The sequence below is a fragment of the Xanthomonas arboricola genome (assembly GCF_003353015.1).
GTDB classification, from domain to species: domain Bacteria; phylum Pseudomonadota; class Gammaproteobacteria; order Xanthomonadales; family Xanthomonadaceae; genus Xanthomonas; species Xanthomonas arboricola_E.
Genome location: NZ_QREM01000008.1, coordinates 300,712 through 358,128, shown reverse-complemented (window position 1 = coordinate 358,128; position 57,417 = coordinate 300,712). Strand labels below are relative to the sequence as shown.

Sequence of the window (57,417 nt, the reverse complement as noted above, 5' to 3'; positions counted from 1 at the left end):
TCATGAAACGGCCGAAGCGGTGATCGGACTGGGTGTGTTCGTGCAGCGCCTGGCCGATACCCCAGACCACGCCGCCGACGATCTGGCTGCGCGCGGTGATCGGGTTGAGGATGCGCCCGGCCGCAACGGCGCTGACCACGCGGGTGACCCGCACCGTGCCGAGCTCCTCGTCCACCCGCGCTTCCACGAACACCGCACCGTGGGTGGCGCGGGTGTAGTTGCGCTGCTTGAGCACATTGGGCAGCAGCAGGAACTTGTCTTCGATCTGTTCCAGCTGGGAAGCACGCAACAGCTCGGTCAGGGCCATGGTGGTGCCGGCATCGGCGCGCAAGGCCAGCGTGCCATCGGCAAACACCACCTCGTCCAGCCTGGCCTTGGTGAAGCGCGAATTCGGCAACGCCTGCGCCAGGCGCAGCAGCCGCGCGCGCAGTTTCCTGCAGGCACCATCCACCGCCGAGCCCACCGTGGTCACATGCGAGGAGCCGCCTTCGATCGGTGCCACCGGCAGCGTCGAATCGCCCAGCTGGAAGGTGACCTGTTCCAGCGGCAGGCCCAGCGCTTCGGCCGCGATCATCGCCATCACCGTATAAGTGCCGGTGCCGATATCGCTGGCCGCGCTGCTGACCACCAGCCGGCCATCGGCGTGCAGCACCGCATGCGCGCGCGCAAACATCTGCATCGCATCCCATTGCCCGGTGGCCATGCCCCAGCCGACCCACTCGTTGCCTTCCTTGCGTGCGCGCGGCTGCAACGGGCGCTGCGCCCAGCCGAAACGCTCGGCGCCTTGCTGGTAGCACGCGCGCAGTGCCTTGGTGGAGTAGGGCTTGTCGTCGGCGGGGTTGACCTCGGCGTAGTTCTTCAGGCGCAGCGCCAGCGGATCCATGCCCAGCGCATAGGACAGCTCGTCCATCGCCACTTCCAGCGCATGCACGCCGTGTGCGGCGCCGGGGGCACGCATGTCCATCGGGCTGAACTGGTCCAGGCTCACCAGGTTGTAGCCCAGGTGCACGTTGTCGCAGGCGTACAACTGCCCGCTCCAGTTGACCACCACCTCGACGTAGTCCTCGATGCGGGAGGTCTCGGCGATGGCCTCGTGCCAGATCGCGCGCAGGCGGCCGTCGCGATCGGCGCCGAGCTTGAGCCGCTGCAGCGTCTCCGGGCGATGGCCGAAGGTGAACATCTGTTGCCGCGTCAGCACCACGCGCACCGAGCGGTCCAGCAGGATCGAGGCCATCACCGCCAATGGCAACTGATACTGCGGGCGCAGCCCGGAGCCGAAGGCACCGCCCACGTAGGGATTACGCACGGTGACCTTGCGCTTGCTCAGGCCGAACACGTGCGAGACGTACCAGCGGCTGTTCTGCGAGCCCTGGGTCTTGTCGTAGATGGTGAAGTGGCCATCGGCGTCGCGGATCACCGTGGAGGCGAACAGCTCCATCGGATTGTGGTGCTCCACGCCGCTGTAGTAGTCGGCCTGTACCTGGACAGCGGCATTGGCAAAGGCGGTGTCCGGCTCGCCCTTGTCCTTGGGCGGCGGCGAGAAACCGGCCTTCATGGCCTTGGGCTTGTGCGCACGGTCCAGGTTGGTCATCAGGTTGGTGTCGTGCGGGTCCTGCAGCAGTTCCACCTCCACCAGGTGGGCGGCGTGGCGCGCCGCCTCGAAGGTGTCGGCCACCACCAGGGCGATCGGCTGGCCGCTGTACAGGATCTTGTTGTCGTACAACGGCCGGAACGGCGAACCGGCCGGTGCGGTCATGTCCTTGTAGAACAGGTCCATGCCACGCATATGCGGGCGGTTTTCGTGGGTGACGATCTCCAGCACGCCGGGTACCGCGCGCGCGGCGTCGAGATGGAAGGCGACGATCTCGCCCTTGGCGATGCTGCTGCTGACCACCACGCCATGGGCCAGGTCGGGCACCGGCCATTCGGCGGCATAGCGTGCCTGGCCGGTGACCTTGGCGCGCCCGTCGATGCGGGTGACGCCGGTGCCGGTGGGGCGATAGCCGGTGCCGCTGTCGGCAACCGGCGGGTTCAGGTCGTTGTCGGTGAGATCGGTGCTGCGTGCGTTCATGGCGCTTCCTCCAGCGCGCTGGTTCGCCCGCGGTTGTCGATGGTGCCCTCGCGGGCGACGTCCAGGGCACGCACGATCGCGCGGCGTGCCAGCGGCAGCTTGAAGGCGTTGTTGCCCTGCGGTTGCGCACCCTCCAGCAAGGCATCGGCCAGGCTGGCGAAGCTCTCGGCCGTGGCCGGCTTGCCCACCAGCTGCGCCTCGGCGTCGGGATTGCGCCAGGGCTTGTGCGCCACGCCGCCCAGGGCCACGCGCACCTCGCGGATGCTGCCGTCCTCGGCCAGGTCCAGCGCGGCGGCCACCGACACCAGCGCGAATGCGTACGACAGCCGCTCGCGGATCTTCAGGTAGGCGCTGTGCGCGACGAAGCGCTGCGCATCGGGCAGGTCGATATGCACGATCAACTCGTCCGCGGCCAGCGTGCTGTCCCGTTCCGGGTGCTCGCCGGGCAGGCGGTGGAACTGCGCGAACGGGATGTCGCGCTCGCCATCGGGACCTTGCACGTGCACCACCGCGTCCAGCGCAGCCAGCGCGACGCACATGTCCGACGGATGCGTGGCAATGCACTGCGCGCTGGCGCCGAGGATGGCGTTGTAGGTGGTGAGCCCGCCGATGGCCGAGCAGCCGGTACCGGGCTCGCGCTTGTTGCACGGGGTGGCGTGGTCGTAGAAATACAGGCAGCGCGTGCGCTGCAGCAGGTTGCCGCCATTGCTGGCCATGTTGCGGATCTGCGGCGAGGCGCCGGCCAGGATCGCCGCACTCAACAGGGGGTAACGCGTTTCCACGTCCGGGTGATACGCGGTGTCGGCATTGCGCGCGAGCGCGCCCAGGCGCAGGCCGCCATCGGCTTGGCTGGTGATGCTGGCCAGCGGCAGACGATTGATGTCGACCAGGCTGCCCGGCCGCATCAGCTGCAGCTTCATCAGGTCGGTGAGATTGGTGCCGCCGGCGATCAGGCGCACCGGGGCTTCGGCGGGCACCGGGTGCGGGTCGCTGCCACGCACCGACAACGCAGTGAGGGCCGCATCGACGGAGTCTGCGCGCGTGTAGGTGAGCGGAATCATGCCGGCACCGTCCCTGGCGTCCACGGCGTGGCGGCGCTGTCGCTGCTGTCGCCGGGCTTGCCCATGACCTGCATCACCGCATCGGTGATCTGCGGGTAGGCACCGCAGCGGCACAGGTTGCCGCTCATCAGTTCGCGCACCTGGTCGCGGTCGTGCGCCTTGCCTTCCTTGATCAGGCCCACCGCCGAGCACAGCTGCCCGGGCGTGCAATAGCCGCACTGGAAGGCATCGTTGTCGATGAAGGCGCGCTGCAGCGGATGCAACTGGTCACCGTCGGCCAGGCCTTCGACGGTGGTGATCTCGGCGCCGTCCTGCATGACCGCAAGCGTCAGGCAGCTGTTGATGCGGCGCCCATCGACCAGCACCGTGCAGGCACCGCACTGGCCGTGGTCGCAGCCTTTCTTGGTGCCGGTGAGGTCGAGCCGGTCGCGCAACAGGTCGAGCAGGCTGACCCAGGCTTCGAGCTGCAATTGGTAAGGCTGACCATTGATGCGCAGGTTGACCGGGTAGGTCGGCGCAGCAGTGGTCGCGGTGGCCGGCGCCGTGTCACGGGCTGCGGCGGGAGTGGCATTCATGCGAGCCCCGTGGCGATGGCTGAGAGGGCCTTCACCTTGACCACGCCACGGTCAACGCAGGGTGTAGGCAATGCGGTGATGGTGTTCACACCGGTACGTGGATGACGCCCGGACATGCGCGGCACTGCGCGATGGCAATGGGCCGCGTTCGCCGCGCCGGCGCCAGCGGCCTGCTGGAACTGAACTCGTCAGTTGCGCGTTATGGCGGTCCACGCCAGTCGCACGGCGTGCGACGGCGGTCTCGGTATCCTGTGCAGATGACGACGAGGTTGCAATGAGCCGGCGCGGCGGCAGTGCCGATCTTCCGCTGCATGGCGGGCGCGTGCCGCGCTGGTTGGGTGAGCGGATGACGCGCCTGGGCACGGTGATGTGCGAGGCGATCGTGCACACCTATGGGCGCGATGAGTTGTTGCGGCGGCTTGCGCATCCGTTCTGGTTCCAGTCCTTTGGCGCGGTGATGGGGATGGACTGGCATTCCTCCGGCATCACCACCAGCGTGATGGGCGCACTCAAGCGCGGGCTCACGCCGTTGTCCGGCGAACTCGGCATCCATGTCTGCGGTGGGCGCGGGCGGCAGTCGCGCGCAACGCCGGCCGAATTGCTTGCGGTGGGCGATGGGGTCGGGCTGGATGGCGCTGCGCTGGCGCAGGCCAGTCGCCTGGTGGCCAAGGTGGACAGCGTCGCGGTGCAGGATGGCTTCGACCTGTATCTGCACAGTTTCATCGTCAGCGACGACGGGCGCTGGGTGGTGGTGCAGCAGGGCATGAACGGGCAACGCAAGCAGGCGCGCCGCTATCACTGGTTGTCGGAAGGGCTGGGCAGTTTTGTGGATGCGCCGCATGCGGCCATCGACGGACCACAGCAGGGCAATATCGTCAACCTGGCCGACCAGCGCGCCGCTGCCGCGCGTGCGGCGCAGGTGGCGTTGTTGCAGACGCTGCCGCCGGATCGGCTTGCCCGTGAGTGGCAACGCATCGACGCCGCGCAGTCACCGGTTGCGCCTGCTGTGGCGCAGGCGCCGGTCACCGGTGACCTGTTTGCAGGCCAGGGCTGGGACCCCGCGCAGCAACCGCATCTGAGCATGCCCGACCATCACGACGTGCGCAGCGAAAACGTGATCACCCGCCGGCTGCACGCCAGCCTGGCGGCTGCGGCCGAGTGCGGCCCCGCCGATTTCACCGCGCTGTTGCAGGTGCCGGGCGTGGGCGCGCGCACCGTGCGTGCGCTGGCGATGGTGGCCGAGGTGTTGCATGGTACCCCGTGTCGTTTCAGCGACCCGGCGCGCTTTTCGCTTGCCCACGGCGGCAAGGACCGGCATCCGTTCCCGGTGCCCACGCGCGTGTTGGATCACACCATCGGCGTGCTCAAGCAGGCGATGCAGCAGGCCCGGCTCGGCAACGAGGAGCGGCTGCAGGCCATCGCGCGGCTGGATGCGCAGGCACGTCGGCTGGAGGCCGGCGCACGCGGTCCGTCGGTGGAGGCGTATATCGCGCAGGAACGCGTGGATGCGCACCGCCATGGCGGGCGCAGCGTGTTCGGTTGGGAGCCGCCGGTCGAGGCTCATCAACCGCGTGAGTCGCAGGCGCAGCGCAAGGCAGGCCAATGAGCGCGCAACTGCGCCGTGGCAAGGTGGCCATCGACGGCCGCTGCTTCACCTATGTGTTCCCGTGCCAGTGGGAAGACCATTGCAAGATCGGCTTTTCGCGCGACCCGCTGGGTCGCATCGGCAGCCTGCATCCGCGCTGGTTTGCGTTCTTCGACCTGGAGCGCGGCGTGCTGGTGGAAGCCGAGCGCGAACGCGATGCGCGGGATCTGGAACTGCAACTGCGCCGGCCCCTGGGTGAGCACAACGCACCGGCCCCATTGGCGATTCGCAGTGCGGCGGGCGGGCACACCGAATGGTTTCGTGGTGTGGGGCAGGCGCTCGAGGTGGCAGTGGCGCAGCTGGAGCAGCAGGGGTATCGCGTGTTCGCACTCCAGGCCTGGCTGCAGGCGGCAATGGCCCAGCGGATCGATCGCCTGTACGACTGGTCGCTGCTGCAGTTGAGCCAGGATGAACTCGACGGCGTCACCGGGCCCACCGCAGCGCAACAGATGCTGCGCGATGTGCTGGATGGCTACCGCGCACTGGAGCTGCCACTGCAGGCGCATCTGCCCGATGTGACCTGGGACTGGTATTGCAGCAGCCAACAGCCAAGTGCATTGCCACCGCCTTGACGTGTGCGGCGACAGCATCGGCGCAACCGATGAGGAGACACGCGCATGCAGTACGCAACGCTGGAATTGAGCACCCCCTTCAAGGTGCTGTTTTCGCTGCGCCAGGTACAGGCGGCGGAAATGGTGATGGCACCGGGCGATCGCGAGGGTGGCCCGGACAATCGCCATCGCGGCGCCGACCAATGGCTGTTCGTGGTGGACGGCGCGGGCGAGGCCATCGTGGATGGCTACACGCAGGCATTGCAGGCCGGCAGCCTGATCGCGATCGAGCGTGGCCAGGCGCACGAGATTCGCAATACCGGTGACACGCCGCTGAAGACGGTCAACTTCTATCACCCGCCGGCCTACGATGCGCAGGGCGAGCCATTGCCGGCAGGCGAAGGCTGATACGCAACGCGATGATGCAGGCTGGCAGCATGCTGTTCACCGGCATGCTGTTCACCGGCGTGCTGTTCAACCGCAAGTGCGTTGTCGGCCATCAAGAAGACCACCAAGAAGACGACGAAACAGGCGGCCAAGAACGCCACCAGGAAGACCTCGCCCACGCGGTCGGCAGGCGCCAAGAAGGCCTTGAAGACGGCCGGCAAGAAGACCACCGCCAAGCAGGTTGCCGGCACCCAGGCGCTGTCGCGGCAGGCCAGGAGTGCAGCGGCCAAACGCAGTTCCAGCAGCCGCCCGGTAGCGGCCAAGAAAGCTGCCAAGACCAGGGGTCCTGGCGTGCGCAAGGCTGCCGCCAGGAAGCGGCGGCGACGCGGAAGCGGCCGGCGAGCACGCGCGAGAGCTGATCGATGCTGCTGCCGTCTTGTGCGCCCGACGAGAAGGCAGGGCGCCTGGCCCCGCGCGATGTCCCGGCGCTCCGAGATCCTTCAGAGCAAGGTTCTTGCGAGTGAGCCTGCGCGGCGACCTCGGCGGTAGTGCGCCGCAGGTGGGTGGATCCGCTCCTGCTGCCGGGGTTGCAGGGGCGGCCGCAAGCAATCGGCAAAGGCGAGGGCTTCAATCATGCCGGCGGCCAGCCCGATGTAGCTGCGTAGAGCTCCGGATCGTCGGCTGGCAGCGCAGTGCCATCGAGCACGATGACGGTTTCGCCGGCGACCGCCACCGTGCGCTTGTTGCCATCCACAAACGGACGAGTGCGCGGTAAGCCGGTCGCAAGCGCAGCGGCCCGCGCGGCCGGGTCCGGCGGTGGGTCATATCCGGCCGGTCGCAGGCCGGTCCTGGCTGAAGCCGCTCAGCAACCTGCACGGGCCAATCTCGCCTGCTGCGACCGACAGGTGTACAAATGTACACCTTGCCCCGTTCGGCCGCTGCACTCCCATGGAACCTCTCTCTTCCAAACGTCTGGCCGTGCTGGCTTTCCTGCAGGAGCAGGCCCGCGCCGGGGTCTCGCCCAGCCTGGCCGAGATTGCGCAGGCGTTCGGATTCGCCTCGCGCAATGCCGCGCAAAAGCACGTGCAGGCGCTGGCCGAGGCCGGCTTGATCGAGCTGCGGCCCAACCAGAAGCGGGGCATCCGCATGCCGGGCGGCGCCGCGCGCGATGCATTGCTGGCCTTGCCGGTGCTGGGGCGGGTGGCGGCCGGCGTGCCGATCGGGGCGGATATCGGCCTGGACCGGCAGCTGTGGCTGGACCGTGCGCTGTTTTCGTTGCGCCCGGACTATCTGCTGCAGGTGCAGGGCGATTCGATGATCGACGACGGCATCCTGGACGGTGATCTGGTCGGCGTGCATCGCAGCAGCGAGGCGCGCGATGGGCAGATCGTGGTGGCGCGGGTGGATGGCGAAATCACCATCAAGCGGCTGGAGCGCGGTGCCGAACGCATCCGCCTGTTGCCGCGCAACCGCGCGCATGCGCCGATCGTGGTGGCCGCCGATGCCGACTTCGCGATCGAAGGGCTGTACTGCGGCCTGATCCGGCAGGGTTGAGATGAGCCAGGAGTCCGCGCGCATCAGGCAGGACGGCAACGCGGCAGTCGCCCTGCCGCTGGACGCCTTGCTGGCCGCACGCACGGTGTGGCGCGCCGGCCATGGCACCGCCATCGCCCATGGCGGCGAATCCACCGGGCATGCGGCACTGGATGCGCTGCTGCCCGATGGCGGCTGGCCGCGGCGGGCACTGACCGAGCTGCTGCTGCCCGCCCACGGGGTGGGCGAGATCGCCTTGCTGCTGCCCACGCTGGCGCGCATGACCGGCGCCAGCAGCCGGGTGGTGCTGGTGGCGCCACCGTTCATTCCCTATGCGCCGGCCTGGCAGGCGGGCGGGGTGGTGCTGGACCATCTGGAAGTGGTACAGGCCGAGCCGCGCGATGCCTTGTGGGCGTTCGAACAATGCCTGCGCAGCGGCGCCTGCGCGGCGGTACTGGGCTGGCCGCAGACCGGCGATGCACGCGCATTGCGGCGGCTGCAAGTCGCCGCCGACAGCGGCAACTGCTGCGCGTTTGCGCTGCGCGATCGCAAGCATGCGGTCAATGCATCGCCGGCCGCGTTGCGGCTGGAATTTCTGCCCGAGCGCGATGCCTGGCAGGTGCGCAAGTGCCGCGGCGGGCAGGTCCCGTCGCAGCCGTTGCGGCTGGCGCATTGAGGCGCGCGCATGTTGTGGGCCTGCATCTTGCTGCCGCAGCTGGCGCTGGACGCCGTCCTTCGGCGCCTGGAAGAGCCTGACGCACCGCTGGTGCTGGTGGAAGGACCGGCGCAGTTGCGCAGCCTGCATTCGGTCAATCCAGCGGCGTCCGCCGCCGGCCTGAAAGCCGGCATGCGGCTGTCGGCGGCCCATGCGCTGATGGCCACTGTGCGCACCATCGACTACGAGGCGCAGGCCGAGGCGCGCACCCAGCGATTTCTTGCGGCCTGGGCGTACCGGCACAGTTCGCTGGTAAGCCAGCAATGGTCGCGCGCCATCGTGCTGGAGGCCGGCGCCAGTTTTCAATTGTTCGGGCCGTGGCCGCGTTTCGAGCGTCGGCTGCGCGACGAACTGCAGGCCTTGGGCTTCCAGCACCGGCTTGCCCTGGCACCGACACCGCGCGCCGCGCGCGTGCTGGCCGGTTTGCGCGATGGCATGGCGGTGACGCAGTTGCCGGCCTTGCACGCCACGCTGGACCAGGTGCCGGTACGCCGCGCCGCGTTGCCGGGCGATGCCGGCGAGCGCCTGCAGCACATGGGCGTGCGCACGCTGGCGGCGGTGCGCGCGTTGCCGCGCGATGGGCTGCGCCGGCGGTTCGGTGCGGGCCTGCTCGAGCATCTGGACCGGCTCTACGGCCAGGTCGACGACCCCCTGGAGTGTTACGCGCCACCGGATCACTTCGACCAGCGGGTGGAACTCGGCTACGAGGTGGAAATGCATCCGGCGCTGGTGTTCCCGCTGCGGCGCCTGATCGGCGACCTGTGCACCTACCTGTCCATCCGCGATGGCGGCGTGCAACGGTTCCTGCTGCGGCTGGAACACGAAGAAGGCGCCACCGATGTCGAGATCGGCCTGCTCACCCCGGAGCGTGCGCCGACGCTGTTGTTCGAGCTTGCACGCAACCGGCTGGAGCGGGTGGAGATTCCGCGGCCGGTGGTGGCGATGCGCCTGCTGGCGCGGCAGCTGCCGCCGTTCGTGCCGGCCATGCGCGATCTGTTCGATCAGCGTGCGCAGCAATCGGTGGAGTGGCCGCAGCTGCGCGAGCGCCTGCGCGCGCGGCTGGGCGACGAGGCGGTGTATCGCGTGCTGCCGGCCGACGACCCGCGGCCGGAACGTGCCTGGCGGCGCGCCATTGGCGATGCGGTGCGCGAAACCGGTGCGCCGCCACGTCCGCCACGCCCGACCTGGCTGCTGCCGCAACCGGTGCCCCTGCATGAGACCCAGCTGCGCATCGTCTCCGGCCCGGAGCGGCTGGAAAGCGGCTGGTGGGACGATGACGAGGCGCGTCGCGATTACTACGTGGTGGAAACCGCACGCGGGCGACAGGCCTGGGTGTTTGCCGCACCAGGCCGTGTCGATGGCTGGATGCTGCACGGGTGGTTTGCATGATCTGCCGCATGCCCTTGCAGCATCGGCGCACTGCCTGCCGGGCCGGTCGCCGCAGCGGTGGCGCAGACGCCCGATGCCGCGCAGCGAAGCGGCCGCGGCAACGCATCGACCTGCAGGGCACTGGAAAATCCATGCGCTGGCAGCGCGAAGTTGACGGTGTGCGCGCATGAGCTGGGATGATGCCGTCGATGGCGTGGACCGCGATACGCCCGGTGGGCGCATGCCGCGCGGCTGGACGGTCGCCGCGCGCTTGCGCGCGGCAAACGACGACATCGCCCATGCCATGGTTGCCGATGGGCTGCCCGCCTATGCCGAGCTGCACTGCCTGTCGGACTTCTCGTTCCTGCGGGGCGCCTCCAGCGCCGAGCAGTTGTTCGCACGTGCGCAACACTGCGGCTACAGCGCCCTGGCGATCACCGACGAGTGCTCGCTGGCCGGCATCGTGCGCGGTCTGGAAGCCTCGCGCGCCACCGGCGTGCGCCTGATCGTCGGCAGCGAGTTCACCCTGGTCGATGGCACCCGCTTCGTCCTGCTGGTGGAAAACGCGCACGGCTATCCGCAGCTGTGCGCGCTGATCACCACCGCGCGGCGTGCGGCAGGCAAGGGCGCCTATCGATTGGGGCGTGCCGAGGTGGAGGCGCAGTTTCGCGGCGTGGAGCCCGGCGTGTTCGCAGTGTGGTTGCCTGGTGCGCAGCCGCAGGCCGGGCAGGGCGCCTGGCTGCAGCAGGTGTTCGGCGCGCGTGCATTCCTGGCGGTGGAGCTGCATCGCGAACAGGACGATGCGGCGCGCTTGCTTGCCCTGCAGGTGCTGGCGCAGCAACTGGGCATGACCGCACTGGCCAGCGGCGATGTGCACATGGCGCAGCGGCGCGAGCGCATCGTGCAGGACACCTTGACCGCCATCCGCCACGGCGTGCCGTTGGCCGAGTGCGGCGCGCACCTGTTCCGCAACGGCGAGCGCCATCTGCGCACGCGGCGGGCCTTGGGCAACATCTACCCGGATGCGCTGCTGCAGGCCGCCGTGGACCTGGCGCAGCGTTGCAGCTTCGATATTTCCAGGCTCGAATACACCTATCCGCGCGAGCTGGTGCCGCAAGGGCATACGCCGGCGAGTTATCTGCGGCAGCTCACCGAGCAGGGGATGCGGGAGCGGTGGCCGGATGGAACGCCGGCAAAGGTACGCGCCGTCATCGAGAAGGAACTGGCGCTGATCGCGCACAAGAAGTACGAGGCGTTCTTTCTCACCGTGCACGACGTGGTGCAATTTGCACGGTCGAAGAAGATTCTCTGCCAGGGCCGTGGCTCATCGGCCAATTCGGCGGTGTGCTATGCGTTGGGCATCACCGCGGTCAACCCGGATGAAACACGTCTGTTGATGGCGCGCTTCCTGTCCGAACAACGCAACGAACCACCGGACATCGACGTCGATTTCGAGCACGAACGCCGCGAGGAGGTACTGCAGTACGTCTACAGCAAGTACGGCCGCGAACGTGCGGCGTTGGCGGCGACGGTGATCTGCTATCGCGGCAAGAGCGCCGTGCGCGACGTGGCCAAGGCCTTCGGCCTGCCACCGGACCAGATCGCGCTGCTGGCCAATTGCTACGGCTGGGGCAATGGCGAAACGCCCATGGAACAGCGCATCGAAGAGGCTGGGTTCGATCTGGCCAACCCGCTGATCAACAAGATTCTTGCGGTGACCGAGCACCTGCGCGATCACCCGCGCCATCTGTCCCAGCATGTGGGCGGCTTCGTCATCTCCGATGAACCCCTGTCGCTGCTGGTGCCGGTGGAAAACGCGGCCATGGCCGACCGCACCATCATCCAGTGGGACAAGGACGATCTGGAAACGATGAAGCTGCTCAAGGTCGATTGCCTGGCGCTGGGCATGCTGACCTGCATCCGCAAGACGCTGGAGCTGGTGCGCGGGCATCGCGGGCGCAATTACAGCATCGCCACGCTGCCTGGCGATGACGCGCCGACCTACAGGATGATCCAGCGCGCCGATACCGTGGGCGTGTTCCAGATCGAATCGCGCGCGCAGATGGCGATGCTGCCGCGGCTCAAGCCTGCGGTGTTCTACGACCTGGTGATCGAAGTGGCGATCGTGCGTCCCGGCCCGATCCAGGGCGATATGGTGCATCCGTATCTGCGCAGGCGGCAGGGCCGCGAGGAGGTGAACTATCCCTCGCCGGAGGTGGAGGACATCCTCAAACCGACGCTCGGTGTGCCGCTGTTCCAGGAACAGGTGATGGAACTGCTGATGCACGCTGCCGATTACACCGAGAGCGAAGCGGACAATCTGCGCCGCTCGATGGCGGCCTGGCGGCGCGGCGGCGACATGGAACAGCACCGCGCGCGGGTGCGTGAGCGCATGCAGGGCAAAGGCTACGCCTCCACCTTCATCGACCAGATCTTCGAGCAGATCAAGGGCTTCGGTTCCTACGGCTTCCCGCAAAGCCATGCCGCCTCGTTCGCCAAGCTTGTCTACGCCAGCTGCTGGCTCAAGCGCCACGAGCCGGCGGCCTTCGCCTGCGGGCTGCTCAATGCGCAGCCGATGGGGTTCTACTCGGCCAGCCAGATCGTGCAGGACGCACGCCACGGCAGTCCCGAGCGCGCGCGCGTGGAAGTATTGCCGGTGGATGTGCTGCACAGCGAGTGGGACAACACGCTGGTCGGTGGCCGGCCCTGGCGCAGCGACGAGGACCCTGGCGAACAACCGGCGATCCGGCTGGGCATGCGCCAGGTCGCCGGGTTATCCGAAGTGGTGGCAAGCCGCATTGTCGCCGCACGCGCGCAGCGGGCCTTCACCGATATCGGCGATCTGTGCCTGCGCGCCGCACTCGACGAAAAGGCGCGCCTGGCCTTGGCCGAAGCGGGCGCCTTGCAGGCCATGGTGGGCAACCGCAACGCCGCGCGCTGGGCGATGGCCGGCGTGGAAGCGCGCCGGCCGCTGCTGCCGGGCAGCCCGCAGGAACGCGAGGTGGCGTTTGAAGCACCGCGCGCAGGCGAGGAAATCCTGGCCGACTATCGCGCGGTCGGCCTGAGCCTGCGCCAGCATCCGATGGCGCTGCTGCGCCCGCAGATGCGGCAGCGGCGCATCCTCGGCCTGCGCGACCTGCAGGGCCGCCGCCACGGCAGCGGCGTGCATGTCGCCGGCCTGGTCACCCAGCGCCAGCGCCCGGCCACGGCCAAGGGCACCATCTTCGTCACCCTGGAAGACGAACACGGCATGATCAACGTCATCGTCTGGTCGCACCTGGCGCTGCGCCGCCGCCGCGCACTGCTGGAATCGCGCCTGCTGGCCGTGCGTGGCCGCTGGGAACGCGTGGACGGCGTGGAGCACCTGATCGCCGGCGACCTGCACGACCTCAGCGACCTGCTCGGCGAGATGCAGCTGCCCTCGCGCGATTTTCATTGAGCCAGTGCTGTGCGCGTGGCTGCGGTGGCACGCCGACCCGCATGTCCACGCCACGTACTGACGTGGGCCTTTCTGCTGACGCTCTGGCCCGCTGCCGATGAGGCCACGCGCACCAATGTCGATGCCTGTGTGGCTGCAATCGTGTTGCCGCGTCTCGCGCATCGCGATCGAACCCGGTGCAGGAGCTTCGGCATGCCACTTGATACAGACCAACGCAAAAGCCCGGGTCAATAGCCGCCGTGACGGGTCATCGTCATCCAACCGGTCTGTGCTACACCATGCAGGCCGGCGCGATTGGGCTGGCTTACCTTCATCCACGAGGCGATCATGAAGTTGGAGGCGTTGTTCGACCAGTTGCCCACCGTGCCCACCGTGCCCACCGTGCCCGAGGCGGCCGCAGGACCTGATTGCCCGGTTCGACGCATGCACATGGCAGCACCAGGCCGGCGGCTTTGGACGCGTTGCGTGGTCCATGGATGGATACAGTGGACCTGGATGCCTTGTTTGCCGCGCTGCCGGACGTGATCGAGGCCGACCGCGCGTTCGCCGAGTTGTTGTACTGATATCGATCAACAAGGGCTGTGAGGATGTGCCGCCGGGTCATTCCAGACGTCGCGGTTCGAACGCACAGTCTTTCGTACTCTGTGTACAGTAGTAGAACGCATCCTGCGTTGGTGCTGGCGTTTTTTGATCGAGCTGCCAGCGCGAGGGGCGTTTGGGGACGACGATCAGGTTGCGCTGCTGATTTGGTGTGCTTCGGTCGAAGTAAGCCAAATCCACTTGCTTGTGGTTACGCAACTCATAGGTGCAATTGACCAGCGCACCCTCCGATTCTGATTCTGTTTTGGATTTGCCCGGTTGCTTGCCGTAGAACAATACCGAGGACAGCTTGATCGGTACACCCTGATCGGGCTGCTTCGTGCTGACCCAATCGCCTCTTCCATAAGCAACGCTTCCAGCAGGAAACTCGACATCGGCGACCGCTCGGTAGTGGGCTGCGTCGTAGTGGACCGCGGCAGGTTCCGGGCATTTTTCGCTTTGCGGAGAATGGTCTTGGCCGAACGCAGTGGATGGCTGCAGCGACAGCATCAGCATGCCGGAGAAAAGAACGGTGCCTAGCGAATGTTTCATGATGGAAGCCCTGCGGTAGGAGGTACGTGTCAGGAACGGGGGGGAGTCGCGATGCTCGTCGCGTCGTGCCGAAGCAACCGGGCCGGAGAATGCTGCTGCCATGGAAGCCAGGTGTTGGCGCGATCGTAATGATCGCTGCGACATGACGCTCTTTAAAGGCGAACCGATATCGACGCAGGCGTATCCATGCCGTAGTAAGCGCGCTGTGCAGGTCGTTCTCAGCGTGAGCCGGTGCTGCCAGCAGCAAGCCCGTGCACTCCACCGCCAAAGCACGCACACTGTCACGCCGCGGCGCAACTGGACGGAACCCCGCCCAGGCGCTAGCGTGGTGCGGATTTTTTGCCCACAGGGGAACTGCCCATGAGCCATGACGCGCAACCGCGCCAGCTCACCTTCCGTGCCGTCGTGCTGGCCATCGTGCTGGCGGTGGTGCTTTCGGCCGCCAACGCCTATCTGGGCCTGTTTGCCGGCCTGACCATCGCCACCGCCATTCCGGCCGCGGTCGTCTCGATGGGCGTGCTGCGCCTGCTCGGCGGCGGCACCATTCTGGAAAACAACATCGTCCAGACCGGGGCGTCGGCCGGTTCGTCGATCGCGGCCGGGGTGATCTTCACCATTCCCGCGCTGGTGATCATGGGCTATTGGCCGGACTTCAAGTACTGGTGGGTGCTCGGCATCGCCGGCATGGGCGGCTTGCTCGGGGTGCTGTTCTCGGTGCCGCTGCGGCGCTCGATGATCGTCGAAGACCCGCTGCCGTTCCCCGAAGGCAAGGCCGCGGCCGAGGTGCTCAAGGCCGGCGAGAATCCCGGCCCGGGCCTGAAAATCCTGGCCATGTCCGGCGCCATCGGTGCGCTGGTCAAGCTGGGTGCGGCCAGCGGCCTGCGGGTGATCCCGGACACCTGGGCGCAGGCCACCTACCTGGGCAGCAGCCGCCTGGTCGGCTATCTGGGTACCAACCTGTCGCCGGCGCTGCTGGGCGTGGGCTACATCGTCGGGCTGAATGTCGGCATCGTGGTGCTGTCCGGGTCGATCCTGTCCTGGCATATCGCCATTCCGCTGTACCAGCAGTTCTTCATGGGCAGCGACCCGGCATTGGCGCAGAGCCTGGTCGGCGCGCCGGCGGCCGATACGGCATTCGGCATCTGGGGCGCCAAGATCCGTTACCTCGGTGTCGGCGCGATGCTGATCGGCGGCGTGTGGACGCTGTTCTCGCTGCGTAAATCGCTGTTGTCCGGGGTCAAGAGCGGCTTCGCCGCCGCGCGCAAGAGCGGTGGCGGTGTGGTGGCCGAGACCGAACGCGACCTGCCGATGAAGTGGATGCTGGTGGCGCTGGTGCTGTGCACCCTGCCGCTGCTGGGCCTGTACCAGGCAATCGTGCAGCAGTGGCACGTGTCGATCCCGATGACCATCATCATGATCGTGGCCGGCTTCCTGTTCGTGTCGGTGTCCGGCTACCTGGCCGGCCTGATCGGTTCGTCCAACAACCCGGTCTCGGGCATCACCATCTCCACCATCCTGTTCGCCTCGGCAGTGCTGGTGCTGCTGCTGGGCAAGGATGGCCTGGTGCCGGTCGGCATCGGCGCCGCACCGCTGGGCGCGGTGGCGGCGATCATGATCGGCGCGGTGGTGTGCTGCGCGGCAGCGGTGGGCGGCGACAACCTGCAGGATCTCAAGGCCGGTTATCTGGTCGGCGCCACGCCGTGGAAGCAGCAACTGATGCTGGGCATCGGCGCGTTTTCCTGCGCGCTGATCATGGCGCCGGTACTGAACCTGCTCGCGCAGGCCTACGGCATCGGCCCGGCCACCCCGCAGCATCCAAACTCGCTCGCTGCGCCGCAGGCCACGCTGATGGCCTCGGTCGCCAAGGGCCTGTTCGGTGGGCAGCTACCGTGGTCGATGATCGCGATTGGTGCCGGCGTGGGCGCGGCGATCATCGCGCTGGACGAGTGGCTGAAGAAGACCGGCAAGCGCTTCCGCGTGCCGGTGCTGGCGGCGGCGATCGGCATCTATCTGCCGTTGGAGCTGATGGTGCCGATCTTCATCGGCGGCCTGATCGCGCATCTGGTGGAGCGCTTCCACAGGATCCGCACCGACGACGAGGAAGGCCGCGACCGCGTGCACCGCCCGGGCGTGCTGTTCGCCGCCGGCCTGATCACCGGCGAGGCGTTGATGGGAATCGCCATCGCGGTGCCGATCGTGCTGTCCAGCCGTGCCGATGTGCTGGCGTTGCCGGCCAGCCTGCAGCTCAACCAATGGTTCGGCCTGGCGATCCTCGCCCTGGTCGGCTGGCTGCTGTACCGCGTCGGCAAGCGCGGCGAACAGGCCGCCTGAGGATGCTGTATCGAAGCGGCATGCGCCTGCATGCCGCAACCCGACGGACACGCATCGCGGGATGCGTGTCCGTTTTTCGTTGGGGTGTTGCAACCGGATTGCCGCGGCGTCGGGTGCAATGCAAGCCGTGCGGTTCGAGCGCGGTCCCGATGTAGAACGCTGGGAATGCAGCGGCATTGCCGCATGGCACAGCTGGGCGCTGCACAGACGGGTACATCGAATCGGCGATGCCACGCCGTGGCGGCACGTCCCATCGGCCTGTCATCGCAAGATCGTGCGTTGCCAGCGTGAGCGGACCTGCCCTGTCGATGCAGGGCAATGCCATCGGCGCGCCCGGCTGATCGACAGATCGGCTGGCACGAGCGCAGCTGCAATCCGGCGACGCATCACGCGCCTGCTGCTCAGGACGCACCCGCAATGCAGGGTATCGCGTCTGCACATGGCAGCGCCTTTGCGCCGGCTTTACGTCCTGCGCAGTCTTCGTGCATAGCGACTTTATGCCGCTGCTCCGTATCGTGAGGCCTCCCGCACCGACGGTGCACTACGGCCAGCACATGCCTCGATCGATCCCGACGACGCGCCACGTCGCACGCTCCCGCACTGCGTGACCCGCGCACGATGGGCGCAGAAGGGTGACTCCTATCACGTTGTGCGACATCCGCCTGCGGTTGAGGTCGCTTTTGTCATCGTCGGCGTCTTCGGGCCCGCCGACGCCTATAAGATCGATTGGCAACACGCCGCCCGTCAGGTGGCCTCGCAGTCGTTCTACATCCACGTGCATTCCCCCTCGCCAACGCTGACCGCTCACCCGATCTGTCCAGCGTCCTGCCATGGAAACCACTGCAATGCCGACCGCCATCTCCCCCCGTTTCCCACGCACCCCACGCCCCCCCCTGTTGCGCCTCGCCCTGGCCGGCGTGCTGTGCAGCCTCGCGCTGCAGGCACAGGCACAAGAGGCCACCGAAGCGGCGCTGTGTACCGATCGCCCGACCAAGGCCAATTCCACCTGTACCGTGCCGACCGGCGCCTGGCAGCTGGAAACCGACATCGGCAGCTACACCCGCGACAGCCAGCCCGCCACCCGCACCGAGACCTCCTATTTCACCAACCCCACGCTCAAGTACGGCGTCAGCGACCGCATCGACCTGCAGCTCAACTGGGCACCGCAGCTGCAGGTCAAGACCACCGACCGCGCCACCGGTGCGCGCAGCAGCCTGAGCGGCGGCGGCGACATCTTCCTGCGCATGAAGGCGCGTTTCTACGAGAGCGATACCGCCAGCGTGGCATTGCTGCCGTTCGTCAAGGCGCCGACCGCGCACACCGGCCTGGGCAACGACGAGTGGGAAGGCGGCGTCGCCTTGCCGATCAATTTCGCGCTGCCCGACAGCTTCTCGCTGACCTTCGGGCCGGAGGTGGATTGGTTGGCCGACAGCGATGGCAGCGGCAAGCATGTCGCCATCGTCAACGCGATCAACCTGGCGCATCCGTTGACCTCAAAGTTGTCGATGGCGGTGGAGGTGTGGTCCTCGATCAACCGCGATCCCGCGCAGACCATCGAGCAGTACTCGGCCGACGTCGCCGCTGCGTATCTGCTCAATCCGCTGTTGCAGCTGGACGTGGGCGCCAACTTCGGCCTCAACCACCGCACCCCGGACGCGCAGGTGTATGTGGGGATGTCGCACCGCTTCTGAGGCGCTGAAAAGGTGTGGGCGCTGCCACGGATCTGCGTGGCAGCGCTGCAGTGGGACCTGATGGTTGGGTGTCGGCCGGCCGGCACCCCGCCAGCCCGCCCGCTGCACGTGCAGTGCGCGCGAGATGCCTGCCTGCGTGCGTCCGCGGCGCAGTCGCAGCACGCGCTGTGGCAGATGGCACGCCGCTGCCGCAGCGGTGCTTCGCGGCAGGACAGCGCAGGCTGCGTGCGCGATGGAGTTTCCCGGCTGCCCGGCAACGGCACGCGGCCACAAGGGCAGACCCGACCGCAAGCCTTTGCGCGTGCGCCGCAGCAACGCCTACCATCGACGTTTTGCCGTTGCGGGAACTCTCGATGAAGCTGCGTCACGCCGTATTGCCCCTGTGTTTGCTGGCTACCTTGCCAAGTCTTGCCGCCGCGCGCGGATTCGATGTGCGCGACATGGTCGCGCTGGACCGGGTGTCCTCGCCCACGCTCAGCCCCGACGGCAGCGTGCTGGTGTTCGCCAAGCGGCAGGCCAGGAGCAGCAACGGCAAGCCGGCCACCGGCCTGTGGACACGCAACCTGCGTACCCGCGATGCAGCGCCGCCCAGGCGGCTCACGCCCGACGGCTGGAACGTCAATAGCCCGGCGCTGTCGCCGGACGGCAAGACGGTGTACTTCCTCAGCAGTAAATCCGGCACGCAGCAGTTGTACGCACAGCCGCTGGCTGGCGGCACGCCGCAGCAAGTGACCGCGTTCGCAGTGGATGTGGACAGCTACAAGCTCTCGCCCGATGGCAAGCGCATCGCCTTCAGTGCCGGCGTGTTCCAGGACTGCGGCTCGGACCTGGAGTGCACCAAGAAAAAGCTCGCCAGCGTAAAGAATGCCAAGGCCAGCGGCGTGGTGTATGACCAGCTGTTCGTGCGCCATTGGGACACCTGGAACGATGGCCGTCGCAATACGCTGTTCGTCTCCGAGCTGCCCGCAACCGGCGCCAAACCGGTGGTTGGCGCCTCGGCGATCAGCGCCACGTTGGCCGGCGATGCGCCGTCCAAGCCGTTCGGCGGCAATGACGACTACACCTGGTCGCCCGATGGCAGCAGCGTGGTCGCCAGCGTGCGCATCCCGCAGCCGCATGGTCCGGAGGCCGGCAAGAATGCCAAGGCCGCCGCCAAGCCCACCGGCAACGACGAGCCGTGGCAGACCAACTTCGACCTGTACCGCCTGGATGCGGCCGGCAAGGCGGCGCCGGTCAACCTGACCGCCGCCAACCCGGCCTGGGATGCCGGCCCGGTGTTCAGTGCCGACGGCAAGACGCTGTACTACCGCGCGATGAAGCGACCGGGTTTCGAGGCCGACCGTTTCGGCCTGATGGCGATGGACGTGGCCAGCGGCAAGAGCCGCGAGATCGCCCCCAAGTGGGACCGCTCGGCCGGCGAGATCGTGTTGAGCGCCGATGGCGCCAGCCTCTACACCAGCGCCGACGACCTCGGCGAGCATCCGTTGTTCAGGATCGACATCGCCAGCGGCCAGGCGACCAAGCTGGTGGGCGAGGGCAGCGTGCATGCGCCAACCCTGGCCGGCACCACGCTGGCGTTCACCCGCAACTCGCTCAAGAGCGGCGACCAGGTGTTTGTCAGCGACCTGCAGGGCCAGGGCCTGCGTGCGATCACCCAGAGCGCCGCCGAGCTGCTGCCGGACGTGCAGTTCGGCGACTACGAGCAGTTCCAGTTCAAGGGCTGGAACAACGACACCGTGCACGGCTACGTGGTCAAGCCGTACAACTACCAGGAAGGCAAGACCTACCCGGTGGCGTTCCTGATCCACGGCGGGCCGCAGGGCAGCTTCGGCAACGGCTGGAGCAACCGCTGGAATCCGCAGACCTATGCCGGGCAGGGCTACGCGGTGGTGATGATCGACTTCCACGGCTCCACCGGCTACGGCCAGGAATTTACCGACGCAATCAGCCAGCATTGGGGCGACCGCCCGCTGGAAGACCTGCAGAAGGGCTGGACCGCCGCGCAGAAGCAGTACGGCTTCCTCAATGGCGACAAGGCCTGCGCGCTGGGCGCCAGCTACGGCGGCTACATGGTCTATTGGATGGCCGGCAACTGGAACCAGCCATGGAAGTGCCTGGTCGACCACGACGGCGTGTTCGACAACCGCACCATGGGCTATGCCACCGAGGAACTATGGTTCAGCGAATGGGAAAACGGCGGCACCCCGTGGCAGAACCCGGCCGGCTACGAGAAGTTCAACCCGGTGCTGCACGTGGACAAGTGGAAGGTGCCGATGCTGGTCATCCATGGCCAGCAGGATTTCCGCATCCCGGTCGAGCAGGGCCTGGCCGCGTTCACCGCGCTGCAGCGCAAGGGCATCGACTCCAAGTTCCTGTACTTCCCGGACGAGAACCACTGGGTGCTCAAGCCGGACAACAGCGTGCTGTGGCACGACACCGTCAACGGCTGGCTGAAGCAGCATATCGGCCAGTGAGGGTGCGATCGGCACGCCGCCCGCGCGGCGTGCCGATGGTCACAGGGAGCGGCGACGAGGCCGGCGAGCCGCCGGCTGGATGAGTGCGCTTGTGAGCGAGCGGGGTGGCCCGCACCATCGCACCTGGCTGAATGGCGAGCTGCGGCGGCAGTGCCGCAGTGCACACGCGCCATGTCAAAATAGCGAATCTTTAACTTCCTCAGTTCCCTGCCAGGATCGCCAGGACGGTTCGCATGCGTACCTTGTTCCGCTTCTCATTGTGGGTGTTCGCCCTCGTCTGTAGTCCTGCCCTGCAGGCCGCATCGCGGCCCCCGGCCGCGGCCGCGCCTGCGCGCGCGCCGGTGTCTGCGACTGCCGCGGTCAGCACCGATGCGGTGGCCAGCGATCCGGCCGTGCCGCTGCCGGCCACGCTGACGTCGGGCATGGGCTACCGCGCGTTCGCGCAGGCGGTGATGGAGCAGGGCTGGCAGCTGGTGGATCCGCTCGCCGCCGACAGTTGCATGGCCGCCGGCGATTGCGCCATCGAATTCATCGCGCCTGGCGGCAGTGCGCGCCTGCAGGTGCAGGTCGGCTCGCAGTCCGGTGCGGCGGTGGTCAGTGGCTGGCGCGCGCAGCAGGTGCCGTTGGATCGCATCGGCAATCCCACGGCTGCGGCGGTGGACAGCAAGACCGCGCCGGCCGCGGCCAACGTGGCCGACAACCCGCGCTGAGCGCGGGCGCCGGCGTCTGATGCGCGCGGCGTATCATGGCGTGGCATGCGCTGCGGCCTGCATCGGCGGCAGGTGTCATCGCCAGCTGCGTCTTCCCTGATCCCGAGTCCAGTCCTGCATGACGTCCTGCATGAAGAGCATCGATCCTGCCGATCTGGAAGCGTTGTTCGATGCCGTGCCGGACGTGCTGTTCTTCGTCAAGGATCGCGAGGGCCGCTATACCCACGTCAACCAGACCATGCTGCGGCGGTTGGGGCTGAAGTCGCGCAAGGACCTGATCGGCAAGCGCGTTGCCGAGGTCTATCCCAGCGGTCTGGGCACCAACTACGCCAACCAGGACGAGCAGGTGCTGGCCGGCGAAGTGATCGACAACCTGCTGGAACTGCATCTGTTCGCCAATCGCGAACCGGGCTGGTGCCTGACCTGCAAACGTCCGCTGCTGGTCGACGGCAAGGTGCAGGGCATCATCGGCATCTCGCGTGATCTGGGACCGCAGGACGGGCACGAATCGCAGTACGAAAAACTGCGGCTCGCGCTGGCGTACCTCAACGCCAACTACGCGCAGAACGTGCGCATGCAGGCACTGGTGGAGATCACCGGGTTTTCGATGTCCAAGCTGCAGCGCTCGTTCCGCAAGGTGTTCCAGCTCACCCCGCAACAGGTGCTGGCCAAGCTGCGTTTGCAGATGGCGATGCACCTGCTGCACGGAAACAAGAGCCTGACCGAAATCGGGCATGCCTGCGGCTTCAGCGATCAAAGCGCCTTTGCGCGGCAATTCAAGCTGGCGGTGGGCATGACGCCACGCGAGTACCGCGCGTTGGCGAACGCTGCGCAGTTTCCTTCCGAGCCGTCCTAGTGCATCCGACAAGACGACTGCTCAGCAGCTGAGTTGGTCGAGCACGCGGTCCTCTTACTGCTTGCCGAGCACTGCGTGAATCCAGCGAGATTCCGGGTTGCAGTCTCGTTTGGTAGATGCAGTCAAAAGCCTGGTTCGTCGAGTGTGCGGCGCCCTCACCGTTTGCGGGACACGCCGTGAATCCGTCCGTGGAGGCTCGGTGGCGGCCTCCATGCCGCCACACGGTCCCGCAAGCGGCGAGGGCACCGCACCAAAAAAAGTTGGTCGGCTGTTTTCCTGAAAGCTTGTTGCTCAGCCTGGGCGGAAGAGAAGTTGGTAAGTCACGTGCTGAAAGCCTGTCGGCTACTCCACTTGTAACGGAGAGGCGGTAAGAGCTGGTCGGATCCAGAGCGATCCGCCCAGTGCACCTCATGCTCTTGCTTGCAACCATGCACACCGACTAACTCGACTGGTCCTTGCCCGCCCACCGTCGCGGGACCTTACGCGGCATGGATGCCGCGTAAGAGCCTCCATGGACGGATTCACGGCGTGTCCCGCGANCGGGACCTTACGCGGCATGGATGCCGCGTAAGAGCCTCCATGGACGGATTCACGGCGTGTCCCGCGATGGTGGGCGGGCAAGGGCCCCTTCAGCCAAACCGCAGCCCGCGGCTCTACTGCCGACCTGGCCGCGCGCGCCGACACCCCAAAGACACGACCGCGTAACGACGTAAAGGCAGCCGGGATTCCAAATCGCAGCGTCGTTTACCAGACGCGGCCAAAAGACTGGTTGAAGGCTGGCCGTTGCAGAGGGTGCGCTGATCTTTCGTTGAGGATGAATTGCTGCCCGCATAAACGCCTTGGGCGCGAACGACGTAGAAGTCGTTCGCGCCCAAGCCTGTGCAGCCTATGCGGATGTGGTTACGCCAGCATGCGCACCTTCGGTTCGCGTGCCCACTGGCGGGTCTTGGCGGCAGTGATGAAGGCCTTGGTCTCTGCTGCCGCGATCACGCCGGCGTCCTTGCCGACATTGCCGGCCTTCAACAGCAGCTGCGCGCCATCGTCGAAGGCGATCGCCTTCAGATGGGCCCAGGCATTGCTGACGAAATCCAGCGCTGCCGATTCGCGTGTCAGCGCCTTGGCTGCTTCCGACGACAGCAGCACCGCCACCGCATCGAACATCACCGACGGCGTGCCGGCCAGCTGACCGTCGGCGGCCAGTTGCTTGCCGTCGCTGAGCTTGGCGCCGCCCAGTTTCGGCGCGACGATCTTGACCGTGGCACCGGCAGCTTCGGCAGCCTTGCGCACGGCCTTGATCGTCGCCGCGTCGGAGCCATCGTGAATCAGGATGCCCACGGTGCGGCCCTGCAAGGTGTCCTTCATCTTGCCGATCAACTGCAAGGCGGGCGACAGCGGCATGTCGGTCGGTGCGACCGCCGCCGGCGGTGCCGGCGGCAACGCGGTCATGCCCATGCCATCGGCAACACGCTGCGCCAACGTCGGGTCGATGTGACGCAGGTGACCGACGATGGCTTCGCGTACGTGCGGGGTTTCCACCTTGGACAGCTCGAATACCAGCGCCGATGCCATGTGCGCCTGTTCCGGTGCGGTCTGGCTGCGGAAGAACATGCGCGCCTGGCTGTAATGGTCGGCAAAGCTTTCTGCGCGCACGCGGCCCTTGGCGCCGTCTTCGGCCGGGGTTGCGTGGCTGGGGAATCCACGCAGCGCCTCACGCGGCGCATCGGCCTGCAGCGAGCTGGGCTCGTAGGCGACACGGCCCTTGGGCACGCCCATCTGCATGTGCCCATCGCGCTGGTTGTTGGCGAACGGGCACTTGGGCGCGTTGACCGGGATCTGGTGGAAGTTCGGGCCGCCCAGACGGCTCAGCTGCGTATCCAGATAGGAGAACAGGCGGCCCTGCAGCAGCGGATCGTTGCTGAAGTCGATGCCGGGCACGATGTTGGCCGGGCAGTACGCCACCTGTTCGGTTTCCGCAAAGAAGTTGTCCGGCCAGCGGTCCAGCACCATGCGGCCGACGATCTGCAGCGGCACCAGTTCCTCCGGAATGACCTTGGTCGAATCCAGGTGATCGAACGGGAAGGCCTCGGCCTGCGCCTCGGTGAACAGCTGCACGCCCAGCTCCCACTCGGGGAAATCGCCGTTCTGGATCGCCTCGAACAGATCGCGACGATGGAAGTCCTGGTCGGCGCCGGCGATCTTCACTGCCTCGTCCCAGATCGTGGACTGCAGGCCAAGCTTGGGACGCCAATGAAACTTGACGAAGGTGCTGTCGCCGTTTTCATTGAGGAAGCGGAAGCTGTGGATGCCGAAGCCTTCGATCATGCGCAGCGAACGCGGGATGGTGCGGTCGCTCATCGCCCACATGATCATGTGCATCGATTCCGGGCTCAGCGAAATGAAATCCCAGAAGGTGTCGTGCGCGCTGGCGGCCTGCGGAAAGCCGCGGTCAGGTTCCATCTTCACTGCATGGATCAGGTCGGGGAACTTCATCGAATCCTGGATGAAGAACACCGGGATGTTGTTGCCCACCAGATCCCAGTTGCCTTCCTTGGTGTAGAACTTCACCGCGAACCCGCGCACATCGCGCGGCGTGTCCACCGAGCCGGCGCCGCCTGCAACTGTGGAGAAGCGCGTGAACAACGGAGTCTTTTCGCCGACCTCGGTGAAGATCTTGGCGGTGGTGTACTGACTCAGCGATTTGGTCAGTTCGAAGTAGCCGTGCGCGGCGCTGCCGCGTGCATGCACGATGCGCTCGGGGATGCGCTCGTGATCGAAGTGGGTGATCTTCTCGCGCAGGATGAAGTCTTCCAGCAACGTCGGCCCGCGCGGCGTGGCGCGCAGCGAGTTCTGGTTGTCGCCAACCGGAATGCCCTGGTTGGTGGTCAGCTGCGGATGCGTGCCGCCGGCTTTCTGGTGCAATTCGTCGCCCGTGCCGCGCACTGTCTGCGGCGTTGCGCCGGCAGCTGCGGAGGAAGGAAGTTGCGCGGTTTTACTGGGGGACTTGGGCATGGGATTCCACTCTGGCGGGCTTGAATTGCGGGCTGATCCGCTCAGCGTGGGAGTGGTGCTGTTAAGTGCACGTGTCTGCGTGCGAACGAATACTCACATGCGACCGAAAGCTTGCGTTGGATCGCAGCGGCACACTGCGCAGGTCACGCAATGCATCAACGGATGATCTGCACCTGCCTGCAGCGAGCGCGACCGTTGCAACGGCGTGTCGGGACCTGCCTGCAGCGAACGCAACCGCTGCAGGCGGACTACAGCAGATCCAGCGGTTGTTTGCGTGTGGGCGGCGGGAATGCACGGTCCAGTTCGGCAAGATCCTGCGCATCCAGGTGCAGCGTGCACGCCGCGGCATTCGCGCGCACATGCGCAGGCGTGCCCGATTCGGGGATGGCAATGACCTGCCCGCTGCGGATCGCCCACGCCAGCGCCACGGCGGTTGCAGCCACGCCACGTCGCTCGCCGATCGCGTGCAGCACCGGATGATCCAGCAGTGCGCGGCTGCCCAGTGGCGAGTACGCCATCACCGTCACCTCGTGCTGTGCACACCACGGCAGCAGATCGAACTCGATACCGCGGCTGCCGGCGTGATACAGCACCTGATTGACCAGGCAGTGTTGCCCGCCATCGATGCACCACAGATCCTGCAGATCATCGACATCGAAGTTCGATACGCCCCAGTCGCGGATCTTGCCGGCATCGCGCAAGGCCTCGAAGGCATCAACCACGTCGCGCAGATCGCTGCCGCCGCGCCAGTGCAGCAGGTACAGGTCCAGCGTACGCACGCCCAGCCGCTGCAGGCTCGCCTCGCAGGCACGCGCGATACCGCGCGCGCTGGCATTGCTCGGCAGGACCTTGGACACCAGATAAGGACGCTGCGCGCCATCCATGGCCTGGCCGATCAGTTGCTCCGACCGGCCATTGCCATACATCTCGGCGGTGTCGATCAGGCGCATGCCCAAGTGCTGGCCGGTCTGCAGCGCATCGATCTCCTGCTGCGGCGCGTGGCGGCCCTGGCCCAGGTTCCATGAGCCAAGCCCGAGTGCCGGCACGCTGCGCCCGTTGCGCAGGCGTACCGTAGGGCAGGGGGATGAGGTGGGGACGGACATGGGCAACTCCTGGTTGATGCGATCAAGGCGAGGATGACTCAGCCGGCGTTGCCGCTGCGTGCGCCAGGGATGCCTGTGCATCCCAGAATCCGCAGCGATGGCGTTGCACGAAGTCGGGCGTTGCGCCGATCCTGCCGGGCGACAGCGCCAACGGGGTGTTGCCATCGAAGCGTGGCCAACGCGGACGCCCAGCTCCATTTGGATCGCCGGTGCGCGCGAACGCGCCCCAGTAGTCCTGCAGCGTATCGGCCAAGGCCTGTTGCGCCGGAGTGAACGCCGGCTCGCCACTGAGCACCCACGGCCGCTGGAACAGGTACACCAGCTCGGACGCGTGATACGCGCCCAATGGATGCGAGAACGGCAGGCGCCACAGGCCGTACGGCGCCTGCGGGTCGTCGAATTCGTACGCATACACCGGCGTGCGGGTGCGCAAGGCCTGGCCCAGTCGACGCGTCGGGCAGGCGAATCCGCCATCGGTGACGATGTCGGCGAATGCGTCCCAGCGCGATTGCGCGGCGACGTCGGCGTAGTGCGCCATGATCGCTGTCGGGTCGGCATGCATGCGCTGCAGGCGTGCCTCATAGCCGCTGCGCAGGTTGAGCTTGCCGACATAGGACAACAGCTGCGCAAATAGCCGCCCCTCGTTGCGGTTGGTGCCGATCAGCACTGGCACCTGCACCCGGTGCAGGTTGGAGATCGCCTCGGCGGGCGGCAACGGCAAGACGTCACCGCCAGACATCGGCGCCCAGGCATCGCTGCCGGTCAGGCCGCGTCGCTGCGATTTTGCATCGGCCACGGTATCGGCAGGCAATGCGCGCAGGCACGCGCCCACATCGCTTGCATGCGCGCAGCCAAGCGTCTGTGCCATGCGTGCACCGCCGCGCTCGGCCTCGGCGCGCGGCACGCTGGAATCGCTGGCCAGGCAGCTGCCGCTCTGCAGGATCGCGCGTTGGAACAGGCCAGCCGCGCCCGGCGAGGCGAGCTGATAGCAGATGCTCCAGGCACCGGCCGATTCGCCGAACACGGTGACGTTGTGCGCATCGCCACCGAAGGCGGCGATATTGCGCTGCACCCAGCGCAACGCGGCCTGTTGGTCGAGCAATGCATAGGCCCCTTCGCCTTCGCCACGCAGCGCCGGATGGGCGAAGAAACCGAACACGCCCAGCCGGTAATTGGGCGCCACCACGATGACGTCCTGCCGCGCCGCCAAGGCACTCAGGTCGTAGTCGACATTGCTGCCCAGCTCCAGCGCGCCACCGTAGATCCACACCATCACCGCGCGCGGTTGCGCCGGCGCCGGGCCGGGCGGCGCATAGATGTTGAGGGTGAGGCAATCCTCCGATATCTGCTTCTGGCCGAAGCGATAGCGCGGCAGGCAGGCCGGCCCGGCCTGCGTGGCATCGCGCACGCCCTTCCAGGCCGGCGCAGCTTGTGGCGCGCGGAAGCGCAGCGCCCCTACCGGCGGCGCGGCGAACGGCACGCCCAGGAATACCCGCCCCTGCGCGCCGGCGACACCGCGGACTGCACCGGCATCGGTCTGCACCACCTCGGCCTGCGCATCGGCCGCGTGCACCAGCGCCGGCACCTCGCCAGGACGGCGTGGCGCGCACGCGCTCAACGCAAGGCCTGCAAGCAGCAGGCAGGCCAGGTGGCGTCTCAATGAACCTCTGTCACGCTTGATCACTGTCGGTTGTGTCCTATCCCGGACGCACATCATCGCCAGTGCACGTGTAGGGAAGGAAAACGCGCGGGCCACCCGACCCAGAGCGGCTGGCAAACGCTTTCGAACGCCGTGGAGGGTGAGCGGCCAAGGGCCCTGCAGCCAGGCACGGATCATGCGCTCTGCCGCTGACGCCCCTACGCGGTTCACTCATCTCGCGCGGTGACCCGGGTAGTGGGTGTGAGCGTCGTTTCGGTGTTCCCAACCCGAGCTGTGGTCGAGTGCGGCGTGGGCGCTTGCCACCAACGCGGGATGCATCCAGAACACTGCACTGCACTGCACTGCACTGCACTGCAGCCGCTGCCGCTGCCGCTGCCGCTGCCGCTGCCGCTGCCGCAAGAAACGAAAAACCCAGCCCGGGATTAACCGGGCTGGGTTTGAATGCCACACGTCAGTGCGACAGGGCAGCGCTTACGCCTCCACGTCGTCCTTGTAGGCATCCACCGGGATGCAGGCGCACATCACGTTCTTGTCGCCGTAGACGTTGTCCACGCGTGCGACCGGCGGCCAGTACTTCTGCTGCTTGAGGCTGGGCAGCGGGAAGGCGGCCAGTTCGCGCGGGTAGGCGTGGGTCCATTCGCTGGCCGACACCTGGGTGGCGGTGTGCGGGGCGTGCTTGAGCGGGTTGTCGTCGCGGTCCAGGCGGCCGTCTTCGATGGCGCGGATCTCCTCGCGGATCTGGATCATCGCGTCGATGAAGCGGTCCAGCTCATGCTGCGATTCGCTTTCGGTCGGTTCCACCATCAAGGTGCCGGCGACCGGGAAGCTCAAGGTCGGCGCATGGAAGCCGAAGTCGATCAGGCGCTTGGCGATGTCCTCGGCGCCGATGCCGCTGGTCTTTTCCAGCGGGCGGATGTCCAGGATGCACTCGTGCGCCACCAGGCCGTTGCGGCCGGTGTACAGCGTCTTGTAGTGCGGCGCCAGGCGCTTGGCGATGTAGTTGGCGTTGAGCAGGGCCACCTGGGTCGCCTTGCGCAGGCCGGCGCTGCCCATCATGGTCACGTACATCCAGCTGATCGGCAGGATCGAGGCCGAGCCATAGCTGGCCGCGCTGACCATGCCGACGTCGCCTTCGCCGCCCAGCGTGCGCGGTAAAAACGGCGCCAGGTGCGACTTCACCGCGCACGGGCCCACGCCCGGGCCACCGCCGCCATGCGGAATGCAGAAGGTCTTGTGCAGGTTCAGATGCGACACGTCCGAGCCCCACTTGCCGGGCTTGGCCACGCCGACCAGGGCATTCATGTTGGCGCCGTCGGTATAGACCTGGCCGCCATGCGCATGCACGGCTTCGCAGATCGCCACCACGTCCTCTTCGAACACGCCGTGCGTGGACGGGTAGGTGATCATCAACGCGGCCAGACGCTCTGAGTACTTCTCTGCCTTGGCGCGGATGTCGTCCACGTCCACGTTGCCGTTGGCATCGCACTTGGTCACGACCACGGTCATGCCGCACATCTGCGCCGAGGCCGGGTTGGTGCCGTGCGCGGATTCGGGAATCAGGCAGATGTCGCGATGGGCCTCGCCGCGCGAGCGGTGATAGGCGCGGATCGCCAGCAGGCCGGCGTACTCGCCCTGCGCGCCGGAGTTGGGCTGCAGGCTCACCGCGTCGTAGCCGGTGCATTCGACCAGCATCGCTTCCAGCTCGTCGATCAGCTGCGCGTAACCGGCCGACTGCTCGGCCGGCGCCAGCGGATGGATCGCGCCGAACTCGGGCCAGGTCACCGGGATCATCTCGGCGGTGGCGTTGAGCTTCATCGTGCAGCTGCCCAGCGGGATCATGGTGCGATCCATCGCCAGGTCCTTGTCGGCTAGCGAGCGCATGTAGCGCAGCAGTTCGTGCTCGCTGTGATGGGTGTTGAACACCGGGTGGGTCAGGAACGCGCTGCTGCGCAGCAGGCCCTGCGGCAGCGCGTCGGCGGTGGCGGCATCGAGGGCGTCCACATCCGCCTGCGCGCCGAACAACGCGGCCAGCGCGACCACGTCGGCGCGCGTGCTGGTTTCATCCAGGCTGATGCCGACCGCTTCGCTGTCGATCGCGCGCAGGTTGATGCCGGCCGCACGCGCCTTGGCGTGGATGGCGTCGGCATCGATCGCCTTGACGTGCAGGGTGTCGAAGAAACGCTCGCCCACCGTGACGCCGGCACCGCGCAGGGCGGCGGCCAGGATCGCGGCCAGGCGATGGGTGCGGCGTGCGATGCGGGTCAGGCCCTCGGGGCCGTGGTAGACCGCGTACATCGAGGCCATCACCGCCAGCAGCACCTGCGCGGTGCAGATGTTGGAGGTGGCCTTCTCGCGGCGGATATGTTGTTCGCGCGTCTGCAAGGTGAGGCGATAGGCCGGGTTGCCCGCGGCATCGATCGACACGCCGATCAGCCGGCCCGGCATCGAGCGCTTGTAGGCATCGCGGCAGGCCATGAAGGCCGCATGCGGGCCGCCGAAACCGAACGGCACGCCGAAGCGCTGCGAATTGCCGACCACGATGTCCGCGCCCCATTCGCCGGGCGCGGCGATCAGGGTCAGCGCCAGCAGATCGGTCGCCACCGCGACCAGCCCGCCTTGCGCGTGCACCGCATCGGCCAGCGCGGCGTGATCGCCGATGTGCCCGAAGCTGTCCGGGTACTGCAGCAGCACGCCGAAGCACTCGGCCTGCAGCGCTTCCTCCGGCGTGCCGACGCGCAGCACGATGCCCAGCGGCTCGGCGCGGGTGCGCAGCAGTTCCAGCGTCTGCGGGTGCACCGCATCGTGCACGAAGAAGGTGTCCGACTTCGACTTGGCCGAGCGCTTGGCCAGCGTCATCGCTTCGGCGGCGGCGGTGGCCTCGTCCAGCAGCGAGGCGTTGGCGATCTGCATGCCGGTGAGATCGGCGCACAGGGTCTGGAAGTTGATCAGTGCCTCCATGCGGCCTTGCGAAATCTCCGCCTGGTAGGGCGTATAGGCGGTGTACCAGGCCGGGTTTTCCAGGATGTTGCGCAGGATCACCTTGGGCGTATGGGTGCCGTAGTAGCCCTGGCCGATAAACGTCCGCTGCACCTGGTTCCTGCTGGCAATGGCACGGATCTTGGCCAGCGCTTCTTCTTCGGTGATCGCCTCGGGCAGCGCCAGCGCCGCGGGCGACTTGATGTTGCCGGGCACGATCGCATCGGTCATCGCATCCAGCGAGGCGTGGCCGACCACGTCCAGCATCTGTGCGATTTCTGCGTCGTTGGGGCCGATATGGCGTTCGACGAACGCGCTGTGGTGTTCGAGGTCGCGCAAGGAAGACGTGGTCTGGGACATGGCGGGCATCCGGGGCAGGGGGCAGACGAATGGTCGACCGCCACCTGACCGGCGTGACGCGCGCAGCGCATCACCTCCTGTCGCAGCGACAGTCTTCCTCGCGCCCCTCTGTCCTTTTGCCTGAGAGTTTAAGAACGCGGCATGGCGCTGGGCCTGCCTGCGTTCCGTGCCCCTTCGGCGCCGGCATCGGCCGGTCTCTCCAGAGTTGTACTGCGGATGGTATCGGGCCTGAGCGATTACGGGCTGTTGCGCCTTCGGCAGCGGCAGTGCCGCTTCTCCCACCGTGTTGCCGGGGCAATTATAGCGTGGGTGCATGCCGCCGGCGCATCCAGCGGGCCGGGCCTGCGCAGGCTGCCGCACTTGCGTTCGCTTAACCTTGCCACGGCGAGCGCCTATCATCGACGCCCTTGTGCCCATCCCGACGCGCCCTCCTGGCCAGCGTCGGCGTGCGCCCCCCGGTGCACCACGTTTCGGATCCCTGCATGCCCCCCACCACGCCTTCCACCCGTCGCATGGCGCTGCTGCTCGCCGGGCTGGCGATGTTCGGTCCGTTTTCCATCGATACCATCTTTCCGGCGTTCTCGCGGCTCAGCCGCAGCCTGGCGGTGGACGAGGTGGCGATCCAGCAGACCATCAGCGTCTATCTGCTCGCCTACGGGCTGATGAGCATCGCGCATGGCCCGCTGTCCGATGCCTGGGGCCGCAAGCGGGTGATCCTGGGCGGGCTGGTGCTGTTCATCGCCGGCTCGGTGGGCTGCGCGCTGTCGCAGGACCTGCCCACCCTGCTGGCGTTTCGCGCGCTGCAGGGGCTGTCGGCCGGGGTCGGCATGATCGTCGGGCGGGCGGTGATCCGCGACCTGTTCCATGGTGCGGACGCGCAGCGGTTGATGAGCCAGGTGTCGATGATCTTCGGCATCGCCCCGGCGATCGCGCCGATCATCGGCGGCTGGATCCTGCTCAGCGGCGCCGGCTGGCCGCTGATCTTCTGGTTTCTGGTGGCGTTCGGGCTGGTGTTGCTGGTCGCCACGCTGACCTGGCTGCCGGAGACCCATCCGCCGCAGGCGCGCACGCCACTGCATCTGCGCAGCCTGCTGCACGACTACGTGCGGATCGGCTTCAACCCGCGTTTCCAGCGCCTGGCCGCGGCCGGGGCGTTCAACTTCGCCGGCATCTTCCTGTACATCGCCTCGGCGCCAGTGCTGATCATGCGCCACCTGCACCTGGGCGAGGGCGACTTCGCCTGGCTGTTCATTCCCACCATCGGCGGCATGACGCTGGGCTCGTTCCTGTCCGGGCGCATGGCCGGCAGCATGGACCCGGTGCGGCAGATCCGCATCGGCTTCATCTGCTGCGGCGTGGCGGCGCTGGCGAACCTGGGCTACACCATGACGGCGGCGCAGATCGCGCTGCCATGGGCAGTGCTGCCGATCTTCCTGGCCGGCGTGGGCATGGCGCTGATCTTTCCGATCCTGGCGCTGGCGGTGCTGGACATGTACCCGCACCAGCGCGGCCTGGCCTCCTCGCTGCAGGCCTTCACCCAGCTGATGACCAATACGCTGGTGGCCGGGGTGCTGTCGCCGCTGCTGAGTGAACACCCGCGCCACCTGGCGATCGGCATGACCGGTTTTTTCCTGCTGGGCTGGCTATTCTGGCGCTGGGAGCGCCGCAGCGGCCGCCGTCTACGCCGCCGCCAGGCCGAAGAGGCCGTACCTCTGGAGCCGGCCGACCATCTCTGACCTCACAGGAGCCTGCATGTCCACCGATTCCAAGCTGCGCCGCGACGCCCGCAAGCGCGCCGCCGAGCGCCTGCGCAACCAGGCCGCCGCCAATCCCGCGCCGGTTTCGCCGATCGAGCCGCATGCCGAACTGCGCGACCAGCAGCGCACGCTCCTGGCCGGCATCGTCCGCCGCGACGGCGAATGGGTGCTCGGCATGGACGGCCGCATCGCCGGCGAAAGCACCAGCGCCGCCCAGGTGCTGGCCCTGATCATGCGCGCGGCCGAGTTGCACGAACGCCAGGGCACGCCGGTACGGCTGACCTACTCGGACGCGCTCAAGGATGCGGCGCATGCCGAGGCCGCTGCCGACGGCAGGGATTTCGAGGCGTTCCGGATCGAGTTCGCGCAGAAGCTGGTGCCCGCGCGTCCCAACTGAGGCCATACACGCAGCGGTGTCGGCGAAGCCGGCTCCGACCACTGCCCATTCCGCGTGGATGGGCAGTGGTCGGGGCTGAACTGCGCCGGCGCCTGGCCGCGGATCGGCCAGTGCGCCGGATCAGCGCGCCGGTGCCTGCCGCTGCAGGTCCTGTTGCTGCGTCTGTTCCTGCGTGGCGGCATTGCGCTCCTGCCCGGCGCCCAGCGCCTGCGCGCGCTGCAGGCTGTGGTCCACCGGCGTCTGCTGCGCGGCCTGGGCATCGAAGGGGCCGCGCAGGTGCGCCGGCGAATCCAGCGCTCCCTGGACCACGAAGCCCTGTGCCGGGTCGCGCCCCAGCACCACGTGATCCACGCGCTGCAGCCCATGCTCGCGCGCGGCCACCAGCGCTCCGGCTGCCAGGCGCTCGCTGTCGGCATCGGGCACGCGGCCACGCGCGGTCTCCAGCTGCGCTACCGCGGCGGTGCATTGGGTCAGCAGCGCATGGTCCGGACTGGCCGGATGGCGCGCATCCGGGGCGGCGGTCGCCGTCGCTGCCTGGCGCGGAAGCACCTCGGCATCGACGCGCCGCAACTGGCCGTCGTATGTCCCATCGGCACCGTCGGCGATGCGCTGCAGCCGCTCGACGAATGGATACGGCGTGCCGCCCACATTGCGGGCCATCGCGATCGCGAAGCGTTCGGGTGACTGCGGCGCGGCGCTGCGGTCGCCGACCAGCGAGCTGAGCGAGCTGCCGCCGATCCTGCTGGCCTCGACGCTGGCCTGGGTCTGCTCCATCAGCGCCTGCATCTGCGCTTCGCTGAAGGCCAGCGTGGTCTTCTGCCCTGGCGCGATCGCACCGGTGCCCGCCATCTCGCCGCTCAGCGCGCTGTTGAGATTCTGCGCGATCGCCTTTTCCTCGCTGGCCTCGTTGCGCCCGCCCAGGCGTTGCAGCAGCCCAGGCGCGGCCACGTCGCCATCGATCTCGAAGCGGTAACTGCGCTCCTGCACGCGTTCGGTGTCGTCGCCGTCGTACTGGCGCACGATCGTCAGCGGCACGTTGTCTGCGTATTGCAGCTGTTGCACCACCGTGTAGCCATCCTGGCCCGGTGTGCTGATGCGCACCTGGCTGCCCTGGTTGCGGTTGCCGGCCACATCGGCGCTGAGCGGGCCCAGTTCCAGCTGCAGCCGCTGCTGCGAGCTGAAGTTGATGCGCTCCAGCGTCTGTTGTTCGTCGACGCCGGGCACGCCCGGTGCCAGCGTGCCCTCGCGCACGAACTGGCCCATCGCCGCGAGCGCACGCGGATCGGCCAGGTCGAACTGCGCACTCTCCACCCGCGACTGTCCCAGCGAGTCGGCACGCCCCAGCAGGGCCTGCGCCGGTCCCACCTTCAGGCCAACGGCGTTCACTGCCTCGATGGCTGCGTTGGGCCCGGTCACCACCCGCACGTGGCGCTCGTCCACACGCTCGATCAGGTAGCTGCGGCCGCTGGCTTCGGTGATCTCGCTCTGCATGCTGAGGTGTTGCAGGCTCGCCGAGGAATCGCGCTGGGTATAGGTCTGAGCGTCCATCACCGCGCGCGCGCCGATCGGAAGGCTCTCCGGCTGCAGCGGATTGACGCGTGTGGCAGCTTCCATGGGCTGGTCTTCACCGGGCAGCGTCAGTGCGTAGCGCATGCGCTGCCCGGCACTGACGCCAGCCTCGATGCTCAGCTTGCCGTCGCCGCGCTTGGTCTGCAGGCTTTGCTGCTGGCCGGTGCGCGCGTCGGCTTCCAGGTTGAAGGTGGTGGTCTTTGCGTCGGCGTCGCTGAGCTTGCCCAGGCCCAGCGAGGTGCTGGTCTGCAGGCTGGTCTCGCCCAGTGGCCGGGTCTGGCTGCCGTTGCTCTGCTCACTGGCATGGGAATACTTGACCGACTGATCTCCGGGGTTGAGCTCCACGGTGCTGCTGCCCAGTTCCGCCGAATAGTCGCTGTTCTTGCTGCTGTAGGTCGGGTCGAACGCGCGATCGTTCGCGTCGTCGATGAGCTGCTTGTTGGGGTCCGCGTCGCGCGGGTCCGGGTCGGTGGAGGCGTTGTTCATTGGATGCGTCCTGCATGCTGCGCCGCTGCAGCGGGCGCGCAGTATATCGCCGGTGTTTTTGGCGTTTATCAAATCAATGTTATGCGGCGGCCAGGGCGACGGCCGCCGCATGCTGCAGCGAACGCGCGCCTCAGCGCGTTGCGGCAGGCACAGGCGTGTTGCTGGCGGCAGCGGGCGCGGTTGCCTGCCAGCCGCACAACTTCCCCTGGTTCTGTTGCTTCAGCCACTCGTTCATCGGCGCGAAGTATTCCAGCATCGGGCCGGCATCCAGGCGCTCGTTGCCGGTGAGTTCCTTCAGCGTGGTTTGCCAGGGTTGGCTGGCGCCACGTTGCAGCATCGACCAGAACTTCTGCCCGGCGTCCTTGTTGCCGTAGAAGCTGCACTCGTACAACGGGCCTTGGTGGCCGGCAGCTTCGCACAGGCCCTTGTAGAACTGGAACTGCAGGAGATGCGCGAGAAAGTAACGGGTGTACGGCGTGTTGCCGGGGACATGGTACTTGGCGCCGGCATCGAAGAACTCCTCGCCGCGCGGGGTCACCGGCGCCACGCCCTGGTATTTGGCTTTCAGCTCCCACCAGGCCTGGTTGTAGTGCTCGGGGGTGATCGAGCCGTCGAACACGCCCCAGCGCCAGCGGTCGATCATCAGGCCGAATGGCAGGAAGGCCACCTTGCTCAGCGCCATGCGCATCTGCGAATTGATCAGCGCCTCGCGGCCGGCCTGCTGTTCGCCCACCATGCCGATCGACTGCAGATACCTGGGCGTCATCGCCAGCACGATGGTGTCGCCGATCGCTTCGTGGAAGCCGTCGTTGGCGCCGTTCTGGAACAGCGGCGGCAGCGGGTTATAGGCCAGGTCGTAATAGATGTGCCCAAGCTCGTGGTAGATGGTGGTGAAATCCTCTTCGGTCGGCTTGATGCACATCTTGGTGCGCACGTCCGCACCGATGTTCTGGTTCGGCTCGCCGCCCATGTTCATGTCCCACGCGCTGGCATGGCAGACCACGTCGCGGTCCAGCGGTTTGATGAACTGCGACCGCTGCCAATAGGTGTCTGGAAGCTTGGGCATGCCGAGCGAGGTGTAGAAGTCCTGCGCACGTTCGGTCATCTGTCTTGCGGTGCGCAGTTGCGCTTCGCGCTCGGCCTGGAAGCGGGCGCCGCTGCCGCCGTCGGTGCCCGTGGTGCGTGCCAGCACTGCACTCAGGTTGCCCTGGTACTGTTTTTCCAGCGCGGCGGTGATGTCCAGATCGCCGGCACCCGGATACGGCTGCAGCAGGTCCCACAGATTGCTCCAGTCCTGCTGCCACATATTGCCCATCAGATGCGCGGGCAACATGCCACCGGCAAGTTCGCCCTTGTCCTTGCCGTATTGCGTATCGAGCCTGCCGCGCGCATAGCACTGCAGTTGTGCGTACAGCGGCTTGACCTGTTCCCAGAGACGGTCGGTTTCGCTGGCCAGTTGCGCTGGCGGCATGTCGTAACCGCTGCGCCACAGCACGCCGACATCGGCAAAGCCCAGCCCGCGCGCGCCCTCGTTGGCGAGCTCGACAAACCGCTGGTAGTCCTTGCGCATCGGGATTGCGGTGCCATGCCAGCCCTGCCAGGCGTCGAGTTGTTCGGTGTAGTCACGGCTGCTGGCCAGCACCTGCTCCAGCTCGCCGAGCTGGCGGCAGCGGCGTTGCTCGCCATCGCCCACGCAATAGCTGCCGGCGCCGTAGTCGCCTTCCATCTTGGCGGCGATCCGGGTGAGCTCCGCCAGCTTGGCCGGGTCGCGTGGCGCGGGCAGGGCGCTCATCAGTTTCAGCAGTTGCAGTGCACGCGCGCTGTCGGCCGACATCGGGGTGCCGGCGTACTGCTTGGAGTGTTCGATCCAGCGGTCCAGCTGCGCCAGCGAGCGCTCGTTGGCCTTGGCGGCCAGCAACTGTGAATCGCCGTTGATGTAGGTCGACGACAACCACTGCGCGGCAGTGACTTCCGGGTACGCGGCCTTGTACTCGGCACCGATGCGTGCAACGAACTGGTCGGCGCTTTCTTCCGGCGCGGTCTTGGCCGCAGCGGGCCTGGCGGGTGCCGCTGCATCCCGACGGCAGGCCGACAACGACAGCGTGCCGGCGGCCACGGCCAGTACCAGCCACAACAAACGAGGATTCACGGGTGGTCCTTGCGGTGAAGTCCGACGCAGGCTAGAGCGCGGCGCGTTCCACCGCAAGCGCTGTCACGGCGCATGCGACGCGGACGTCTGCAGGTACATAGCGGCTGATCAGGGTAGGCGAAGGTCCCGCGACGGCGGGCGCGCAAGGACCAGTCGAGATGGTCGGTGCGTGAGGTAAGAGCAGTGCTGGGTGCGCCTTGTTCGATCGTGAAGCATCGGCTCCACGCCCGATGCGCAGCGCGCGACAGACGGCTTTTCGACTGAGCGCCGACCCACTGTCTGGTGCGGTGTCCTTGCCGGTTGCGGGACCGTGTGGCGGCATGGATGCCGCCACCTAGCCCCATGGACGGGTTCACGGCGTGTCCCGCAAGCGGTGAGGGCACCGCGCCCTCGACGCACCGGGCTGTTGATTCAAGCATCCGACCGCGATCGAACAACCCGACAGGTCCAGGTCCCGACTGTTTGGTACGTTGCGTATTGAGGGCTTGGAACGTGCGGATGGGTTAGCGGTAGAGCAATCGATCTGGTGCCTGGCTGCAGGGCCCTTGCCCGCCCACNGGGTGCGCCTTGTTCGATCGTGAAGCATCGGCTCCACGTCTGATGCAGATCGCACGACAGACAGCTTTTCAAATGAGCGCCGACCAACTGTCTGGTGCGGTGTCCTTGCCGGTTGCGGGACCGTGTGGCGGCATGGATGCCGCCACCTAGCCCCATGGACGGGTTCACTGCGTGTCCCGCAAGCGGTGAGGACGCCGCGCCTCCGATAGACCATGCTTTAAAAAAAATCCAGTGCGTCTATCCCGTGCACTGGGCAAACAGATCGCGCTCGCGTGCATAGGCGCTGGTCTTGACCTGCATCAGCCCGAGCACCGATGGGAACAGCGCGTCCTGGTCGGTGTACTGGCCGGCACGGTGGCGCAGGCAGGCTTCGTCCAGGCCGCGGTCGCGAGCGAACTCCGGCGAGAACCACATCACCATCGGGACGTGGGTCTGCTCCCTGGGCGCGATCGCGTACGGCACGCCGTGCAGGTAGAGGCCTTTTTCGCCCAGCGATTCGCCGTGATCGGAGAGATAGATCATCGCGGTGTCGTAGTCCTGCAGCCCGCGTAATGTGTGGATGGCCTGGTTGAGGAAGTGATCGGTGTAGGCGATGGAATTGTCGTAGGCGTTGACGATGTTCTGGCGGCTGCAACTGCCCAGGTCGGCGGTCCTGCATACCGGCTTGAAACGCTCGAACGGTGCCGGGTAGCGCTCGAAGTAACTCGGTCCGTGGCTGCCGAGTTGATGCAGCACCACCACGCGATCGCCAGGCTTTGCCCGCACTTGCGCAGCCAGATCGCTCAGCAGGATCTCGTCCATGCAACGGCCGTCGGCGCACAGCCCTGGCGTGGTGGCATCGTCCAGCTTCTGGATGTCCAGTCCGTCGCAGACGCCCTTGCAGCCGGATTGGTTGTCGCGCCATAGCGTGGAAATGCCGGCGTGTTCGAGCACATGCAGCAGCGACTGGTGGCTGCGGATCATGTCCTCGTTGTAATCGCGGCGCCCGAACGGCGAAAACATGCACGGCACCGAGACCTCGGTGCTGGTGCCGCATGAATGCATGTCGGGGAAATTGATCACCCCGGCCTGCGCCAGCTCGGGCGTGGTCTGGCGGGCATAGCCGTTGAGGCCCCAGTTCTGCGCACGCGCGGTTTCACCCAGTACCACCAGCAGCAGGCGCGGACGGTTTCCCGCTGCGCGTGGCGTGGCCATGGCATCGTGCTCGACCGGTTGCCTGGGTGCGTGCTTGATCGGCGGATCGGACTTGAGGTTCTGCCGCAGTGCCACGATGTAGTTGATCGGCGTGGCCAGGTAACGCACCTCGCGGTGATTGCGCATCAATGCGGAGACGTCCTGCGAGGACAGCATCGCGCCGGCCGCGCCGACCACCGCCACCACCAGCAGAAAGCCGGCGCGGATCGCCAGTGATCTGCCGATGCTGCGCGCGTGCAGGCGGGTGCGCCACAACAGCATGGTCGGAATCAGGAAGTAGCACAGCAGCGGCAGGATCAAGCCGGGCGTGAGCAGCTCGCGCGATTCCTTGTGGTCGGTATGCAGCACGTTGCGCAGCATGTCCGCATCCAGATAGACGTTGTAGCTGTCCATGTAGTGCGCAGCCAGCGCGGTGGTGAACAGCAGCAGCGTCAGCAGTGGCTTGGCGTTCCAGCGCCACACCAGCAGGCCCAGCAGCAAGGCATGCACGGCCACCAGCAAGGCCATCAACGAGATCGCAAACCCGAGACTGCCCGGATGCGTGGCCATGGCCGTGTGCCAGAACAGCTGGTTGCACGCCAGCGCGAAGAACAGGCTCGACAACAGCACCAGAGTCTCGGTCGAGACCGTCGGTCGCGTCGTCCAGCTCAGTGCGCGCAGGCGCTTGAGCCCACGCGATTGCAGTAGATAGGCGCTCATGCGGTATCCCCCGCTTGCCGCACCACATCAGTGACGCGATGCGGGCGAGCCAGCATCACGCAGTACAGTGCAAGTGCAGTTCCCCAGCACACCGCCAGCGACCACAGGTCGTGCGACAGGAAATGCGCGCCGCGCAGCTGTTGCGCAATTCCAAACAACAACCCTGCCGCGATGCCCATCCACAATGCAGGAACACGCCATGCCGGACGCAGTGCCAGCGCACAGAAGTACAACGCCACCCACGCATAACCGGCGCTGNCCCTGCCGCGATGCCCATCCACAATGCAGGAACACGCCATGCCGGACGCAGTGCCAGCGCACAGAAGTACAACGCCACCCACGCATAACCGGCGCTGGCGTGGCCTGCAGGAAAGCAACCGGACGCGGCAATGCCATGGCGCGCTTCGAACAGCCCGATCATCGGCCGGGTGCCGCCGTAGCGGCTCAGATCCCAGGGGCAATCCATCGCCGTCCACGATTTGAGCAAGGACACCAGCGAGGTCGACAGTGCGATCGATGCAGCCAGATAGGTCAGCGGCCAGCGCAGTGCACGCAGGCGTGGCCGGTACCAGGCAACCAATGCAAGCACCAGCACGCTGACAGCCGCAGCGGTGCTCAGGCATTTGCCGATGCGGTGAATCACGCCGCTGGTGAACCAATGGTCCTTGAGCAGCCACTGCCCACCTTCCAGCCGGTACAGCGCATCGGCAATCCACTGGTCGCCGCCGGCGCCCATCAACAACGCGCTGAGCACCAGCACACCGGCCAGCGGCAACCACAGATGCCGGACGAGAAAGCGGGTTCGTGCACCGGTGGCTGTGCGCGCCAGGGCAGGTGCGTATACGGGAAGCGTGGTCATCGAAGCATCGGCCGGTGGTCTATGCCCGGCATCTTCGAAAGCGGGATGTCGGAAAGCGGTCGGACCGGAGTTGCTCGGCCGTTAACACGCCATGCGGCGTTCAGTCTGTCTCGCTGTCGCCACCGTCGGGGTCGGTATCAGAAGCGGGCGCAACGCAGCCGGCATGCCATGCCGTGCCCGGCAGCAACTGCCATTGATTGCGGTTGGATTCGCCAATATCGATCCGTTGCGCCGGATCGATGCAGGCCGGTACCGCCTGCTTGAGGACGAACAACCAGCGACGCTCGGGGGCATGTGCAAGCCACGGCCCTGCCTCGGCCCACTGTTGCTGCCAGCTCGCCTTGAAGCCGAAGTCGGTGACCGGCCGATCCGCCTGCAGCATGTTCTGTTCGCGCCAGGCCAGCATGCCCAGCTCGGCATCCGGGCCGATGCGCTGTCCTACGCGCTGCATCACCCGCGCTGCGGAGCTGTAGGGATCCAGTGCCGGCATCAAGCCCAGGCCGTAGACGCTCCACAGCGCGGCGGTCACCACCACCACTGCGGTGCCGGTGCGCTTGCCGCGCGACCAGGCAAGTGCCGCCAGGCCTACCACGCCCAGGCCGATCAACCACACACCGACCGACTGCAGCGAGGCCAACGCCATGCCACGCTGCAATGCGGTGTTTTCCGCCCAGTGCAGATGCAGTGCGATGCCGCTGCCCACTGCAAGCGCGGCCAGCGCAAGCAGCAGCAGGTAGCCGGTCAGCAACACGCGGACGCCACGCTTGCGCAGCAGCCCGGCCAGCAGCGGTGCGGCGGCGATGCACAGCGCCGGCAGCATCGGAAAGATGTAGACCTCGCGCTTGCCCGGGCTGGCGCTGAAGAACACCAGCACCAGCAGGCTCCAGGCAAGCAGCAACAGATAGCGCGGATCGCCGCGCCGCAGCCGTCGCCACCACGCCGGCAGCAACCACGGCAACAACAGGCAACCCGGCAACCACAGCGTGGCGATCACCTGCAGGTAGTACCAGGCCGGTTTCACGTGGTGCCAGGCATGCGCGTAACGGGTGCCGGTCTGCTTGAACAACAACTCGTGCGCGTACGCATGCAGCGCCGGGTCATCGTTCTGCCATAGCGCGATGCCCAGCGGGGCAAGCCATACCGCAGTGCCGGCCACAAACGCCGGCAGCACCAGCAACCAGCTGCGCCCGGCCTGTGCGCGCGCCCGCAGGGCGCGCCAGTGCCTGCGCGGCAGCGCCATCCACGGCAGCAACAGCAGCAATGGCAGAAAGCCCACGCCCTTGGTCACCGTGCCCACGCCGGCGGCGAACAGTCCCAGCGTCCATGCGCGCCAGTCCGGCCCACGCAGCAGATGCCGCAGCATTCCCCACAACGACAGCGTGGTCAGCGCCACCAGCACCATGTCGATCTGCGCACGCTTGGCCATCAGGCCGAACTGCAGCACCGCAAACAAAGCCAGCACCGCATGACGCGCGACGCGCCGGTTCCATAGGCGCCGCGCGATGTCCCAGGTCAGCCACAGCGTGGCGAGTGCAGCCAGCAGCGACGGCAGCAGGAAGGCGACGGGCCAGTGCGGCACCAGCTCGTAGCTGGCCGCCTGCAACCACATGAACACCGGCGGCTTCTCGGCATACAGGTCGCGGCCGCGATGCGGCAGCAACCACTGGCCGGTCTCGACCATGCTGCGTGCGGCCAGCACAAAGCGCGGCTCGTCCGGCGGGTTCGGCTGGCGCAGGCCCAGGCCGGCCAGCAGGCTGACGATGATCAGCACCACGGCGGCAAGCAGTGCGCGCTGGCGGGAAGTGGCGGCGGAAATGGCAGGCGACACGCGCACGCCCCGAGCGGTGGGGCGCCACACTATCCGGCTGGCGTGTCGGAATTTTGTCGGAACCCTCCAGAGCGGCTGTGTTCGGCCAGGCTCGGTTAGGATGCGCACATCGTCCCTGCCGGGCCGCCCTGGAAACGCGCTCATGCGGCTGCTGGTCATCGAAGACAACCGCAACATGGTTGCCAACCTGTTCGACTATTTCGAAGCGCGCGGGCACACCCTGGACGCCGCGCCCGATGGCGTCACCGGCCTGCACCTGGCCACCACCCAGCACTACGACGTGCTGGTGCTGGACTGGATGATGCCGCGCATGGACGGCCCGGAAGTACTGCGCCGCCTGCGCGAGCAGCACCAGTCCGAGTTGCCGGTGATCATGCTCACCGCCCGCGACGAGTTGCCCGACAAGATCGCCGGGTTTCGTGCCGGTGCCGACGACTACCTGACCAAGCCGTTCGCGCTGCCGGAGCTGGAAGTCCGCATCGAGGCGCTGCTGGCGCGTGCGCACGGGCGCCGACGCGGCAAGCTGCTGCAGGTGGCCGATCTGCGCCTGGACCTGTCCACATTGGAAGCCACCCGCGCCGGCCAGGTGCTGCACCTGTACCCGGCCTGCCGCAAGTTGCTGGAAGTGCTGATGCAGGCCAGCCCCGCTGCCGTCACCCGCCAGCGCCTGGAGCAATCGCTGTGGGGCGACGATCCGCCCGATGGCGACATGCTGCGCTCGCATATCTACGAGTTGCGCCGCAGCGTGGATGGCCCGTTCGCGCAGAAGCTGATCCACACCCTGCCGCGGCTGGGCTATCGCCTGGCGCCGCTGCAAGGCACCGGCGATGCTGGCACAAGCGCGTGCAGCGATGGTTAGGCAGCGCCCGTTGGGCCGCCGCGTGCTGGTCTGGTTGTTCGGCTACACACTGCTGATGGTGCTGGCGGTGTTCGGTACCGCGCAGTACCTGCACGAGCGCGCCGAGCATGGCGTGTGGCGCTCGTTGCTGAATTCGGAACTGGACAGCATCCTGGATCGCAGTGCGCAGAATCCGGATTACCGCTGGCAGGACTCGGACACCTTGCGGCTGTATCGGGTCGACGGCAACGCGGCAGTGCCGCCGGTCCTGCGCACGCTGCATCCCGGCCTGCACGACGAGCTGGAAATCGCCGGCCGCCAGAGCGCGGTGATGGTGCGCGATACGCCTGATGCAGGACGCCTGGCGCTGGTGCTGGATATCACCGATTTCGAGGCGCTGGAACAGTTCATCACCCGCTGGATGCTGGCTGCCGGCGTCGCGCTGATCGGTATCACCTTGTTGATGGGCACTTATGCGATGGCGCGGCTGGTGCGCCCGCTGGTGGAGCTGGCGCGCGACATCGGTGCGCTGCGTCCGGAGCGGCGTGCCCAGCGCATCGCCGTGCGCCCACAGGGCAGTGCCGAGCTGTACGTGATTGCCGACGCGCTCAACGATTACCTCGATCGCAACGGCCAGTTCGTCGAACGCGAACGCGCCTTCATCGACAGTGCCAGCCACGAGTTGCGCACCCCGCTGGCGGTGATCGGCAACGCTGCCGAACTGGCGCTGGAACAACCCGGCACTCCGTCGGCGGTGCGTCATCAACTGGAGCGCATCGCGCAGACCAGTGCTGCGGTGGAGCAGTTGATCACCTTGTTGCTGGTGCTGGCCAAGGACCCCGGCCGGCTGGCGCGCAGCAGCGATACGCTGCGTCTGGACCAGCTGCTGCCGGAGATCGTCGCCGACCACACGCACCTGCTTGCCGACAAGGATCTGCAGGTGCTGATGGACCCGCTGCCGCCGTGCAGCCTCACCGCACCGGTGGCGATCGTGCAGACCGCCATCGGCAATCTGTTGCGCAACGCGATCGAAAACAGCGATCGCGGCGTCATCCGCATCGCGCTATCGGCGCCGGGCGTGGTACGCATCGCCGACCCGGGCCACGGCATGACGCCGGAGGAAATCAGCGCCATCTATGCGCGCCTGGCACGCGGTAACGCACGCCAGGGCAACGGCATCGGGCTGGAGCTGATCGGACGGCTCTGCGAGCATCTGGGCTGGCATCTGAACCTGGATTCCAATGCCGGGCAGGGCACGGTGGCAACGCTGGATCTGTCCGGGGCCATGGCCGCGACGGCTGCAACCGCACAGGGATGACGGCACGTGCGACGGCGGTAATGCTGCAGTCGGCCGCGTATGCGCGCTGCGCCTGCGCTATCGACCCGCCTGCGGTTCCCGGCATGCCTCCCGGCGGCCGCACACGCACGTTTACGCCGGTATGCCGGCAGCGGTGTCGGGTGGACGCATTGCTGCGTTTTAAGCGCCGTAGCTAGCGCAGCGCAACGCGGCGGCCCTGCGCGCACTCAGGCCGGCAGCAAGCCGCGCGCGCTCAACCAGGTCCGCGCATTGTCCGCGTCCTGCTCGAACCAGGCGCGCGTGGAGCCCAGCCGGTAGGTGTAGCCCCAGGTATCCATGTCGGCCATCAGGCGCGCGCTGCCCACGCCGGGCAACTGCTCGGCCAGCAGGATCTGCAGGTAACAGGTGGCGTCTTCTTCATCCACCGAATCGGTGGCGTCGGTATGCACCGCCGCGCGCTTGTCGGCCGGCAGGACGATCAGGTGCCCGGCCTCGTGCAGCAGCGAATGCACCGGCGTGTCGTCGCGCACATAGACATCGCAGCCGATGATGCCGGCCTCCGGTTCGCCCCAGAAACTGCCGGGGATCGGCGCGCCGGCCTCCACCCGATGCAGGCGCAGGCCATAACCGGCAAGCAGGGCAGCGGGTGCATCCAGGCCGATGTCGCCCACGCACAATACGCTGGCTGGCTCGGGGCTGGAGGGGGAATCGATGGTCACGCAGTGGCTCGCGGTCGGTTCGGGCCGTCAGGGCGGCACCGTGCAGGCACGGTGCCGCAGGGTCGCCTATTTGTCGCCGTCTTCCGGCAGGGCGACGGTGATGTCGAGCACGTCGTGCTCGCCATCCTTGACCAGGTCCACCCGTACCGCATCGGCATCGATGTTGACGTACTTCTTGATCACTTCCAGCAATTCGCGCTGCATCAGCGGCAGGTAGTCCGGCCCGCCGCGGTGGTTGCGCTCCTGCGCGATGATGATCTGCAGGCGGTTCTTGGCCGTCTCGGCGGTGTTCTTCTTGCTCTTGAGAAAATCGAGCAGGCCCATGCTTACCCTCCGAACAGCTTGCTGAAGAAGCCTTTCTTCTCCACGGATGTGAATCGCATCGGGCGCTCCTCGCCCATGATGCGGGCGACTGCGTCGTCATACGCCTGGCCAGCCGGGGACTCGGCATCCAGGATCACCGGCTCGCCCTTGTTGGAAGCGTTGAGCACGTCGCCGGACTCGGGAATCACGCCGATGGCCTTCAGCCCCAGCACCTCTTCCACGTCGGTGATGCTGAGCATCTCGCCGCCTTCCACGCGGCCCGGGCTGTAGCGGGTCAGCAGCAGGAACGCAGGAACGGTCTTGCCTTCCTCGGCCTTGCGGGTCTTGGAGTCGAGCAGGCCGATGATGCGGTCCGAGTCGCGCACCGAAGACACTTCCGGGTTCACCACCACCACGGCGCGGTCGGCGAAGTACATCGCCAGGAACGCGCCTTTCTCGATGCCGGCCGGCGAATCGCAGACGATGTACTCGAAGCCGTCGGCGGCCAGGTCCTTGAGCACCTTCTCCACGCCTTCCTGGGTCAGCGCGTCCTTGTCGCGGGTCTGCGAGGCCGCCAGCACGTACAGGTTGTCGAAGCGCTTGTCCTTGATCAGCGACTGCTTGAGCGTGGCTTCGCCATGCACGACGTTGACGAAGTCGTACACCACGCGCCGCTCGCCTGAAGCGTGAAGGCTTTGCGGTCGACGCTGCACAAGACGGCGAAGAAGGCCTGTACATGGGCCGCGAGGTTCAGTTCGATGTCGGCATCATCGATCTNAGATGTGTATAAGAGACAGCGCAGGCCAGGCTCGCGCTGGTGGTGGTCTTGCCGACGCCGCCCTTGCCGGAGGTGACTACGATGATTTCAGCCAAAGGATTTCTCCGAAATATTTCTGTGGTTGGGCTGCGTCAGTCCAGCGCAGCGATCTTGATCTGATCCTGCTCCAGCCAGACCTGGACGGCCTTGCCACGCAGGTCCATGGGAACATCGTCCAGCACCTTGTAGTGGCCAGCGATGGCAACCAGTTCGGCGTGGAAGTCGCGGCAGAAGATGCGCGCATCAGGGTTGCCCTGGGCGCCGGCCAACGCGCGGCCACGCAGGGTACCGTAGATATGGATGCTGCCGTCGGCGATGACCTCCGCTCCGGCACCGACCGTACTGAGGACAGTCAGGTCGCAGTTCTCCGCATACAGCTGCTGGCCCGAGCGCACCGCGTTGCGTTGCATGCGTCCAGGTGCCGGCCGCGCGGCAGGCGCTGCGGGTTCGGCACGCGGCGGGGGAGGCGGGGGCGGCGGCGGGCTCACCGCGGTCGGCTCGTATTGCGCCCGGAACTTGGCCAGCAGCGGCACGCCGAGCTGCTGCGAGAGCAGGTCGATCTCGCTGGTGCCGTAGGCCAGCGCCACCGGCAGCACGCCGGCATCGCGCAGGCCGTCCAGCAGCGCCTTGGCCGTGTCCAGGTCCGGCAACTGCGACAGCCCGCCGAAATCCAGGATCACCGCCGCGCGTCCGAACAACTTCGGCGCGCGGGTCACGCGCTCGCGCATCTCGCGCACCAGGCGCGGGACGTCCAGCGTGCGCACGCGCAGGTTGGCGATGCCCACCTGGCCGATCTTCAGTTCGCCGGCCTGTTCAAAATCCACATTCACGCTTGCCACGGCTCAGCTCCCCGTCGACGGGTTGTCGGTGGCGGCGGCGGCATGCCGCGGCCGGCCGACCCACGGCAGATGGTCGGGCAACTTGCCGGCATAGGTCTCCTTGACCCACGGATAGCTGCACATGTCCTTCATCAGCATGCTGGCGCGCACCTCGACATCGGCCATGGTGTTCTGGCCGACCTCGCGGAAGCCGAAGCTGCCATGGAACAGCAACGCCGCATCGGCGCCGTGGTCCAGGAACACTTCGCAGGCCAGTTGCGGGTAGCGCAACTCGGTGTAGCTCTGCACATCGGCATAGAACGCCCGCCCGACGCCACCGCCGCGACGGCGGCTGGCGACCACGATGCGGTCGATATAGAAGAATTCCGGGTGACGGTCCCGGAACCAGGCGAAATTGCTGCTGTCATGCGCACTGCCGCTGCCGAACCCGACCAGGAACCCGGCCAGGTTGCCGTCGCGCTCGGCGACGCGGAAATATTCGGCCTGCTCGTAGAAACGTTGCAGCTTGGTTGAATCCAGCGGCAGGATTGCCAGTCCGGCATTGTTGTTCAGGGCCAGGACGGAATCGAGCTCGTGCTCGCGCACGTCGCGGATAACGATCGACATTGGGACTCCGTGGGGTAACGCGATCGACCCGAAATCGGATCTGCGTCGGATTATTGCATGCGTGGCCTGAAGCGGCGACCCGCCGTGTGCCGGCTCCCGTGCGCAGGCGCCGAAGCGTCGGCCGCGGCGCGCCGACGCCTGGAGCGCTTGTGGCCAGGGCGCTGCGGGCGGGCAGCGCACGGCATGCATGACTTCCGGCAAGAGGGCAGCCGCCCGGCGAGCGCCTAAGATGCCTGCATGTTGGGATACCTCAGTCATACGCGCGTCCTGCGCTTCGCCGGCCTGTTCACCTGGGCGATGATCGCCATGCCGTTGGTGTACACCTACTGGCCGGCCGCCGAGGAGGGCGACCACCGCAGCGTGGCCGAGGGCCTGCTGATGTCGGGGTTCTTCGTCGGCTTCGGCGCCAGCTACTTCTGGCTGACCCGCGGCCTGAGCAGCGGCGGCCACGCGCATTGGTACGACCGGCTGATCCTGCTGCTGCTGACCATCTTCGCGCTGGCGGTGAGCTATCTGAGCGGAACCGGGCTGGGCAGCATCCTGATGATGGTGGCGGCGGGGGTGATCCCGTGGTTGCTGCCGTTGCGCATCGGCGTGGCCTGGCTGGTGCTCAGCCAGCTGGCGGTGCTGCCGGTGTTCTACTACCTGCGCCCGGACTTCACCCTGTTCGCCGCACTGATGCAGTCGTTGCTGTACGGCGGCTTCTCCATGTTCATCTTCGTGACCAGCCTGGTCGCACGCCAGCAGACCGATGCCCGCGAAGAGCAGCGCCGGCTCAATGCCGAACTGCGCGCCACCCGCGCGCTGCTGGCCGAGAGCGCCCGCGTCAACGAGCGCACCCGCATCTCGCGCGAGCTGCACGACCTGCTCGGCCACCACCTCACCGCGCTGAGCCTGAACCTGGAAGTGGCCGGCCACATCACCGACGGCCAGGCCCAGGAGCACGTGCGCCAGGCGCATACGCTGGCCAAGCTGCTGCTCACCGATGTGCGCGAAGCGGTCAGCCAGCTGCGCGACAGCGGCGCGATCGACCTGGAAGCGGCGCTGCGCCCGCTGGTGACCCAGGTGCCGTCGCTGGACATCCATCTGGACATCGACCAGCCGCTGACCCTGGACGACCCCGAGCGCGCCCATGTGCTGCTGCGCTGTACCCAGGAAATCATCACCAATGCGGTGCGCCACGCCGGTGCGCGCAACCTGTGGATCCAGGTGCGCCGGGACGGCGACAGCGTGCTGGTCGACGCCCGCGACGATGGCCATGGCGCCGACACGGTGGCGCCCGGCAACGGGCTGCGCGGCATGCGCGAGCGGCTGAACCAGTATGGTGGCCAGCTCGAGATCCAAACCCGGCGCGGCGGCGGCTTCGGCCTGCGCATCTCCGTTCCAGGCGCGCCGGCACTGATGCCTGCGGCCGTGACCCAAGGAGTGTTGTGATGATCCGTGTGTGCCTGGTCGACGACCAAACCCTGGTACGCCAGGGCATCCGCTCGCTGCTGGCGCTGGACAACGGCATCGAGGTGGTGGCCGAGGCCTCCGACGGCAAGCAGGCGGTGGAGCAGATCCCGCAGATCCAGCCCGACGTGGTGCTGATGGACATGCGCATGCCGGTGATGTCCGGCCTGGAAGCGCTGCAGATGCTCTCGCGCAACGGCACGCTGCCGCCGACCATCATCCTGACCACCTTCGACGACGACCAGCTGGTGCTGGCCGGGCTCAAGGCCGGCGCCAAGGGCTACCTGCTCAAGGACGTCTCGCTGGAACAACTGGTCGGCGCGATCCGCACCGTGGCCGACGGTGGCTCGCTGGTGCAGCCGGCAGTGACCCAGCGCCTGCTCTCGGGCCTGGAGCACATGCGCAACGAGTTCGTCAGCCTGGACCGGCCCGATCCGCTGACCGACCGCGAGACCGAGATCCTGCGGCTGATGGCCAGCGGCTTCTCCAACAAGGAGATCGCCAACTCGCTGGGCGTGGCCGAAGGCACCATCAAGAATCACGTCTCCAACATCCTGTCCAAGCTCGGCGTGCGCGACCGTACCCGCGCGGTGCTGAAGGCCTTCGAGCTGCAATTGGTCTGATCGGCCTCGCAGGCGGCGCGGCTTCCGGCCTGCGGCGGTGCATGCGCTCCGCCGTGCCTAGTTCATGGGGCGCGGCGGGGTGGTCTGGTCGTGTCCAACCGGATCCAGCGCGCTGCCGGAGGCCGAAAACGGCGTCGGCAGCCATCGCATCACACACAGGCATCGCGCGATGTGCATGATAGCTGCGCGCAATCTGCCCAAACCCTTGTGCAGGTTGGGATTGCGCCGTCATGCCCTGCGCGGTTGCGCGGTGCATGACACCGCAAGACCGCGCTACCCGTCGCACAACTGAACATCTTTCTCGAAGCCTGCTAGGATGGCGGCTTCGCTTCACTCAACCCGGCCGTGGGATCGGCCCCGGAGACCTCCTGAATGACCCGTATTATCGAGTTCCTGATCGCCTTGGGGATCGTGGCTGGCTTGTTTGTCGTGGTGGGCTTGGTGTTGCCCTCGGAGCGGCAGATGTCCGAGAGTGTTGAGACCAACCGCAGGATGACGATTGTTTACGACACCGTGAACAGCTTCCGTCGTTTCAAGGATTGGAACCCGCTTGTGCTGCGTGACCCGAAGATCCAGCTGAAACTGGCCGGCCCGGAAGAGGGCAAGGGTGCACGCGTCGAATACAGCTCCACCGAAGGCTACATCGGCAACGGCAGCTGGGAGATCACCAACAGCGTCAAGAACGAGCGTGTTGAGATTTCGATCGACGATCCCACCAAGGGCTACGACAAGGTCACCAATTTCACCCTTGCGCCGACTGGCAAGAACAACAAGAACGTCAAGATCACCCAGGACTACAGCGTCAAGTACGGCTGGAACCTGTTCGGTCGTTATGCCGGCCTGTATGTCAGCCGCCACGTGGGCGACGACCTGAAGCTGGGTCTGTCGCGCATGGCGACCGCACTGGCCACCGTGCCGAATTTCGACTACCGCGCCCAGCTCGACGGCAAGCCGGTGTTGAGCGATCTCAAGATCGTCGATGTGCCGGCCGAGGACCTGCTGGTCGTCACCGCGGGCAACATCGATCGCGACAACGAGACGATCAAGAAGTCGATCAAGGACAACCAGGAGTGGATCAAGCGCGTGATGGACGCCAATGGCCTGGAAGCTGCTGGTCCGGTCCGCATCGTCACCACCGACTTTGCCACCGACAAGTACGCCTTCGACGTGGTGCAGCCGGTCCGCAAGCGTGCCGGTGGCGCGCCGAAGACCGACCCCAAGGCCGATACCGCCAAGGCTGATGCCAAGAAGGACGACGCCGCGGCTGCCGCACCTGTGGATGCAACGCCGGTTGCTGCCACGGGCGAGGAGTTGAAGGTCAACATCCCGTCGGAAGCACCGGTCAAGTACGAGCGTACCAAGGCGCACCGGTCCGCATTTGCGACCTATGCAGGCCACATGGCCGGCCTGGATGCAGTGCGCAGCTCCCTGCGTGCCTGGTCTGCCACCAACGGCAACGACGTGACCGAGCGTCCGTACGAGTCGTGGAAGGGCGGCGTGGACAAGTCGTTTACGCAGGACGGCACCTACGATGTCTACTGGGCCATCAAGTAATCGTCTCACCACGATGAGCTGATCCAGACCAAAACGCGCCGCAGTCCTGCGGCGCGTTTTTTTTTGCGCCACGGCGCTGCAACGGAACCACCTCCATGTCCCTGCTCGAACGTCGCAAGAAACATCCTTCGCTGCTGGCGTGTTGCGGCGCCTTGCTGGCCGCCGCCGCGGTGGGCCTGTCGGCCTATGCCTCGCATGGCGTGACCGATGCGCTGGTGCAATCGCGGCTGCAACTGGCAGCGCTGTATGCGTTCGGCCACGGCGCCGTGCTGACGGTGCTCGGCGCCACCGAGACGCGTGCGCTTGGCCGGATCGGCCTGTACCTGCTGTTGCTCGGCACGCTGCTGTTTGCCGGCAGCCTGGCCGGCGGCGCGGTGCTGCACTGGCCGACCAGCCTGGCGCCGGTGGGCGGGGTCAGCCTGATGCTGGGCTGGGTGGTGCTGGCGATCGGCGCGTTGAGGCGCTGAGCGTGCCGCGCCACGCCCGCGGATTCGATGTGGAAGCCGCCTTCGCGCACCTGACCCGGCGCGATCGCGCGCTGGGTGCATGGATGAGGCGCATCGGCCCGATTGCCGCGCAGCCGGGTTGGCGCAAGCCGTTCGATCCGGTGGATGCATTGGCGCGCGCGATCCTGTTTCAGCAACTCAGCGGCAAGGCCGCATCGACGATCGTGGCACGGGTGGAAGTGGCCATCGGTGCATCGCGCCTGCATGCAGATACGCTTGGTCGCATCGACGATGCGGCACTGCGTGCGTGCGGTGTCTCCGGCAACAAGTCACTGGCCTTGCGCGATCTGGCGCGCCGTGAGCGCGATGGCGAGATTCCGTCCCTGCGCAGGCTCGCCTTCATGGACGAGGAAGCGATTGTCCAGGCGCTGGTACCGGTGCGCGACATCGGTCGCTGGACGGTGGAAATGATGCTGATGTTCCGCCTGGGTCGCCCGGACCTGCTGCCCGTCGACGACCTCGGCGTGCGCAAGGGTGCCCAGCGCGTGGACAGGCAGGAGCAGATGCCGACGCCGAAGGAGCTGGCCATCCGTGGCGAACGCTGGGGCCCGTACCGCAGCTACGCGGCGTTCTACCTGTGGAAGATCGCCGACTTCAGCGTGGCCGCCAAGGTGCCGACACCGCGTTCGCAGGAGTAGCTTGCTTGCAAGGCTTGCAGACGAGATGGGAGGGCGTGTCGCGCTGCGTCGCCTGACGCGCGGCCAGCTTACGCCGCCGACCAGCGCCAGTGCCACGGCTCGTGGACGATGCCATGCGGGTTGTCGCGCGGATAGCTGAGGCGAAAACCGAACTGCGCGGCATGCGTACGCAACCACGCAAATGCCGGCGTCGCCTCGAAGGCGTCTTCGGCCGGCGGCTCGCCTGGCGTGCCGATATCCAGTGCATCGCCGCTATGGTGTTCGCTGAAGCCTGGCGCTGCGTTGACGGCCAGAATCTGCGCAAGCGTGAGGCCACGCGCGAACTTGCGTTCGAAGATGCCCAGTTGATAGTCGTGACTGCGATAGCCCGAGATCGCATCGAGCAGGATGCCCGTGCGTGCCGCATCGATGCGCATGCGGTGCCAGGCGCGGGCCGCACCGTGGCTGAGCCATAGCGGCCGACCGAAGCGGTCGCGGCCGGCATGCTGCAGCACCGACGGCTCGGCGATCAGCAGCAGGCCGGTCTGGCTGACGTAATCGTCCTGAGCAATGCCCAACTGCGCCAGACGGCGTTGCAGGCCGTCGATCGGGAGCGTGGTGGCGCGAGGCGGCAGGCGAGGCGTGTCGGCATCCAGCTGATCCAGCGCCTCGTCCAGGCCGGGCTCGCGTGCCAGCCGCGGCACCAGCGGCATCAGCCCTTGCGCCAGCTGCGCGGCCAGATAGCGCCCATCGCGCTTGCGCCTCAGCAGCCAGTCGGCCTGCGCCAGCACGCGCGCGTCGGCATTGCTGCGTGCCTGCAGGAGGGCGGCTGGCACCAGTTCGATCGCGCGGGTATTGAGCAGCAGGGCTGGCAAGGGGCGTCTCGGCATCGGCACAGAGTAGGCCGAAGTGGCCAGCGCGGCCAGCGCAGGCACGTTCTGGTTCGACGGCGGTTGGCCGTGGCTGCAAGCGCTTTGCGACGAGCGCTGCCCAGCTACTCACCAAAGCGGCGGACGAGCGGCCACTGCGCGCCAGTTGCCGAGGCTCGCTGGCGCGCCGAGGTCAGAGTTCCTTCTTGAATACCAGCAGCGCCGCGCTCAGCGGCGTTTGCATGAGGGCGTTGACCAGCTCCCAGCCGAGGTTGCCCTGCCTGACCAGTTCGGCCTGGATGTCCTCGCGCTTGATCGTGCCGATAAACGACGGCTTCAACTCGATGGTCAGATCGTTCCAGCGTTTGCTCATGCTTGCGGTTCCTTGTCGTCGCGCGGCTTGGGCAGGCGCCCGGCCTTGCGCAGCGCATCGCGCAGTACGTACTCGATCTGCGCATTGAGGCTGCGCAGTTCGTCGTCGGCCCAGCGCTGCGCGGCGCTGAGCACGTCGGCGTTGATGCGCAGCGGATAGGCCTTCTTCTCGCTCACTCGCGCTCCCGGCGTCCACTGTGGCGCCGCAGGTGCATCACCATCGAGACGATCAACATGTTCACGCCGACCAGCATGCCGATCACCACCGCGTAGATGCCGGCGCGGTTGTCGCCGGCCCAGTACAGGCAGGCGGCGCCGACCAGGATGACCAGGCTGATCAGGGCCCAGCGCAGTCCCAGGCCGCGCGCGCGGTCGTCGTCGTCCGCGCCGATGGAGGCGGCGATTGCCAACGCAGGCAAGCCGGACAGCGCGACGACCAATGGCACCATGACATTCATTGCATCACCTCAATACAGCGAGCCGGCGTTGACCACCGGCTGGGTCCCGCGATCAGAACACAACACGGTCAGCAGGTTGCTGACCATGTGCGCCTTGCGCTCTTCGTCCAGCTGCACCACGCCGTTTTTCTGCAGCTCGGACAAGGCCATCTCCACCATGCCCACCGCACCGGCGACGATGCGCGTGCGCGCGGCGATCACCGCATTGGCCTGCTGCCGCTGCAGCATGGCCTGGGCGATTTCCGGCGCGTAGGCCAGGTGGCTGATGCGCGCTTCGATCACGTCCACGCCGGCCTGGGTCAGGCGTTCGTCCAGATGGCGCTTGAGCTGTTCGCTGATCTCGGCCGGATGGCTGCGCAACGAGATCTGATCGTCTTCGTGCTGGTCGTAGGGGTAGCTGGTGGCCATCGCGCGCAGCGCCGCTTCGGACTGGATATGCACGAAGCTCTCGTAGTCGTCGACGTTGTAGACGGCTTCGGAAGCATCCAGCACCTGCCACACGATCACCGCGGCGATCTCGATCGGGCTGCCGTCCAGTTCGTTGACCTTGAGCCGGCCGCTTTCGAAGTTGCGTACGCGCTGGCTGACCCGGCGCTTGGCGTAGAAGGGGCTGTTCCAGCGCAGGCCCGGGTCCTTGACCGTGCCGACGTACTTGCCGAACAGGCTCAACACCGCTGCCTGGTTCGGTTCCAGGGTGTACAGGCCGGCCAGGAAGAAGAGACCAATCGCCCCGACCACAACGGTGGTGATCAGTGCTGCGGGCTTGGCGTCGCCGGTGAGCAGCATCCACAAAGCGGCGGCGAATGCCGCAGCCGCGACGAGAACGACAGGGATGCCCGGCAGGGAGCTGATCGGCTTCTCTTTCATGAGGGAGGTCTCCTTGGGAAGTTGGAAAAAGATATCAAAGTGATATCAGGTTGAGCAAGGGCAGCGCCCGGCGGTGGAGGTGACCGCCCGTTAGAATGGCGGCCCCCTCCCGATCTGGACCGCGCTCATGACTACTCTCGGCACGCCGTTGTCGCCTTCCGCCACCCGTGTGTTGCTGCTGGGCTCGGGCGAGCTGGGCAAGGAAGTGGCGATCGAATTGCAGCGCTTCGGGGTGGAAGTGATCGCCGCCGATCGCTACGCCAACGCCCCGGCGATGCAGGTCGCACACCGTTCGCACGTGCTGGACATGCTCGATCCGCAGGCGCTGCGCGCGCTGATCGCCCAGGAGCAACCGCACCTGATCGTGCCGGAGATCGAGGCGATCCATACCGAAACGCTGGTCGCGCTGGAACGCGAGCAGGGCCAGCGGGTCATCCCGACCGCGCGCGCCGCACGCCTGACCATGGACCGCGAAGGCATCCGCCGCCTGGCAGCCGAGACGCTGGGCCTGCCGACCTCGCCGTATCGCTTTGTCGACACGGCTGCCGAATACCGCGAGGCGATCGCCGCGGTCGGCCTGCCGTGCGTGGTCAAGCCGGTGATGTCGTCCTCGGGCAAGGGCCAGAGCACCGTGCGCAGCGACGCGGACATCGATGCGGCCTGGAAGTACGCGCAGACCGGCGGACGCGCCGGTGCCGGCCGCTGCATCGTCGAGGGCTTCATCGACTTCGATTACGAGATCACCCTGCTGACCGTGCGGCATGCCGGCGGCACGTCGTTCTGCGACCCGATCGGGCATTGGCAGAAGGATGGCGACTACCGCGAAAGCTGGCAGCCGCAGCCGATGTCGGCAGCCGCCCTGCAACGCGCGCAGCAGATCGCGCAGGCCATCACCGACGACCTGGGCGGCCTGGGCCTGTTCGGCGTGGAGTTGTTCGTCAAGGGCGACGAGGTCTGGTTCAGCGAAGTCTCGCCGCGCCCGCACGACACCGGCCTGGTCACGCTGGTGTCGCAGGACCTGAGCGAATTCGCATTGCACGCCCGTGCGATTCTGGGCCTGCCGGTCGGCGCGCAGAACGGTGGGGTGATCCGTCAGAGCGGCCCGTCGGCCTCGTGCGCGCTGCTTGCGCATGGCCATGGCGTCCCGGTGTTCGACAATGTCGCGCAGGCCTTGCGCGACCCGGACACCGCCTTGCGTCTGTTCGGCAAGCCGCGCGTGGACGGCCACCGCCGCGTCGGCGTCACCCTGGCACGCGCGGACAGCATCGACGCCGCGCGCGCGAAGGCGCGTACCGCCGCCGAGGCATTACAGGTTCAACTGGACGCCTGAATGCAGTGATCGGCATGGCGCGATTGCGGCGACCAGCTGCACTCGCGCCACGCCACAAGCAACAGCTCGACGCTCCGAATCCCCAATCCCGAATCACGGCTCCCCAGCCACATCCACCCACACCGCATGATGGTCGCTGCCGTCGGCGATCGCCGCTTCCGGCGTGGTGCTGGCGGGCCAGAAGATGCCGCTGCCGATCAAGCCGAAC

General features: G+C 67.0%; 46 protein-coding genes, 6 pseudogenes and 1 riboswitch (2 of these 53 cut by a window edge). Of the genes and pseudogenes, 25 read left to right on the top strand and 27 right to left on the bottom strand.

What is annotated here, in order from left to right:
• The 3 genes in view from C0541_RS09510 to C0541_RS09500 are tightly spaced (each overlapping or abutting the next) and all read right to left on the bottom strand, a layout consistent with a single transcriptional unit that may run on beyond the window.
• Positions 1-2,071, bottom strand: partial view of a xanthine dehydrogenase family protein molybdopterin-binding subunit gene (locus tag C0541_RS09510; RefSeq protein WP_115047857.1) — the 5' portion only. It extends 227 nt beyond the left edge of the window; only the first 2,071 of its 2,298 coding nucleotides appear in the window; it begins with the start codon at positions 2,069-2,071; its stop codon lies beyond the left edge, outside the window.
• On the bottom strand, positions 2,068-3,156 hold the full coding sequence (locus C0541_RS09505; RefSeq protein WP_161959989.1) for an FAD binding domain-containing protein: 1,089 nt from the start codon (positions 3,154-3,156) through the stop codon (positions 2,068-2,070). The genes C0541_RS09510 and C0541_RS09505 overlap by 4 nt, the downstream gene beginning before the upstream one ends.
• Positions 3,129-3,707: a (2Fe-2S)-binding protein gene (locus C0541_RS09500; protein WP_115047855.1), complete on the bottom strand. Its 579-nt coding sequence runs from the start codon at positions 3,705-3,707 to the stop codon at positions 3,129-3,131. The genes C0541_RS09505 and C0541_RS09500 overlap by 28 nt, the downstream gene beginning before the upstream one ends.
• A gap of 274 nt (positions 3,708-3,981) precedes the next feature.
• Here C0541_RS09500 and C0541_RS09495 point away from each other — a divergent pair, with 274 nt between their 5' ends.
• The 4 genes and pseudogenes from C0541_RS09495 to C0541_RS21320 form a co-directional block, all read left to right on the top strand.
• Positions 3,982-5,313, top strand: a complete 1,332-nt coding sequence (locus C0541_RS09495) for a DUF763 domain-containing protein (protein WP_115047853.1) — start codon at positions 3,982-3,984, stop codon at positions 5,311-5,313.
• A complete protein-coding gene (locus tag C0541_RS09490) occupies positions 5,310-5,924 on the top strand; it encodes a GIY-YIG nuclease family protein (RefSeq protein ID WP_115047851.1) in 615 nt (204 codons plus the stop codon). Before C0541_RS09495 ends, C0541_RS09490 begins: the two co-directional genes overlap by 4 nt.
• 45 nt (positions 5,925-5,969) lie before the next feature.
• A complete protein-coding gene (locus C0541_RS09485; RefSeq protein WP_115047849.1) occupies positions 5,970-6,311 on the top strand; it encodes a cupin domain-containing protein in 342 nt (113 codons plus the stop codon).
• 84 nt (positions 6,312-6,395) lie between these two features.
• Positions 6,396-6,709: pseudogene (locus C0541_RS21320) on the top strand (DNA-binding protein); the annotation flags it as partial.
• A 212-nt stretch (positions 6,710-6,921) separates the two neighbouring features.
• Here the strand turns inward: C0541_RS21320 and C0541_RS21670 are convergent.
• Entirely contained in the window at positions 6,922-7,131 is a 210-nt protein-coding gene (locus C0541_RS21670; protein ID WP_429001343.1) for a Fic family protein, read from the bottom strand.
• A gap of 107 nt (positions 7,132-7,238) precedes the next feature.
• Between C0541_RS21670 and lexA the strand changes: the two genes are divergently transcribed.
• The 4 genes from lexA (at position 7,239) to C0541_RS09455 (ending at position 13,345) form a co-directional block, all read left to right on the top strand.
• Positions 7,239-7,844 carry a transcriptional repressor LexA gene (gene lexA / locus C0541_RS09470; RefSeq protein ID WP_115047847.1) on the top strand — a complete coding sequence of 202 codons (606 nt, stop codon included), beginning with the start codon at positions 7,239-7,241 and terminating at the stop codon, positions 7,842-7,844.
• Position 7,845: 1 nt separating this feature from the next.
• Positions 7,846-8,499 (top strand): translesion DNA synthesis-associated protein ImuA, encoded by a 654-nt coding sequence (imuA, locus tag C0541_RS09465; RefSeq protein ID WP_161959988.1) that lies wholly within the window; start codon positions 7,846-7,848, stop codon positions 8,497-8,499.
• A 9-nt stretch (positions 8,500-8,508) separates the two neighbouring features.
• Positions 8,509-9,927, top strand: a complete 1,419-nt coding sequence (locus tag C0541_RS09460) for a Y-family DNA polymerase (RefSeq protein ID WP_115047845.1) — start codon at positions 8,509-8,511, stop codon at positions 9,925-9,927.
• A 166-nt stretch (positions 9,928-10,093) separates the two neighbouring features.
• On the top strand, positions 10,094-13,345 hold the full coding sequence (locus C0541_RS09455) for an error-prone DNA polymerase (protein ID WP_161959987.1): 3,252 nt from the start codon (positions 10,094-10,096) through the stop codon (positions 13,343-13,345).
• A gap of 227 nt (positions 13,346-13,572) precedes the next feature.
• On the opposite strand, the gene C0541_RS20880 is transcribed toward C0541_RS09455, so the two are convergent.
• On the bottom strand, positions 13,573-13,770 hold the full coding sequence (locus C0541_RS20880; protein ID WP_161959986.1) for a hypothetical protein: 198 nt from the start codon (positions 13,768-13,770) through the stop codon (positions 13,573-13,575).
• Positions 13,771-13,773: 3 nt separating this feature from the next.
• Between C0541_RS20880 and C0541_RS09450 the strand changes: the two are divergent.
• A pseudogene (locus C0541_RS09450) lies at positions 13,774-13,908 on the top strand (HDOD domain-containing protein); the annotation flags it as partial.
• A gap of 37 nt (positions 13,909-13,945) precedes the next feature.
• Here C0541_RS09450 and C0541_RS09445 read toward each other — a convergent pair.
• Positions 13,946-14,578: a DUF3757 domain-containing protein gene (locus C0541_RS09445; protein WP_238601298.1), complete on the bottom strand. Its 633-nt coding sequence runs from the start codon at positions 14,576-14,578 to the stop codon at positions 13,946-13,948.
• Between the two features lie 258 nt (positions 14,579-14,836).
• Here C0541_RS09445 and C0541_RS09440 point away from each other — a divergent pair, with 258 nt between their 5' ends.
• The 5 genes from C0541_RS09440 (at position 14,837) to C0541_RS09420 (ending at position 22,538) form a co-directional block, all read left to right on the top strand.
• Complete coding sequence (locus C0541_RS09440) at positions 14,837-16,807, top strand: OPT family oligopeptide transporter (protein ID WP_115047841.1); 1,971 nt, start codon at positions 14,837-14,839, stop codon at positions 16,805-16,807.
• An 845-nt stretch (positions 16,808-17,652) separates the two neighbouring features.
• Positions 17,653-18,498 (top strand): transporter, encoded by an 846-nt coding sequence (locus C0541_RS09435; protein ID WP_115048187.1) that lies wholly within the window; start codon positions 17,653-17,655, stop codon positions 18,496-18,498.
• A gap of 353 nt (positions 18,499-18,851) precedes the next feature.
• Positions 18,852-20,972, top strand: a complete 2,121-nt coding sequence (locus tag C0541_RS09430) for an alpha/beta hydrolase family protein (RefSeq protein ID WP_115047840.1) — start codon at positions 18,852-18,854, stop codon at positions 20,970-20,972.
• A gap of 233 nt (positions 20,973-21,205) precedes the next feature.
• Positions 21,206-21,682: a hypothetical protein gene (locus C0541_RS09425; protein WP_115047838.1), complete on the top strand. Its 477-nt coding sequence runs from the start codon at positions 21,206-21,208 to the stop codon at positions 21,680-21,682.
• A gap of 130 nt (positions 21,683-21,812) precedes the next feature.
• Positions 21,813-22,538, top strand: a complete 726-nt coding sequence (locus tag C0541_RS09420) for an AraC family transcriptional regulator (protein ID WP_115047836.1) — start codon at positions 21,813-21,815, stop codon at positions 22,536-22,538.
• A 900-nt stretch (positions 22,539-23,438) separates the two neighbouring features.
• Here the strand turns inward: C0541_RS09420 and C0541_RS09405 are convergent.
• The 4 genes from C0541_RS09405 to gcvP form a co-directional block, all read right to left on the bottom strand.
• Positions 23,439-25,547 (bottom strand): catalase, encoded by a 2,109-nt coding sequence (locus C0541_RS09405; protein ID WP_115047832.1) that lies wholly within the window; start codon positions 25,545-25,547, stop codon positions 23,439-23,441.
• Between the two features lie 248 nt (positions 25,548-25,795).
• A complete protein-coding gene (locus C0541_RS09400; protein ID WP_115047830.1) occupies positions 25,796-26,650 on the bottom strand; it encodes an aldo/keto reductase in 855 nt (284 codons plus the stop codon).
• A 22-nt stretch (positions 26,651-26,672) separates the two neighbouring features.
• Positions 26,673-28,364, bottom strand: a complete 1,692-nt coding sequence (locus C0541_RS09395; RefSeq protein WP_238601297.1) for a carboxylesterase/lipase family protein — start codon at positions 28,362-28,364, stop codon at positions 26,673-26,675.
• Between the two features lie 417 nt (positions 28,365-28,781).
• Positions 28,782-31,655 (bottom strand): aminomethyl-transferring glycine dehydrogenase, encoded by a 2,874-nt coding sequence (gene gcvP, locus C0541_RS09390; RefSeq protein WP_161959985.1) that lies wholly within the window; start codon positions 31,653-31,655, stop codon positions 28,782-28,784.
• Positions 31,656-31,744: 89 nt separating this feature from the next.
• A riboswitch (glycine riboswitch) is annotated at positions 31,745-31,859 on the bottom strand.
• A gap of 269 nt (positions 31,860-32,128) precedes the next feature.
• On the opposite strand from gcvP, the gene C0541_RS09385 reads away from it, so the two are divergent.
• Together C0541_RS09385 and C0541_RS09380 are read left to right on the top strand one after the other, a co-directional pair.
• Positions 32,129-33,382 (top strand): multidrug effflux MFS transporter, encoded by a 1,254-nt coding sequence (locus C0541_RS09385; RefSeq protein WP_115047824.1) that lies wholly within the window; start codon positions 32,129-32,131, stop codon positions 33,380-33,382.
• A gap of 16 nt (positions 33,383-33,398) precedes the next feature.
• On the top strand, positions 33,399-33,800 hold the full coding sequence (locus tag C0541_RS09380) for a hypothetical protein (RefSeq protein ID WP_115047822.1): 402 nt from the start codon (positions 33,399-33,401) through the stop codon (positions 33,798-33,800).
• Between the two features lie 120 nt (positions 33,801-33,920).
• Here the strand turns inward: C0541_RS09380 and C0541_RS09375 are convergent, their stop codons facing one another.
• The 5 genes and pseudogenes from C0541_RS09375 to C0541_RS09355 all read right to left on the bottom strand — a co-directional run bounded on the left by C0541_RS09375 (position 33,921) and on the right by C0541_RS09355 (position 43,148).
• The gene (locus C0541_RS09375; RefSeq protein WP_115047820.1) at positions 33,921-35,855 is read right to left on the bottom strand and encodes an XVIPCD domain-containing protein; all 1,935 of its coding nucleotides are present in this window, start codon (positions 35,853-35,855) and stop codon (positions 33,921-33,923) included.
• 130 nt (positions 35,856-35,985) lie between these two features.
• Entirely contained in the window at positions 35,986-38,004 is a 2,019-nt protein-coding gene (locus tag C0541_RS09370; RefSeq protein WP_115047818.1) for a M2 family metallopeptidase, read from the bottom strand.
• Positions 38,005-38,799: 795 nt separating this feature from the next.
• Positions 38,800-40,455 (bottom strand): phosphoethanolamine transferase, encoded by a 1,656-nt coding sequence (locus C0541_RS09365; RefSeq protein ID WP_115047816.1) that lies wholly within the window; start codon positions 40,453-40,455, stop codon positions 38,800-38,802.
• A pseudogene (locus C0541_RS09360) lies at positions 40,452-41,314 on the bottom strand (phosphatase PAP2 family protein). Before C0541_RS09360 ends, C0541_RS09365 begins: the two are co-directional and overlap by 4 nt.
• 100 nt (positions 41,315-41,414) lie before the next feature.
• On the bottom strand, positions 41,415-43,148 hold the full coding sequence (locus C0541_RS09355) for an ArnT family glycosyltransferase (protein ID WP_161959984.1): 1,734 nt from the start codon (positions 43,146-43,148) through the stop codon (positions 41,415-41,417).
• Between the two features lie 136 nt (positions 43,149-43,284).
• Between C0541_RS09355 and C0541_RS09350 the strand changes: the two genes are divergently transcribed.
• Together C0541_RS09350 and C0541_RS09345 are read left to right on the top strand one after the other, a co-directional pair.
• Positions 43,285-44,001, top strand: coding sequence for a response regulator transcription factor (locus C0541_RS09350; protein WP_115047814.1), 717 nt, complete (start codon positions 43,285-43,287; stop codon positions 43,999-44,001).
• Positions 43,994-45,298, top strand: a complete 1,305-nt coding sequence (locus C0541_RS09345) for a sensor histidine kinase (RefSeq protein ID WP_115048183.1) — start codon at positions 43,994-43,996, stop codon at positions 45,296-45,298. Before C0541_RS09350 ends, C0541_RS09345 begins: the two co-directional genes overlap by 8 nt.
• Before the next feature lie 206 nt (positions 45,299-45,504).
• Here C0541_RS09345 and C0541_RS09340 read toward each other — a convergent pair whose 3' ends face one another.
• The 3 genes and pseudogenes from C0541_RS09340 to minD form a co-directional block, all read right to left on the bottom strand.
• Positions 45,505-45,996, bottom strand: a complete 492-nt coding sequence (locus C0541_RS09340; RefSeq protein WP_115047812.1) for a hypothetical protein — start codon at positions 45,994-45,996, stop codon at positions 45,505-45,507.
• Positions 45,997-46,062: 66 nt separating this feature from the next.
• Positions 46,063-46,320 carry a cell division topological specificity factor MinE gene (minE, locus tag C0541_RS09335; protein ID WP_011036323.1) on the bottom strand — a complete coding sequence of 86 codons (258 nt, stop codon included), beginning with the start codon at positions 46,318-46,320 and terminating at the stop codon, positions 46,063-46,065.
• Positions 46,321-46,322: 2 nt separating this feature from the next.
• Positions 46,323-46,982: pseudogene (minD, locus tag C0541_RS09330) on the bottom strand (septum site-determining protein MinD); the annotation flags it as partial.
• Between minD and C0541_RS21315 the strand changes: the two are divergent.
• A pseudogene (locus tag C0541_RS21315) lies at positions 46,979-47,074 on the top strand (DNA-binding response regulator); the annotation flags it as partial. The pseudogenes minD and C0541_RS21315 overlap by 4 nt on opposite strands.
• Before the next feature lie 19 nt (positions 47,075-47,093).
• Here C0541_RS21315 and C0541_RS21310 read toward each other — a convergent pair.
• From C0541_RS21310 to C0541_RS09320, 3 genes and pseudogenes are all read right to left on the bottom strand, one after another.
• A pseudogene (locus C0541_RS21310) lies at positions 47,094-47,172 on the bottom strand (P-loop NTPase); the annotation flags it as partial.
• Between the two features lie 36 nt (positions 47,173-47,208).
• The gene (minC, locus tag C0541_RS09325) at positions 47,209-47,955 is read right to left on the bottom strand and encodes a septum site-determining protein MinC (protein ID WP_104650286.1); all 747 of its coding nucleotides are present in this window, start codon (positions 47,953-47,955) and stop codon (positions 47,209-47,211) included.
• Between the two features lie 3 nt (positions 47,956-47,958).
• On the bottom strand, positions 47,959-48,561 hold the full coding sequence (locus C0541_RS09320; RefSeq protein ID WP_115047810.1) for a GNAT family N-acetyltransferase: 603 nt from the start codon (positions 48,559-48,561) through the stop codon (positions 47,959-47,961).
• A 237-nt stretch (positions 48,562-48,798) separates the two neighbouring features.
• Between C0541_RS09320 and C0541_RS09315 the strand changes: the two genes are divergently transcribed.
• The 5 genes from C0541_RS09315 (at position 48,799) to C0541_RS09295 (ending at position 53,334) form a co-directional block, all read left to right on the top strand.
• Positions 48,799-49,995 (top strand): sensor histidine kinase, encoded by a 1,197-nt coding sequence (locus C0541_RS09315; RefSeq protein ID WP_115047808.1) that lies wholly within the window; start codon positions 48,799-48,801, stop codon positions 49,993-49,995.
• Positions 49,995-50,636: a response regulator gene (locus tag C0541_RS09310; RefSeq protein WP_005990002.1), complete on the top strand. Its 642-nt coding sequence runs from the start codon at positions 49,995-49,997 to the stop codon at positions 50,634-50,636. The genes C0541_RS09315 and C0541_RS09310 overlap by 1 nt, the downstream gene beginning before the upstream one ends.
• A gap of 372 nt (positions 50,637-51,008) precedes the next feature.
• On the top strand, positions 51,009-52,190 hold the full coding sequence (locus C0541_RS09305; protein ID WP_115047806.1) for an SRPBCC family protein: 1,182 nt from the start codon (positions 51,009-51,011) through the stop codon (positions 52,188-52,190).
• A 95-nt stretch (positions 52,191-52,285) separates the two neighbouring features.
• Complete coding sequence (locus tag C0541_RS09300; RefSeq protein ID WP_115047805.1) at positions 52,286-52,657, top strand: DUF423 domain-containing protein; 372 nt, start codon at positions 52,286-52,288, stop codon at positions 52,655-52,657.
• Positions 52,658-52,659: 2 nt separating this feature from the next.
• Positions 52,660-53,334, top strand: coding sequence for a DNA-3-methyladenine glycosylase family protein (locus tag C0541_RS09295; protein ID WP_115047803.1), 675 nt, complete (start codon positions 52,660-52,662; stop codon positions 53,332-53,334).
• 68 nt (positions 53,335-53,402) lie between these two features.
• Here the strand turns inward: C0541_RS09295 and C0541_RS09290 are convergent, their stop codons facing one another.
• The 5 genes from C0541_RS09290 to C0541_RS09270 form a co-directional block, all read right to left on the bottom strand.
• A complete protein-coding gene (locus tag C0541_RS09290; RefSeq protein ID WP_115048181.1) occupies positions 53,403-54,203 on the bottom strand; it encodes a M15 family metallopeptidase in 801 nt (266 codons plus the stop codon).
• Between the two features lie 172 nt (positions 54,204-54,375).
• Positions 54,376-54,555 carry a hypothetical protein gene (locus C0541_RS09285; protein WP_115047801.1) on the bottom strand — a complete coding sequence of 60 codons (180 nt, stop codon included), beginning with the start codon at positions 54,553-54,555 and terminating at the stop codon, positions 54,376-54,378.
• A complete protein-coding gene (locus tag C0541_RS09280) occupies positions 54,552-54,731 on the bottom strand; it encodes an Arc family DNA binding domain-containing protein (RefSeq protein WP_115047799.1) in 180 nt (59 codons plus the stop codon). Before C0541_RS09280 ends, C0541_RS09285 begins: the two co-directional genes overlap by 4 nt.
• Positions 54,728-55,012, bottom strand: coding sequence for a hypothetical protein (locus C0541_RS09275; RefSeq protein WP_115047797.1), 285 nt, complete (start codon positions 55,010-55,012; stop codon positions 54,728-54,730). Before C0541_RS09275 ends, C0541_RS09280 begins: the two co-directional genes overlap by 4 nt.
• 9 nt (positions 55,013-55,021) lie before the next feature.
• Positions 55,022-55,879 (bottom strand): SPFH domain-containing protein, encoded by an 858-nt coding sequence (locus tag C0541_RS09270; RefSeq protein ID WP_115047795.1) that lies wholly within the window; start codon positions 55,877-55,879, stop codon positions 55,022-55,024.
• Positions 55,880-56,006: 127 nt separating this feature from the next.
• On the opposite strand from C0541_RS09270, the gene purT reads away from it, so the two are divergent.
• A complete protein-coding gene (gene purT / locus C0541_RS09265) occupies positions 56,007-57,209 on the top strand; it encodes a formate-dependent phosphoribosylglycinamide formyltransferase (RefSeq protein WP_115047793.1) in 1,203 nt (400 codons plus the stop codon).
• Between the two features lie 93 nt (positions 57,210-57,302).
• Here the strand turns inward: purT and C0541_RS09260 are convergent, their stop codons facing one another.
• Positions 57,303-57,417, bottom strand: partial view of an endonuclease/exonuclease/phosphatase family protein gene (locus tag C0541_RS09260; protein ID WP_193725902.1) — the 3' end only. It continues 1,115 nt past the right edge of the window; only the last 115 of its 1,230 coding nucleotides appear in the window; its start codon lies off the right edge, out of view — the gene reads right to left on this strand; its stop codon occupies positions 57,303-57,305.

Excerpts from the sequence above, each read along its gene's own strand:
- minE (WP_011036323.1), bottom strand. The coding sequence starts at position 46,320 with ATGGGCCTGCTCGATTTTCTCAAGAGCAAGAAGAACACCGCCGAGACG.
- imuA (WP_161959988.1), top strand. The coding sequence starts at position 7,846 with ATGAGCCAGGAGTCCGCGCGCATCAGGCAGGACGGCAACGCGGCAGTC.
- C0541_RS09490 (WP_115047851.1), top strand. The coding sequence starts at position 5,310 with ATGAGCGCGCAACTGCGCCGTGGCAAGGTGGCCATCGACGGCCGCTGC.
- C0541_RS09405 (WP_115047832.1), bottom strand. The coding sequence starts at position 25,547 with ATGCCCAAGTCCCCCAGTAAAACCGCGCAACTTCCTTCCTCCGCAGCT.
- C0541_RS09375 (WP_115047820.1), bottom strand. The coding sequence starts at position 35,855 with ATGAACAACGCCTCCACCGACCCGGACCCGCGCGACGCGGACCCCAAC.
- C0541_RS09350 (WP_115047814.1), top strand. The coding sequence starts at position 43,285 with ATGCGGCTGCTGGTCATCGAAGACAACCGCAACATGGTTGCCAACCTG.
- lexA (WP_115047847.1), top strand. The coding sequence starts at position 7,239 with ATGGAACCTCTCTCTTCCAAACGTCTGGCCGTGCTGGCTTTCCTGCAG.
- C0541_RS09425 (WP_115047838.1), top strand. The coding sequence starts at position 21,206 with ATGCGTACCTTGTTCCGCTTCTCATTGTGGGTGTTCGCCCTCGTCTGT.
- C0541_RS09430 (WP_115047840.1), top strand. The coding sequence starts at position 18,852 with ATGAAGCTGCGTCACGCCGTATTGCCCCTGTGTTTGCTGGCTACCTTG.
- C0541_RS09455 (WP_161959987.1), top strand. The coding sequence starts at position 10,094 with ATGAGCTGGGATGATGCCGTCGATGGCGTGGACCGCGATACGCCCGGT.
- C0541_RS09275 (WP_115047797.1), bottom strand. The coding sequence starts at position 55,012 with ATGAATGTCATGGTGCCATTGGTCGTCGCGCTGTCCGGCTTGCCTGCG.
- C0541_RS09385 (WP_115047824.1), top strand. The coding sequence starts at position 32,129 with ATGCCCCCCACCACGCCTTCCACCCGTCGCATGGCGCTGCTGCTCGCC.
- C0541_RS09460 (WP_115047845.1), top strand. The coding sequence starts at position 8,509 with ATGTTGTGGGCCTGCATCTTGCTGCCGCAGCTGGCGCTGGACGCCGTC.
- C0541_RS09435 (WP_115048187.1), top strand. The coding sequence starts at position 17,653 with ATGCCGACCGCCATCTCCCCCCGTTTCCCACGCACCCCACGCCCCCCC.
- C0541_RS09445 (WP_238601298.1), bottom strand. The coding sequence starts at position 14,578 with ATGGCAGCAGCATTCTCCGGCCCGGTTGCTTCGGCACGACGCGACGAG.
- C0541_RS09440 (WP_115047841.1), top strand. The coding sequence starts at position 14,837 with ATGAGCCATGACGCGCAACCGCGCCAGCTCACCTTCCGTGCCGTCGTG.
- C0541_RS09495 (WP_115047853.1), top strand. The coding sequence starts at position 3,982 with ATGAGCCGGCGCGGCGGCAGTGCCGATCTTCCGCTGCATGGCGGGCGC.
- C0541_RS09420 (WP_115047836.1), top strand. The coding sequence starts at position 21,813 with ATGAAGAGCATCGATCCTGCCGATCTGGAAGCGTTGTTCGATGCCGTG.
- C0541_RS09305 (WP_115047806.1), top strand. The coding sequence starts at position 51,009 with ATGACCCGTATTATCGAGTTCCTGATCGCCTTGGGGATCGTGGCTGGC.
- C0541_RS09310 (WP_005990002.1), top strand. The coding sequence starts at position 49,995 with ATGATCCGTGTGTGCCTGGTCGACGACCAAACCCTGGTACGCCAGGGC.
- gcvP (WP_161959985.1), bottom strand. The coding sequence starts at position 31,655 with ATGCCCGCCATGTCCCAGACCACGTCTTCCTTGCGCGACCTCGAACAC.
- C0541_RS09345 (WP_115048183.1), top strand. The coding sequence starts at position 43,994 with ATGGTTAGGCAGCGCCCGTTGGGCCGCCGCGTGCTGGTCTGGTTGTTC.
- C0541_RS09500 (WP_115047855.1), bottom strand. The coding sequence starts at position 3,707 with ATGAATGCCACTCCCGCCGCAGCCCGTGACACGGCGCCGGCCACCGCG.
- C0541_RS09395 (WP_238601297.1), bottom strand. The coding sequence starts at position 28,364 with ATGTGCGTCCGGGATAGGACACAACCGACAGTGATCAAGCGTGACAGA.
- C0541_RS09320 (WP_115047810.1), bottom strand. The coding sequence starts at position 48,561 with ATGTCGATCGTTATCCGCGACGTGCGCGAGCACGAGCTCGATTCCGTC.
- C0541_RS09365 (WP_115047816.1), bottom strand. The coding sequence starts at position 40,455 with ATGAGCGCCTATCTACTGCAATCGCGTGGGCTCAAGCGCCTGCGCGCA.
- C0541_RS09270 (WP_115047795.1), bottom strand. The coding sequence starts at position 55,879 with ATGAAAGAGAAGCCGATCAGCTCCCTGCCGGGCATCCCTGTCGTTCTC.
- C0541_RS09485 (WP_115047849.1), top strand. The coding sequence starts at position 5,970 with ATGCAGTACGCAACGCTGGAATTGAGCACCCCCTTCAAGGTGCTGTTT.
- C0541_RS09380 (WP_115047822.1), top strand. The coding sequence starts at position 33,399 with ATGTCCACCGATTCCAAGCTGCGCCGCGACGCCCGCAAGCGCGCCGCC.
- C0541_RS09285 (WP_115047801.1), bottom strand. The coding sequence starts at position 54,555 with ATGAGCAAACGCTGGAACGATCTGACCATCGAGTTGAAGCCGTCGTTT.
- C0541_RS09290 (WP_115048181.1), bottom strand. The coding sequence starts at position 54,203 with ATGCCGAGACGCCCCTTGCCAGCCCTGCTGCTCAATACCCGCGCGATC.
- C0541_RS09400 (WP_115047830.1), bottom strand. The coding sequence starts at position 26,650 with ATGTCCGTCCCCACCTCATCCCCCTGCCCTACGGTACGCCTGCGCAAC.
- purT (WP_115047793.1), top strand. The coding sequence starts at position 56,007 with ATGACTACTCTCGGCACGCCGTTGTCGCCTTCCGCCACCCGTGTGTTG.
- C0541_RS09315 (WP_115047808.1), top strand. The coding sequence starts at position 48,799 with ATGTTGGGATACCTCAGTCATACGCGCGTCCTGCGCTTCGCCGGCCTG.
- C0541_RS09300 (WP_115047805.1), top strand. The coding sequence starts at position 52,286 with ATGTCCCTGCTCGAACGTCGCAAGAAACATCCTTCGCTGCTGGCGTGT.
- C0541_RS20880 (WP_161959986.1), bottom strand. The coding sequence starts at position 13,770 with ATGCGTCGAACCGGGCAATCAGGTCCTGCGGCCGCCTCGGGCACGGTG.